Below are 56,366 nucleotides of genomic sequence, written 5' to 3'. Positions count from 1 at the left end.
ACCAGCATGTGGGGGTCGCCGCTGTGGACGCGGTGGCTGCGCCGCCGGCGCGACCCGCGCCAGGCCCGCTTCCTCACCCCCGCCTCGCTGCGCTGGGTGCTGCGCAACCGCGCGTACACGCCCTGGTACCTGGTCCGGTACTGGCGGCTGCTGCGGTTCCGGCTGGCCAACCCGCACGTCGTGCTGCGCGGGATGGTGTTCCTGGGCAAGCGGGTCGAGCTGCACGCCCGGCCCGGGTACGGCCGGCTGGAGATCGGCCGGTGGGTGCACCTGGGCGACGGGAACTGCATCCGCTGCCACGAGGGCTCGCTGCGCATCGGCGACAAGGTCGTGATGGGCCGCGAGAACACGATCAACTGCTACCTCGACGTCGAGATCGGGGCGGCGACGATCGTGGCCGACTGGGTGTACGTCACCGACTTCGACCACCGCACCGCCGACGTGCACGTCCCGATCAAGGACCAGGGCATCGTGAAGACGCCGGTGCGGATCGGGCCCGACTGCTGGGTCGGCGCGAAGGTCTCGGTGCTGCGCGGCTCGCGGGTCGGGCGCGGGTCGGTGCTGGGCGCGCACGCCGTGGTCCGCGGCGACATCCCGGAATACTCGGTCGCCGTCGGGGCACCCGCACGTGTGGTGCGCAACCGGCAGGAGGACTACGAGGCCGCGGCGGCCGAGCGGGCCGCGCTGGCCGACATCGCCCGCAAGACGCAGGCCCACGTGAACCGCACCTTAAAACGATCGGAATCGATGTGAGCTGCGACAAGATCGGTAACAGGGGCGAGATCGACAACGTTCTACTGGACGCCAGGCATCCCGTAGTACCGACCGAGGAAGGTCCACCGTGAAGGACACGACAGTGCGCCGCCTGCTCGCACTCGACCAGGAGTACACCGCAGCGGTCAACTCCGCAATCGCCGAGGACCGCGAGGACCTCGTGGCCGAGCTCGCGGACGAGTACCCCGACGCCGCCGCCAAGATCATGATCGCGGACAGCGCGGCCTGAGCTGAGCCAGTGACCGGGGCCCGTCAGCCCCGCCCGACGGCGAACGCGTTGCCGGTCGGGATCTTGGGCCGGGGCAGCTCCCCGCGAGCTCCCCGGCTGGTCGCCGCGTAGACGTCGGCGGTCGCGCGGGCGATCCGCGCCCAGTCGAAGTCCGTGCCCAGGCTCGCCCTCGCCCGCCGGGCCCGCCGCGCCGCCGCCGCCGGATCGACCAGCACCCGACCCACCGCCCGGGCCAGCTCCCCGACGTCCCCCGGTGGGAACGACACCCCGGTCTCCCCGTCCCGCACCACCTCGCCCAACCCGCCCGCGCTGGAGGCCACCAGCGGCGCGCCCGCGGCGGCCGCCTCCAGCGCGACGATCCCGAACGGCTCGTAGCGGCTGGGCAGCACCACCGCGTCGGCCGCGGCGATGGCGGCGGCCAGTTCGTCGTCGGGCAGGTGCCCCAGGAAGCGCACGCTGCGCAGCACGCGGCTGCGGCGGGCCACCTCGACCAGTTGCTCGGCCATCGTGCCCGTGCCGGCGACGAGCAGCCGCGTGCCCGGGTGCGCGTGGCGGATGCGGGGCAGCGCGGCCACCAGGTCGTGCACGCCCTTCTCGTACTCCAGCCGGCCGAAGTAGAGCAGGAACGGGCGCCCGTCCGGGGCGTACCGGGCCCGCGCCGCGGCCACCCGCGCGGCCGGCACCCGCCAGCGCCGCGGGGCGATGCCGTTGCGCAGCACCGCGATCGGGCCGGGGTCGACGTCGAAGAGCTGGGCGACCTCGGCCCGCATCGCCCGCGAGCAGGTGATGAGCGCGTCGGCGCGGCGGACCAGCCACCACTCCACGGAGTGCACCTGCCGGCTCAACGCCGCCGACAGCCAGCCGTTGTAGCGGCCGGCCTCGGTGGCGTGGACGGTGGCCACCAGCGGCACGTCCAGGACGTCGGCCAGGGTGATCGCCGGGTGGGCGACGAGCCAGTCGTGGGCGTGCACGACCTCGGGGCGCCAGTCGCCGAGCCGGGTGAGCGCGGCGCGCACCATCGCGTGGCCCATGGCCAGGGTCCAGGCCACCATGTCGGTCTCGAACTCCAGGTGGGCCGGGTCCTCGGCGACCCGCAGCACCCGGACGCCGTCGATCGTGGTGTCGGTGGTGGGGTGGGTCTCGGCGTCGGTGCCCGACGGCTGCCGCGACAGCACGACGACCTCGTGCCCGGCCGCGGCGAGCTCGGTGGCCAGCGCGTGCACGTGGCGCCCCAGCCCGCCCACGACGACCGGCGGGTACTCCCAGGACACCATCAGCACGCGCACCCTACCCACCGGTGACCCCCGTCGAGAACGAACTTGTCGTGATCGACAAGCCCTGTTGATCACGACAAGTTCGTTCTCGACGGAACAGGGCCCGGGCGTCCAGGGCGCCGAAGGGGTGCGGGAGGAGGGGAGCGGGGAGGGCGGCGGCCAGGTGCTCGACGGCGGCGGCGTGGGTCTCGGCGCGGCGGCGGGCGTAGTCGGCCGCGGAGTCCTTGCTGATCATGAACGCCCAGTCGCTGGACAGCGCCAGCAACGCCTCCTGGGCCATGGCGTCCTGCGCGCGGTCGCGCACCCGGGTGGGGCGCACGGCGTCGAGCAGGGTCTTCTGCACCCGGTCGTTGAGCGCGACGACGTCGGCGACCTGCTCGCCCGCCCACACCCGCCAGTCCTTCCCCGACCCCCACGACGACGCCGGCAGCTCCACCGGGTCGCCGGCGAGCCCGGCATCGGCGGCCCCGCGCAGCGTCGTCACCCGCACGCCGGCCGCGGGCAGCGCGGTCAGCACCCGCTCCAGCCAGGCCGGGCCCTCGTGCCACCAGTGCCCGAACAGCTCGGTGTCGAACGCGGCCACGGTCAGCGCGGGGCGGCCGAGCCGCTCCCGCAGCCCGACCAGGCGCTCCCGCACGACCCGGACGAAGTCGGCGGCGTCGCGGTCGACGGCGGCCGCCGCCCGCGCCGGCTCGTAGGGCCGCTTCTCGTGCGGCGGCACCGAGCGCCCGCTCACCCGGGCCGGTTTGAGGCCCGAGGCGTGGTCCCAGGTGTGGAAGTCGCGGTAGTCGCGCCCTCCCGGGTAGCCCGAGCGCGGCGACCACACCCGGTAGGTGACGTCCAGGTCGCGGCCGAAGGCCAGCACGCCCGAGTCGCCGACGGGGCGGGCCAGCGCGGTGTCGCCGTGCAGCGCGGGCCCGTCGACCAGGAAGCGGGCGACCCCGGCCGCCGCGTACTCCGCGGCCATCCCGGGCGCGTAGCCGCACTCCGGGGCCCAGATCCCGGCCGGCCGCGACCCGGTCCGCAGCGCGGCGTCGGCCAGCCCGGCCTCCAGCGCGAACGCCCGCACCGGGGCCCGCAGCAGCGGCGCGAACGCGTGCATGGCCGGCCCGCCGAGCAGCTCGACGGCGCCCGCGTCGGCCAGTGCGCGCAGCACCGGCGAACCGCCGTGCCGCCAGCGCCCCTCGAACAGCTCCAGCGCCCGCGTGGCCGCGCGGTGCTCGTGCGCGGCGAGGTCGGGCAGCCGGGGCGCGGCGCCGTGCGCGCGCAGCAGCCAGTCGCCCAGCCAGTCGTGCAGCCCGCGCAGGCAGTGCGGGTCGTCCAGCTGGGCGGCCAGCACCGGGGTGACGCCGAGGGTGAGCAGGTCGCGGTGGCCGCGCTCGGCCAGCCGGTGCAGCACGTCGACGACGGGCAGGTAGGAGTGCGCCCACGACTGGTAGAGCCATTCCTCGCCGACCGGCCAGCGGCCGTGGTGGGCGAGCCAGGGCAGGTGGCTGTGCAGGACGAGGCAGAACGTGCCCACCGCACCGTCGCCCACGCCGTGCCGGCCCACCGATCACCCCCGAGCGGCGACCGTACTGCGCCGGCGCTCGCCGTGGATCACCCGGACCCGCCGGCCAGCCGCAGCGCGCCGCGGTCGAGGTCGAGCGTCGCGAGCTGGCCCAGCGGGACCGTGACGGCCCCCGGCCCGTGCCCGACCGGGAACCCGCCGGCGAACGGCACCCCGAAGTGCCGCAGCCGCTCGTCGAGGACGGCGAGCACCTTGCGGGTGGTCGCGCCGTTGTAGGCGCTGCCGTTGAACCTCCCGACGGCCACCCCGGCCACCTGCCCGAGCACGCCGGAGCGCCCGAGGAACGTCAGCCAGCGGTCGACCCGGTACGGCGGCTCGTCGACGTCCTCCAGCAGCAGCACGACGCCCTCCCACGAGTGCCGCGAGACCAGGCTCGTGGCCAGCACGGCGAGGTTGCCGCCCAGCAGCACGCCGTGCGCGGCGCCGCGACCGCTGCGCAGGGCGTAGGTCGGCTCCCTCGGCACGGCGCGCAGGGTGGCGCTGGTGCCGAACGACACCATCGCCCGGCGCAGCGACTCGGCGGCCTCCGGGGTGGGGCCGGTGCGCCCGCCGACGGCCGGCGCGTGCAGGCTCGGCAGCCCGGTCGCCGTCCACAGCGCCAGGTGCAGCGCGGTGATGTCGCTGAACCCGACCAGCAGCTTGCGGCCGCGGTCCCAGTCGATGGCGTCGACGATGCGCTGGGTCCCGTACCCGCCGCGCAGGCACACGACGGCCCGGACGTCCGGGTCGTCCCACGCGGCCTGGAACTCGGCCAGGCGCACCGCGTCCGGCGCCGCGAGGTAGCCCATGCGCGGGTCGCCGCGGTGCCCGTCGCCGCCCCCGTCCACGACCCGCAGGCCCCAGCCGCGCAGCAGGCGGTGGGCGCGGTCGACCGCCTCCGGGGGCGACGGGCTGGCCGGCGACACGAGCGCGACGGCGTCGCCCGGGCCGACGCTCAGCGACCCGGTCACCGGCGCACCGCCACGGTGAGCAGGTCGAGGCCGGCGTCGAGGTCGTCGGCGCGGAGCACGAAGTCCTCCGCGCGCACCGCGGCGACGTCGGCCAGCAGCGCCGCCGGCCAGTCGCCGTCGTCGAGCGCCACGGCCACCTGGGCGTCGACGACCGAGCCGCCGTGGCGGGCGTCGACCTCGCGCAGCCGCGGCCCGTGGTGCAGGCCGAGCAGTTCGACGTCGGCGAACCCGGCCGCGGCGACGAGATCGCCGAGCTCGGCGGGGGCCAGCTCGCGGGTGTGGAACGGGTTGAGCGGGGTGTCGCGCCCGGGGGAGAACGTGATCCGGTTGGGCGTGGAGACCAGCAGCGCGCCGCCGGGGCGCAGCACCCGCCGGCACTCCCGCAGGAACCGCTCCTGGTCCCACAGGTGCTCGACCACCTGCAGCGACACGACGACGTCGCAGGCCCCGTCGCGGACCGGCAGCGCCACCAGGTTCGCCCTGGCCACGCCGACGGCCGGGTAGCGGTTAGCGACGTGGGCCGCGGTCGGGGCGTCGTAGTCGAGGCCGAGCACCGCGCGGGCGCCGTGGGCGAGCAGGTCGGCGCCGTAGCCCTCGCCGCACCCGGCTTCGAGCACGACGGCTCCCGCGCACCGCCGCGCCAGGGCGAGGTAGACGGCCTCGTGGCGGCGGAACCAGTAGTTCTCCCGCGGGATGCCGGGGACGGTGCGCTCGCCGGTGAGCGGGAGCACCTCGGGCAGGGCGTCGACGGGCGTGGGGGAGCGGGGAGCCACGCTGCGACCGTTCCAGACCGGGTGCCGGTTCGTCATCGCCCGGCCCGCGCCGAACCGGCCCCGGCCCGGGTCAGCCCTGCGCCTTCTCCGCCACGTCCTGCCACTCCCGCCACGTCCTCAGCCGCGACTCGTAGTCGGCGGTGGCGATGCCCAGCGGCGCCGACCCCAGGAAGATCCGCAGCGGCGGCTCGTCGGCGTCCACGACCGCCAGCACGGCGCTCGCCGATGCCGTCGGGTCGCCCGGGGTGCCGATCCGCTCGCGGCGCGCCTTCTGGACCTGCTCGTGCAGCTCGGCGTAGTCGGGCAGCGGGTCGGAGTGCCGCGCGGAGGCGCCGGCCCAGTCGGTGGCGAAGCCGCCCGGCTCGATCAGCGTGACGCGGACGCCGAATCCGGCGACCTCCTGGGCCAGCGACTGGCTCAGGCCCTCCAGCGCCCACTTGGACGCGTGGTACATCCCGACCACCGGGAACGCGCTGATCCCGCCGATCGAGGAGACCTGCAGGATGTGCCCGGAGCCCTGGGCGCGCAGGATCGGCAGCGCGGCCTGGGTGACCCAGAGCGCGCCGAACAGGTTGGTCTCCACCTGGTCGCGGGCGTCGGACTCGCTGAGTTCCTCGACGAACCCGAAGTGCCCGTAGCCGGCGTTGTTGACCACGACGTCGAGCCGGCCGAAGCGCTCGTGCGCGGCGGCGACCGCGGCGAAGTCGGCGGCGCGGTCGGTGACGTCGAGCCGCAGCGGCAGGAGCCGCTCGCCGTAGCGCTCGACGAGGTCGTCGAGGGTGGACGTGTCGCGCGCCGTCGCGGCCACGCGGTCGCCGCGCTCCAGCGCCGCGATGGCCCATTCGCGGCCGAAGCCGCGTGACGCGCCGGTGATGAACCAGATCTTCTCCGTCATGCCCGGTGGAACTACCGGAGGCGCCTCCGGTATTCCGGGTCACCGCCGGGAAATGTCCACGCCGTGCTCACCTTCCGGACGGGGGCCGCTCGTCCTCGGTGATCCGCCCGTCGATGACCGCAGGGGTCGGCGCGGCGTCACCAGCCGGACGACCGCCCCCACCGGCACGACGACGGCCAGCGCCACCGCCACCTGGACGGCCCCGACGACCTGCGCGGCCAGCAGCACGGCCGGACCGGCGAACAGGAACCCGAGGCCGGCGAAGGGGTGGTCGTGGCGCAGGCAGTGCGCCGCGGCGCCCGTACACAGGAGCAGGGCGACCAGGCCGACCGCGGACCCGGCGACGGTGAGCGGCACGACGCCTCCTCCCAGGTGACGGCAGGAGTCTCGTCCGCCCCGCCCGTTCTCGCAATCAGTCATCGGGTGACTGCGTACGGTGACTTGCGGTGATCGGCGGGAAGAGGTCTTCGTCCTGCCCGCCGGGCGCTATTGAGTCTCCGCTTTTCCGGGCGGGAGCACGTAGCATCCGGGGATCGGTGACGGTGGAGGGAGTGCGATGGGGCACGAGGAGCGGGTCCGGGTCACGATCGAGGACGGGGTCGCCGACGTGCGGCTGAACCGCCCGGACAAGCGCAACGCGCTCGACCCGGCGATGTTCGAGGCGCTCGTGCTGGCCGGCACCGAGCTGGCCTCGAACCCGTCGCTGCGGGTGGTGGTGCTGTCCGGGGAGGGCCCCGACTTCTGCGCTGGCCTGGACTTCGGGTCGTTCCAGGCCATGGCCGGCGGCGGCGCGCGGCTCTCGGCGACGGCGCAGCTGCCCGAGCCCACCGGCCCGGCCAGGGCGACGGGCCAGCGCGCGGTGCACGTGTGGGCCGAGCTCCCGGTGCCGGTGATCGCCGCCATCCGGGGCAACGCGCTCGGCGGCGGGCTGCAGGTCGCGCTCGGCGCCGACATCCGCATCGTCGCGCCCGACGCGTCGCTCGGGCTGCTGGAGGTGCCCTGGGGCCTGGTGCCCGACATGACCGGCACCCAGGTGCTGCCCGAGCTGGTGGGCCGCGACGTGGCCAAGGAACTGGTCTTCACCGGGCGGAAGGTGTCCGGCACCGAGGCCGCGCAGCTGGGCCTGGCCACCCGCGTCGCCGACGACCCGATCGCCGCGGCGCGGGAGCTGGCCCGCACGATCGCCGGGATGAACCCGCACTCCGTGCGCGGCGCCAAGCGCCTGCTCGACATGGCCGGGCGCGTCGACCTCGCCGAGGGCTTCGCCGCCGAGCAGCAGGAGATCGGTGCACTGATCGGCAGCCCGAACCAGGTCGAGGCCGTCACGGCCCGGTTCGAGCGGCGCGCCCCGAAGTTCGCGGACTGAGCCCTCAGGGCTTCAGGACCAGCCGGATGGGGTTGCCCGTCTTGCGCTCCAGCTGCTCGACCGCCTTCGCGGCGTCGGCCAGCGGGACCAGCCCGCTGACCGAGCGGGACAGGTCGAGCCGGTGGCGGCGGGTCAACGCCACCAGCTCCTCGATGTGGCCGGGCCCGTAGCCGTAGTGGCCGAGTACCTGCTGCTGCAGGAACCCGAACCGGCTGCTGTCGGCGATCGTCACCGGCTGCCCGGACAGCCCCACCAGCACGAGCTTGCCCTGCGGCCCCAGGCACAGCAGGGCCTGCTCGCGCACCGCGGTCACCCCGGCGAAGTCGAAGGCGACAGCAAGGCCGGTGCCCGTCTCGGCCATGACCCGCTCGACGAACCGCTCGTCGGCCGGGTCGAGGACGACGTCGGCGCCGAGGTCGAGGGCGCGGTCGCGAGCGGCCGGCAGCGGGTCGACGACGATGATCGGCGCCGCGCCGACCAGCCGCAGCAGCTGCACGGCGTGCGCGCCCAGCCCGCCCGCGCCCCACACGCCCACGGCCTGCGCAGGGCGCACGGCCGCGGTGGCGGTGATCGCGCCCCACGGCGTGGACACCGCGTCCGGGATGATCGCGGCCTGCTCGAACGGCAGGTCGTCGGGGATGGGGACCAGGGTCGAGACGGTGGCCAGCGCGTACTCGGCCCAGCCGCCGTCGTAGTCGACGCCGCGGGTCAGGGTCTCGCCCCCGGGGCCCTGCTCGCCGGCGGACAGCAGCACCCGCCGCCCCGGCTCCCAGCCGGACACGTCCGGGCCGAGCGCGTCGACGACGCCGGCGACCTCGTGGCCGAGGGTGACCGTGTCGCCGGGCAGGAACACCGGCGTCAGCGTGCCGTCGATCAGGTGCACGTCCGACAGGCACACGCCGGCCGCCTCGACCTTGATCCGGACCTGGCCGGGGCCCGGCTCGGGGACCGGCACGTCCTCGACCTCGAACCGCCTCGTCCGCAGGTGCAACCGGCCGGCCAGCATGCGATCACCCGTTCCGCTCGTCGTTCCCGCCCTCGATGATCGCCATCATGCCCGCGTCGACGCGGTCGCGGTCGCGCACTTCCCGAGCGCCCCGCGATGCGGCACCCTGGCCGGCGGGGGTGAGGCGATGTCCGTCCTCGGATCCGTCCGGTCGCGCCGCTGGGCCGACCTCCCGCCCGACGCCCGGCTCGGGGTCGCGTTCGGCGGGGCCGTCCAGCTGGCGCTGCTCGCGGCGGCGCTGCTCGACCTGCGCCGCCGGGACCCCGCGCTCGTCCGCGGGCCGCGCTGGGTGTGGGCGCTGGTCTCGCTGCTCAACTTCATCGGCCCGATCAGCTACTTCGCGTTCGGTCGCCGCCGCCCGCGCTGAGCGCCAGCGGGCCCGCCGCCGGAGTTCAGGAAAGCCACGTTCCTGTCCTCTGGGTTCAGGAAAGCCACGTTCCTGACCCGCGGGTTCAGGAAAGCCACGTTCCTGTCCCGTGGGTTCAGGAACGTGGCTTTCCTGAACCACCGCCGGGCCTTCCCCAGCATGAGATCGGCCTGGACCGGACATCCGCGTCCACCACGGGGACGGGCCGCCGCGTCAGCGCCGACCGCCGGCTCCGAGCCCGCCCACCAGGACGTGGCCGGGCGGCGGCTCCTCGGACGGCGTGCCGTTGACGACCACGGCCGCCCGCTCCCACGCCCGCTCCGCGGTCAGCAGCGGCAGCTCGGCGGCGTTCCACCCGTCCATGACGGCCATCGCCGCGGGGTCGTCGCGGTCGCGCTCGCGCATCCGGCGGTCGGCGACGGCGTGGTCGGATTGCACCCAGACGACGGCGTCCAGGTACGGGGCCAGCCGCCGCCGCGCCGCGGCGCACCCCTCGACGAGCAGCAGCTCGCACCCGGCCGGCACCTCGATCGCGCCCTCCCGGCCGCGCTCCCGCCAGGCCGGCGGGGCGAACCGGACGGCGTGACCCTCCCGGGCGGGCGCCAGCACGTGCTCGGCGAGCAGCGGGTCCCAGTCGAAGAAGCTGTGGTGCCAGGCCGCGTCGTCGGTGTGGACGACGGTGGTGCGCGGCCCGGCCGCTGCGGCCAGCGCCCCGGCCAGCGTGGACTTGCCGCTCCCGCCGCGCCCGTCGACGGCGACCACCCAGGGCCGCGTCGGCGGGTCGGGCCGGGCGGTGGTCAGCCGGGCCAGCACCTCGGCGACGGGCACGGCGCGCCACGGCCCGTGGTCGGGCTCGCCGTCCGGCAGCTGCATGCCGGCATCCTCGCCCAACCCGACGCGGCGGGCACGTCGGTCGGTGCCCCGTCCGTCACGGACTCGGCCACGGCGCCCCCCGGCGACGCATGATCGTCGGGTGACCGCGTACTCGTTGCTGTCCCACCTGGAGTGCTCCCGCGACGGCTCGCGCCACGACGCCGATGTGCTGCAGGGCACGTCGGCGATCGGGGCCCCGCTGCTGGCCCGCTACGACCTGGGGGCGGTCGCCGCGGCCGTCACCCGGGCCGACATCGCCTCGCGCCCGCCGACGCTGTGGCGCTACCACGAGGTGCTGCCCGTCCGCGATCCCGCGCGGGTGGTGAGCCTGGGCGAGGGCATGACACCGCTGGTCGAGCTGCCCCGCCACGGCGCCCGGCTGGGCGTGCCGGCGCTGCGGATGAAGGACGAGGGGCTCGTGCCGACCGGCTCGTTCAAGGCGCGCGGCGCGGCCGTCGGGGTGTCGCGGGCCGCGGAGCTGGGGGTGGCCGGGATCGCGATGCCGACGAACGGCAACGCCGGGGCCGCGTGGGCGTCCTACGCGGCGCGGGCCGGGATCGGGGCGCTCGTCGCGATGCCGGTGGACGCGCCGGAGATCACCCGGCGCGGGGTCGCGGTGACCGGCGCCGAGCTGTACCTGGTCGACGGCCTGATCGGCGACGCCGGAGCGCTGGTGAAGGCGGCCGTCGCCGAGCGGCCCGGCTGGCAGGACACCTCGACGCTGCGCGAGCCGTACCGCATCGAGGGCAAGAAGACGATGGGCTACGAGATCGTCGAGCAGCTCGGCTGGCGGGCCCCCGACGTCATCCTCTACCCGACCGGCGGCGGCGTCGGGATCATCGGCATCCACAAGGCGCTGCGGGAGCTGCGGGAGCTGGGCTGGCTGCGCGGTGAGCTGCCGCGGCTGGTGGCGGTGCAGGCAGCGGGCTGCGTGCCGATCGTCGACGCGTTCGCCGCCGGCCTGGCCGAGAGCACGCCCCCGCCCGACCCGCGCACGGTCGCGTTCGGGATCACGGTGCCCAAGGCGCTGGGCGACTTCCTGGTGCTCGACGCCGTGCGCGACACGGGCGGCACCGCGATCGCGGTGACCGACGAGGAGCTGCTCGCCGCGCAGTCCGCGCTGGCCCGCGACGAGGGCGCGTGGATCTGCCCGGAGGGCGCGGCCTGCTTCGCGGCGGTGGGGCGGCTGCGCGAGTCGGGGTGGCTGCGCGGCGACGAGGAGGTCGTCGTCCTGAACACCGGCGCCGGCCTGATCTACCCCGGCACCGTCCCCGTCGACGCGCCCGTGCTGCCCCGCACCGGCACCCCCATCCCGTCGAGAACGAACTTGTCGTGATCAACAGGGCCTGTCGATCACGACAAGTTCGTTCTCGACGGGGTCGGTCAGCCGAAGAGGCCGCGGCGGCGGGCCAGCTCGTGCAGCTGGTCGTCCAGGACGCGCTCCAGGTCGGGGGAGTCGATGAGGTCGTAGGGCAGCGGGACCCGGCGGACGCGGTCGTCGCCCTCGGTGAACAGCCCGGCCTTCTTGTCGCCCTCCAGGATCACCTCGATCTCGTGCGGGCGGGTCAGGAACGTCACCTCGACCTCGTTGAGCGAGCGCGACAGCGAGGCCGGCGGGTAGAACTCCAGCTCCTGGTAGAACGGCAGCGCCGCACCGCGGATGTGGCCGCGCTCGACGTCGGTGCTCTTGAACCGGCAGCCGACCCGCTCCAGCGCGCCCAGCACGCGCTGCTGGGCCGGCGTGGGCTCGACCCGGACCGGGTCGTAGTCGCCCTTGTCGAACGACTTGGCGATCTCCAGCTCGGTGCGCACCCCGATCCGGACGCCGGGCAGGTCCTGGCCGTTCACCACGTTGAACGGCGTCTCCAGCGGCACCTCGATCGAGAACGGCGCGTTGCGGTGCTCGCCGGGGTGCAGCGTGAACTCGCCCTCCACGAGCTGGCGGGCGAACTCCGCGTCGGACTTGTGCTCGCTGTCCTGGGTCTCCACCTCGACCCGGCACACCAGGGTCAGCGCGACGTACTTGATCTCCTGCTCGAACTCCCCGCCGACGATCTCGACGATGCCGTCGAGCCGGCCGCCCGGCCGCGTCGCCGGCGTGTGCACGATCGTGTCGACGGTCGTGCCGCCGCCGAACCTGGCCTTGATCCGCTTGAAGATCATTCTTACCCCCCAGCTGGTCGAGTCCCCCGAACCGGGCGGACCCTATCGTGGCGACTCGCTCGAACCGCGTACCGCGCGCGCGGTCCGGCGTCAGGCGTCGGGCGCGTTCTGCACGGTCAGCACGCCGCCGACGTCGTGGCGCAGCCAGGCCAGCAGGACGCGGTCCTCCAGGGTCAGCGGGACCCGCGGGCCCGACCAGCTCAGCATCGCCGTGGGGCGGTGGGCGAGCGCGTCGCGCAGGCTCGTGGCCAGCTCCGGGGTGGCGAGCACGATCACGCCGTCGTGGCTGACCGCCTGCGAGCCGGGCGCGGCGTCGGCGGCGTCCGGGCCGGTGCTGAGCACGTAACCGCAGCCCTGCCGATCGTCGTATCCGGTCACCACCATGCGCGCGTTCCCTCGTGCTCGTCCGGCCCTGCCCGTCCCAGCCTGCCGCCTACGGGTCACCTCCGGCGCTGATCCGGGCGATCCTGTCGGCTTCCGCCGCCAGGGCGACGACATCGGCGGAGTCGGCGGGGATGCCGTGGCGCAGCGCGATGCGCCGGATGTCGGGGTAGCCGATGGCGGTCCGGTTGCGGTCGTCGATGTACACGACGAAGCGCAGCGGCAGGTCGAGGCCGATGCTGGGGGCCGTGGCCAGCAGCGGGGCCTCCGCGGCCGGTCGGGAGATCAGCACCGCGGTGCTCGCCCGCGGCGGGGCCGGCGTGCCGGGTGGGTCGGTGGCGCGCGGCCGACCGGTGTCGGGCACGAACTCCAGGGTGGCCAGCACGTTGTTGCCACCCCGGTCGCCCTCCCGCTGCAGCGCGGTGACCGCGGCGGCGATCGTCCCGTCGCTGATCGCGGTCAGCAGGTAGTCGACCGGCGTGACCCCGATCAGCGGGGCCGCGGTGGCCTCCGCGGCGGCGGGGGCGACCCCGTCCAGGATCGCCGCGTTGGCGTCGGCCAGCGGCTGGCGCACCGCCACGTCGGAGACGTTGGACAGGGCGGCGAGGTAGTCGATGCTGTCGTAGCTCAGCACCGTCTTCCCGGCGGCGTCCTGGCGCACCTGGAACGGCGCTGGCAGCACGCCACCGGCCCGTGGGTCGAACCGGGCCATGCCCGTGTTGGCCGCGTCGGGGCCGCCGATGACCACCGTGTTCGGCGGGATCTGCACGCCGGCCGCACGGGCCGCCGCGGCGTGGTCGACGACGGCCGCCACCCGCCCGCCACCCGCGGTGATCGCGTCCTGCAGGCCCTGGACCAGCGCGGCCGGGTCGCCGTCCGCTCCGACCGTGACCGAGCCGGCCACCTCACCCGGGGTCAGGGCGGCCGGCAGCGTCGCTCCGGCACCGCCGTCCAGGGTTCCGCACGCCGTGGCGCTCAGCGAGAGCGCCAACGCGGCGCCCGCCGTCCGCATGCGGGCTCGGAACAGGGTGGACATCGGCGGCTCCGGGGCAGGGCTGCGGGGACTCGAAGGGGCGGCGGCGACCCTATCGGCGGACATCGCGCTCCGACCGGGTCGTCGCTCGTGCAGCCGATCAGCGGCGCCGCACGCGCGCCAACAGGCCGACGAGGCGTCGATGGGCGTCGTGTGACACCGGAGTGACCGGTTTCACCCGTACGTCGATTGCCGGCGGTATACCCCCTGGTAACAATGGCCAGGTCTGGTCGCCCGACGTACGGGACCGCGGTCGCGGGCGGCGGAGTCGCATGTGAGGGTCCCCAGCACAGGTCCAGGAAGTCCCGTTCGAGCCCGGCGTCGGCGCCATCGACGGCTGCCGCCGCGGCGCGCGGGGCGCATCGCGGGTCACCGCGCCGGCAGGAGGTCGAAGAGGTCCGATGAACATCGTCGTGCTCGTCAAGCAGGTGCCCGACACCTATTCGGAACGCAAGCTCGACGCGTCGGACGGCCGGCTGGACCGGGACGCCACCGACGCCGTCCTCGACGAGATCAACGAGCGCGCCGTCGAGGCCGCGCTGCAGATCAAGGAGGCCAACGGCGGCTCCGAGGTGACCGTCGTGACCATGGGTCCCGACCGCGCCACCGAGGCCATCCGCAAGGCGCTGTCCATGGGCGCCGACAAGGCCGTGCACCTGACCGACGGCGCGCTGGCCGGGTCGGACGCGGTGTCCACCGCCAAGGCGCTGGCCAAGGTCATCGGCACGGTCGACGGGTTCGACCTGGTGCTGGCCGGCAACGAGGCCTCCGACGGGCGCGGCGGCGCCACCCCGGCGATGGTGGCCGACCTGCTCGGCGTGCCCGCGCTCACCCACGCCCGCGAGATCACCGTCGACGGCTCCTCGGTGACCGTGCGCCGGGAGACCGACGACGGCGTCACCGTGCTGACCGCCGAGCTGCCGGCCGTGGTGTCGGTCGGCGAGAAGATCAACGAGCCGCGCTACCCGTCGTTCAAGGGGATCATGGCGGCCAAGAAGAAGCCGGTGACCACGCTGTCGCTGGCCGACGCCGGGATCGACGCCGGCGAGGTCGGCTCGGCGGGGGCGCTGTCCAGCGTCACCTCCGCGCAGCCCAAGCCCCCGAAGAGCGCGGGCGAGAAGGTCATCGACGAGGGCGACGGCGGGCAGAAGATCGCCGCGTTCCTGGTGTCCCAGAAGCTGATCTGACCCGGTTCGACGAGCGAAGGAGAAAACCCATGGCCGAAGTACTGGTCCTCGTCGACCACGTCGAGGGTGAGGTCAAGAAGAGCACGTTCGAGCTGCTGACGGCGGCGCGCTCGCTGGGCGAGCCGTCCGCGGTGGTCGTCGGCGCGCCCGGCACCGCCCAGAAGCTGTCCGCGGCGCTGGCCGCCAACGGCGCCGAGAAGATCTACGTCGCCGAGACCGACCGCACCGACTTCCTGACCCCGCAGGTCGACGTGCTGGCCGCGCTGGTCGGGTCGGCGTCGCCGACGGCCGTGCTGGTCAGCGCGTCCGCCGACGGCAAGGAGATCGCCGGCCGGCTGGCCGTGCGCACCGGCTCCGCCTGGCTGAACGACGTCATCGGCGTCGCCGGTGGCGACGGCGTGTCCGCCACCCACTCGGTCTTCGGTGGCGCGTTCATCGCCGAGGCGAAGTCCAACACCGAGCACCCGGTGATCACCCTGCGGCCCGGCGCGGTCGACGTCGAGGCCACCGCGGGCGCGGGCACCGAGCAGCAGGTGGAGGTCCCCGCGGCCAGCGGTCGCGGCGCCACCGTGCAGAGCACCGAGCCGATCGTCGGCGGCGACCGCCCCGAGCTCACCGAGGCCAGCGTCGTGGTCTCCGGCGGGCGCGGCGTCGGCTCGGCCGACGACTTCGCCGTCGTCGAGGGCCTGGCCGACGCCCTCGGCGCGGCCGTCGGCGCGTCCCGGGCGGCGGTCGACTCCGGCTACTACCCGCACCAGTTCCAGGTCGGGCAGACCGGCAAGACCGTCTCGCCGCAGCTCTACATCGCGCTGGGCATCTCCGGCGCGATCCAGCACCGGGCCGGCATGCAGACCTCGAAGACGATCATCGCCGTCAACAAGGACGCCGAGGCCCCGATCTTCGAGATCGCCGACTTCGGCGTGGTGGGCGACCTGTTCCAGGTCGCGCCGCAGCTGAAGGAGGAAGTCGCCAAGCGCAAGGGCTGAGCGGCCCCACCGCTGGTTCTCCGGAAGCCACGATGCTGCCCCTCGCGGGTGGCCTCGTGGCTTCCGGCGTTGAGGGGCATTCGGCGGCTCCTAGTCTTCGCAGGGGCTGTGTGGTCTTCGCAGGTGCTGTGGGCCCTGCGAAGACCATGGCGGCTCTGCGAAGACTGTGAGGCCATCGAAGACTGTGAGGCCATCGAAGACGGTGAGGCCATCGGGCGGTCGTCGGTGGCGGGCACCCGCTCGGCGGGAGGCATCGCTGGCCGCCCGAGAAGTCGCGCGTCTACCCTTGGGCACGGCGACCGGACCGGGCCCACCGGACGGGTGGTTCGACAGATGGTGGCTGATGGCGCGGCAGATGACACAGGCGGACGTGACGTCCCCGGCGAAGACGACCTACCTCGACCACGCCGCCACCACCCCGGTGCTGGACGAGGTGGTGGCGGCGATGGCCGACGCCATGCGGCGCACCGGCAACGCGTCCTCCCTGCACACCTCGGGGCGGCGGGCCCGCCGCGACGTCGAGGAGGCCCGCGAGCGCATCGCGGCGGCCGTCGGGGCGCGTCCGTCGGAGGTGGTGCTCACCACCGGCGGCACGGAGAGCGACAACCTCGCCGTCAAGGGCCTCTACTGGGCGCGCCGCGCGGCCGACCGCCGCCGCCGCCGGGTGCTGGTCTCCTCGATCGAGCACCACGCCGTGCTGGACGCGGCCACCTGGCTCAGCGAGCACGAGGACGCCGAGGTCGAGCTGCTGGGCGTCGACGAGGTGGGCCGGGTGACCCCGGCGTCGCTGCGCGCCGCGCTGGCCCGCGACCCCGCCTCGGCGGCGCTCGTGTCGGTGATGTGGGCCAACAACGAGGTCGGCACGGTCAACCCGATCCGCGAGCTGGCGGCCGTCGCCCACGAGTTCGGCGTCCCGCTGCACACCGACGCCGTGCAGGCCGTCGGGGTGCTCCCGGTCGACTTCACCGCCTCCGGCGCCGACGCGCTCACCCTCACCGGGCACAAGCTGGGCGGGCCGTACGGGGCCGGGGTGCTGCTGCTGGGCCGAGACATCGCGCTCACACCGCTGCTGCACGGCGGCGGCCAGGAGCGCGACGTGCGCTCCGGCACCCTGGACACCCCGTCGGTCGTCGCGCTGGCCAAGGCCGTCGAGGTGGCCGTGGCCGACATGCCCCGGCGGGCCGCGGTGCTGTCCGGCCTGCGCGACGACCTGGTGGGCAAGGTGCTGGCCTCGGTGCCCGACGCCACCCTCAACGGCGACCCGGGCACCGGCGTCATCGACGGCGGCCCGTCGCGGCTGCCCGGCAACGCCCACCTGTCGTTCCCCGGGTGCGAGGGCGACAGCCTGCTCATGCTGCTCGACGCGCAGGGCATCGAGTGCTCCACCGGCTCGGCCTGCACCGCGGGTGTCGCCCAGCCCAGCCACGTGCTGCTGGCCATGGGCGCCGACGAGGCCACCGCGCGCGGCTCGCTGCGGTTCTCCTTCGGCCACACCTCGACCCCGGCCGACGTCGACGCCGTCGCCGCGGTCATCGGGCAGGTGGTCGACCGGGCCCGGCGCGCCGGCCAGCACGTCCCGGCGGGGGGCCGCTAGTGCGGGTGCTGGCCGCGATGAGCGGCGGCGTCGACTCGGCGGTGGCCGCGGGGCGCGCGGTCGACGCGGGCCACGACGTCGTCGGGGTGCACCTGGCCCTGTCCGAGACGCCCGACGCGCTGCGGTCCGGCTCGCGCGGCTGCTGCTCCCGCGAGGACGCCGCCGACGCCCGCCGGGCCGCCGACGTGCTCGACATCCCGTTCTACGTGTGGGACTTCGCGGCCCGGTTCACCGAGGACGTCGTCGACGACTTCGTGGCCGCCTACGCCGAGGGCCGCACCCCGAACCCGTGCCTGCGGTGCAACGAGAAGATCAAGTTCTCGGCGCTGCTCGACCGGGCGCTCGCGCTCGGCTTCGACGCCGTCTGCACCGGCCACTACGCCCGCAACGTCAGCGGCGTGCTGCGCCGGGCCGTCGACGCCGACAAGGACCAGTCCTACGTGCTGGCCGTGCTCACCCGCCACCAGCTGGCGCACGCGATGTTCCCGATCGGCGACACCACCAAGCCGCGGGTGCGCGCCGAGGCCGCCGAGCGCGGGCTGCGGGTGGCCGACAAGCCCGACAGCCACGACATCTGCTTCATCCCCTCCGGCGACACCCGCGCCTTCCTCGGGGCCCGGCTGGGCACCCGGCCCGGAGCCGTCGTCGACGCCGAGACCGGGGCCGAGCTGGCCCGCCACGACGGCGTCCACGGGTTCACCGTGGGGCAGCGCAAGGGGCTGGGCATCGACGCCCCCGCAGGCGACGGCCGCCCCCGCTACGTGCTGGGCATCGAGCCGGTGTCCGGCACGGTCCGGGTGGGCCCGGCCGCCGCGCTGGATGTGCGCACCGTCGAGGCCGAGCGCCCCGTGTGGGCGGCCGGCGCCGCCCCGGGCGAGCGGTTCGACTGTGTGGCCCAGGTGCGCGCGCACGGCGGCCTGGCGGCGGCCACCGCCGTCGTCACCGACGCCGGCGTGGTGGTCGAGCTGGACGAGCCGCTGCGCGCGGTCGCCCCCGGCCAGGCCGTCGCGCTGTACCGCCCGGACGCGGACGGCGACGTCGTGCTGGGCAGCGCCACCATCACCGCCACCCGGTAGCGCGCACCCGCCGACGGCCGGTCGCGGTGAGTAGTGCCCGGGAGATTCGGGCACTCCGCGGCGTCCGCCCAGGAGGTGCGCCTTGTCCGCTCTGTCCCAGCCGGTCGACGCCGTCCACGACGTCGCCGAGAGCAAGCCCGTCAAGCTGCTCGGCCGCATCGGCCTGGTCGCCTACGGCGTCGTGCACCTGCTGATCGCCTGGCTGGTGGTGCAGGTGCCGTTCGGCGAGCCGGAGCAGGCCGACAAGAAGGGCGCGCTGCAGCAGGTCGCGTCCACTCCGGCCGGGGCGTTCCTGCTCTGGGTGATCACCGCGGGGCTGGCCGCCCTGGTGCTCTGGCAGCTGACCGAGGCGATCTGGGGCCACCGCGGGCTCCCGGCCCGCCGGCAGGCGCTGCGCAGGGCGATCAACGTCGGCGAGGCGGCCATCTTCGCCGTGCTGGCCTACTCCGCCGGCTCGATCGCCGCCACCGGCGGCGCGCCGTCGCTGTCGAAGTCGTTCGCCGCGGCCGTGTTCGACCTGCCCGGCGGGCGCTACCTGGTCGCGCTCGGCGGGCTCGGGCTGGTCGCCGGTGGCGCGTACGCCGTCTACCGCGGGGTGCGGAAGGAGTTCCTGCGCGACCTGCGGTTCAGCGGCGAGGCCGCCCGCCGCAAGCGCCTGATCACCCGGCTCGGGCAGGTCGGTTGGTGCGCCCTGGGCGTGGTCTACGGGCTGCCCGGCGTGCTGCTGGTCGTCGCCGGCCTGCAGTACGACCCGAAGGAGCCGGTCGGGCTCGACGCCGGCCTGCAGGCGCTGGGCCGCCAGCCGTTCGGCGCCCCGGTACTGGTGGCGCTGGCCCTCGGCCTGGTCGCGTTCGGCGTCTACTGCTTCGTGGACGCGCGCTACCGCAAGGACTGACCCGCGCGCCGGAACCACGGGGCCTGCGTCTGCCGCGTCCGGCGAGGCCGACCCCGGCGGCTCCGCGCGCCGGCCGCGCCGCCGGACGAGCGGGTGTCGTGGGCGGGCCGCCCACCCGGCTGGTAGACACCGCACGTGAGCACCGACGACCCCATCGAGGCGGCACTGGCCGCGGCCGGACTGACCGGCGCCCGGCCCGGGGAGACGGTCGGCGGTGGGCCCCTGACCGTCTCCGAGGCCGCCGAGCCCGACGCGGGGGAGGCCGAGCCCGCCCCCCGCTGGCCGGACGGCGCGGCCACCGGGGTCGGCTCGATGCCCGGCACCGACCCCCTGGAGGCGGCGACGGTGGTGGCGGGGGAGCTGCCGCTGCTGGTGCCCCTGCCCGAGCTGCCCGCCCGCGGCGTGGGCGCGGACATGATCGGCCGCACCGCCGGGCTGCTGGTCGACCTGGCGGTGGAGCTGCGGCCGTCGGGGTACCGGGTGACCGCCCGACCGGGCCGCGAGCACCGGCGCGCCGTCGACCTCCTGCGCACCGACCTGGACGCCTTCGACGAGGCCTGCGACCCCGTCCGCCCGGGCTGGGTCAAGGTGCAGGCGGCCGGCCCCTGGACGCTCGCGGCCGCGGTGGAGCTGCGCACCGGCCACCGCGTGCTGACCGACCACGGCGCGGTGCGGGAGTTCGCCACGAGCCTGACCGAGGGGCTGCGGGAGCACGTGGCCGAGGTGGCCTCCCGCACCGGGGCGCAGGTGCTGCTGCAGCTCGACGAGCCCTCGCTGCCCGCCGTGCTGGCCGGCTCGGTGCCCACTCCCTCGGGCTACGGCACGGTGCGCTCGGTGGCCGAACCGGCGGCGAAGGACCTGCTGCGCGACGTCGTCGCCGCCGTCGGCGTGCCGGTGGTGCTGCACTGCTGCGCCGACCGGCCACCCCTGCGGCTGCTGGCCGACGTCGGTGCCGCCGCGGTCGGCATCGACGCCACGCTGCCCGGAGTGGCCGGCCGCACCGCCGAGACCGCCCAGCTCGACGCCATCGGCGAGACCTGGGACGCCGGCACGCCCCTCATGCTGGGTCTGGTGCCCGGCACCGCCCCGCGCGGTCGGGTGAGCGACAAGGCGCTGGCCCGCCCGGCCCTCGACCTGGCCGACCGCCTCGGCTTCGACCGGCACCGCCTGGCCACGCTCGCCGTGCCCACCCCGACCTGCGGGCTGGCCGGGGCATCCCCGGAGTGGGCTCGCCGCGCGCTCGCCCTGACCCGCGAGATCGCCACGCTGTTCGGCGACCCGCCCGACGACGAGGCCTGACTCTCACCCGGCCGTCATCGCGCCCCACCTCCTCCGCGCGCCGGCCCCCGCTCGGCCAGCTCCCGCAGGCGGCGCAGGTCGGCGCCCAGCCGGCGGCGCAGCACCCGCCCGAGGACCGGCGCCAGCAACCGGTCGACCCCGTCGGGGTGGATGTCGGTCTCCAGCGCCACCCGGCTGCGCCCGCCGGGCAGCTCCTCGACCGTGCGCCGGCCGTTGGCGCGGACGCCGGACGTCGTGCGCCAGGTGAGGGTCCGGCCGGGGCCCACGGCCTCGACCAGGCCACCGTTGCGGTAGGAGCGACCGGCGAACCGCAGGTGCTCGTCGGTGGTCTGCCCCGGCTCGATCGGCCCGGGCGGCGACGGCGCCATGGTCGCCACGCCCGCCCGCCACGCCGGGTCGGCCCGGTAGTCGCCGAGCAGCTCCCACACCCGCCCGGCGGGTGCGTCCACCTCTGTCCGCGCGCGCAGCTTGATCATTTCGACCCCTCCCTCAGGTGACCCGGTACCGCCACAGGTCGAAATATACGGCCTCGAAATGTTCGTCGTCAAGGCCTGCGGCGTCGACGGGTTCGATCGCGAACTAAGATGGGGCGATGGACGAGGTGGACCGGCACATCGAGCAGTGGCGGGTGGAACGTCCCGACCTCCCCGAGGCCGGGTTGCGGGCGATGGGCCTGTTCGGACGGCTCGGACGGCTGGCCGCCAAGGTGGGGCCCTACATCGAGGGGCACCTGATCGCCCGGCACGAGCTGACGGTCGCCGAGTTCGACGTGCTGGCCGCCCTCCGCCGCGCTGGCGAGCCCTTCACACTCACCCCGGGCGCCCTGGCCAGGGCGATGATGCTGTCGCCGTCGGCCACCACCAACCGGCTCGACAACCTGGAGCGGCGGGGCCTGGTCACCCGCTCGCTCGACCCGGGCAACCGGCGGAGCATGCCGGTCACCCTCACCGCGGAGGGGCGCCGGCTCGTCGACGCCGCCGTGGTCGACCACGTCGCCACCGAGCAGGAGCTGCTGGGCCCGCTGTCGGCCGAGCAGATCGATCGGGTGAACGAGCTGCTCGGTCGGATGCTGCACTACGTCTCGGAGCTCGACGAGGACTGAGGTTCGCGGCGATGTCGGTCCGGCTCGGTAACCTCCCCCCGTGAGCTCGACATCGTCGCAGGCCGCGTCGCCGGAGCAGACCGCCCAGCGGCACGCCCAACTGTCCGAGGAGATCAACGGGCACCGGTTCCGGTACTACGTGCTGGACTCCCCGGTCATCTCCGACGGCCAGTTCGACGAGCTCTGGCAGGAGCTGCTGGCGCTGGAGGAGCAGCACCCGGAGCTGGTGACGCCGGAGTCGCCCTCGCAGAACGTGGGCAGCCGGTTCAGCACCGAGTTCGCCGCGCACGACCACCTCGAGCGCATGCTCAGCCTGGACAACGCCTTCGCCACCGACGACCTGCGCGCCTGGGCGGAGCGGGTGGCCAAGGAGGTCGGCGAGGGCGCGCTGCACTACCTGTGCGAGCTCAAGATCGACGGGCTGGCCGTCAACCTGCTCTACGAGAACGGCGTGCTCACCAGGGCCCTCACCCGCGGCGACGGGCGCACCGGCGAGGACATCACCCTCAACATGCGCACCCTGGAGGAGGTGCCCGAGCGGCTCACCGGCACCGCCGAGTTCCCGGTTCCCGAGCTGGTCGAGGTGCGCGGCGAGGTGTACTTCCGGCTGGCGGACTTCGAGGCCCTCAACGCCTCGCTGGTCGAGGCGGGCAAGCCGCCGTTCGCCAACCCGCGCAACACCGCGGCCGGCTCGCTGCGCCAGAAGGACCCGCGGGTCACCGCGTCGCGCCACCTGCGGCTCATCTGCCACGGCTTCGGCAAGCGCCGGGGGTTCACCCTGGAGCGCCAGTCCCAGGGCTACGACGCGCTGCGCGCCTGGGGGCTGCCGGTCTCCGGGCGCACGAAGGTCCTCACCGGGGTCGACGACGTGGTCGCGCACGTCGAGTACTGGGGCGAGCACCGCCACGACATCGAGCACGAGATCGACGGCGTGGTCATCAAGGTCGACGAGGTCGCGCTGCAGCGGCGGCTGGGGGCCACCTCGCGCGCCCCGCGCTGGGCGATCGCGTTCAAGTACCCGCCGGAGGAGGTCGTCACCAAGCTCCTCGACATCCAGGTCAACGTGGGCCGCACCGGCCGCGTCACCCCGTTCGCGCAGATGGAGCCGGTGGTGGTGGCCGGTTCCACCGTCGAGCTGGCCACCCTGCACAACGCCGACGAGGTCCGCCGCAAGGGCGTGCTCATCGGCGACCGGGTCGTCATCCGCAAGGCGGGCGACGTCATCCCGGAGGTGCTCGGCCCGGTCGTCGACGCCCGCGACGGCAGCGAGCGCGAGTTCGTCATGCCGACGCACTGCCCGGAGTGCGGCACGGCGCTCGTCCGGCAGAAGGCCGGCGACGTCGACCAGCGCTGCCCGAACGCCCGCTCCTGCCCCGCCCAGTTGCGCGAGCGGCTGTTCCACGTGGCCGGGCGGGGCGCGTTCGACATCGAGGTCCTCGGCTACGAGGCCGCGGTCGCGATGCTGCACGCCGGCGTCGTGCACGACGAGGGCGACGTCTTCGGCCTCACCGAGGACGACCTGCTGCAGGTCGAGTTGTTCCGCACCAAGGCGGGCGAGCTGTCGGCCAACGCCCGCAAGCTGCTGGCCAACCTGCACGCGGCCAAGGAGCAGCCGCTGTGGCGGGTGCTGGTCGGGTTGTCCATCCGGCACGTCGGGCCGACCGCCGCCCAGGCGCTGGCCAGGGAGTTCCGCTCGATGGACGCCATCGAGGCGGCGGCCGCCGAGGCCGCGCGGGCCACCGAGGCGGCCGGCATGGAGATCCTGTCCGACGGCTCGGCCGCCGGCCCGGGCGCGGAGGCGGCCGACGCGGAGGCCAAGGGCGAGGTCGTCGAGGGGGCGCAGGTCGCCGAGCGGTCCGACGAGGAGCGGGCCGCCGCCGAGGAGGCGAAGGCGGCCGCGGCGGAGAAGGCGGCCAAGGCCGCGGCCCGCGCGAAGGCCAAGGCCCTCGCCGAGGCGCTGGCCCCCATCGCCGGCGTCGAGGGCGTCGGCCCGACGATCGCCGCCGCCGTGCGCGACTGGTTCACCGTCGACTGGCACCGCGAGGTCGTGGCCAAGTGGCGCCGCGCGGGCGTGCGCATGGTCGACGAGCAGGACACGTCCGTCCCCCGCACACTGGAGGGGCTCTCCATCGTGGTCACCGGCTCGATGGACGGCTGGTCCCGGGACGAGGCCAAGGAAGCCATCATGGCGCGCGGCGGTCGGGCGGCCGGGTCGGTCTCCAAGAAGACGGCGTTCGTGGTGGCCGGCGAGGCGCCCGGCTCCAAGTACGACAAGGCCATCGAGATCGGCGTACCGGTGCTCGACGAGGCCGGTTTCGGCGTCCTTCTGGAGCAGGGACCGGACGCGGCGCGGGAGATCGCCTCAACCGGTTCAGGCTGAACGGGTGAGCCGGGTCACCGGGGGGTGACGGTTCACGGGTGGCCCCGCTGTCCACACGTATGATCTTGGCGGAAGGTTCGACGAAAGGGGCGGGTCCGTGCTGCAGGCGGTTCTGAATGGATCCCGCCCGGAGGACGCCCACCCGGCCCTCCCCGTCCTGGCCCGCCACCTCGCCCGCGATGCGCGCGCCGTCGCCCGGCTCGGCATCAGCGCGGTGCACGTGCACCCGCGCGACGCCAACGCCCAGGAGACGCTCGACCCGATGCACGTCGGCGACGCCGTCGCGGCCATCCGGGCCGAGGTGCCGAACATGGAGATCGGGGTGGCCACCGGCCGGTGGATCCAGCCCGACCCGGACAAGCGCATCGCGGCGGTGCTGGCCTGGGGCAGGCTCGGGGTCGGCAAGCCCGACGTGTGCTCGGTCAACGTGCACGAGAAGGGCTGGGACCAGGTCTGCGCCGCGGCCTACCAGGCCGGGATCGGCGTCGAGCTGGGCATCTGGACCAGCGGCGACGCGGTCACCCTCACCAAGCACGGCATCCCGCCGGGCACCACCCGGGTGCTGGCCGAGTCCACCGTCTCCGACCCGGAGACCTCGGTCGCCGAGGCCATCCGGATCCTGCGCGCGCTGGGCACGCTGCCCGTGCCGATCCTGCTGCACGGCGAGGAGGACGGCGCGTGGCCCGTCCTGGAGTACGCGCTGCGGATGGGCATGGACACCCGCATCGGGTTCGAGGACGTGCTCAACCGGCCCGACGGCTGGCTCGCCACCGGCAACGACGACCTCGCCCGCGCGGCGCTGGCGATCCGCGTCTGAGCCCTCTACCGGCGGTTTCGGGCCTACCGGGTACCCGCTGGTGGGGCTTTCCCCACCTGTTCGGCGGGTCGCGTGCGGCGCGTCCCGGGTTTGTGGCTGAGGCCAAAGAAACCCGGTCCCGAACGTGCGTGAGGACGTGGGCTCCGGGCGGACCCGGGCCATAGCGTCAAGTGCATGGGAGTTCTCGGGTCGATCGGACAGCGCGCACGGCACGTGGCCGGGTGGTTCACCCAGCCATTGCTGCCCGACGACCTGTTGGGCACCCTGAACCCGCTGTGGTCGCGGGTCGAGCCGCACGCGCGGGTGGTCGGCGTCCGGCGGGAGACCGCGGACACCACGACCCTGCTGCTGCGGCCGGGTCCCGCGCACCCGGTGCACGTCGCCGGCCAGTTCGTCGGCATCGGCCTGCGGATCGACGGCGTGTGGCAGTGGCGCACCTACTCGGTGACCTCCGCCCCCGGCGACCGCGATCTCGCGGTGACGGTCACCGCGCTGCCCGGTGGCACCGTCTCCGGCGCGCTCGCGCACCGCACCCCGGTCGGCGCGCTGCTGCGGATCGGCCCGCCGGCCGGCGACTTCGTGCTGCCGACGCCGGTGCCCGAGAAGCTGCTGTTCCTCACGGCCGGCAGCGGCATCACCCCGGTGATGGGCATGCTGCGCGACCTGTCCGCGCGGTCCGAGTCGCTGTCCGGCGCGGTGCTGGTGCACTGCGACCGGACCCCCGCCGACCTCGTCTTCGGTCCCGAGCTGCGGGCGCTGGCCGCGGAGACCGGCCTCACCCTGATCGAACGCCACACGGCCGTCGAGGGCAGGCTGACGCCGGAGACGCTCACCGACGTGGTGCCCGACTGGGCCGCCCGTCAGACGTGGGCCTGCGGCCCGACGGCCATGCTGGACGCCCTCACCGAGCACTGGGCGCGTGCCGGCGACCCGGAGGCGCTGCACCTGGAGCGGTTCGTGCCGCCCGCCGCGGTCGCCGAGGGCCTGACCGGTGGCCGCGTCTCGTTCACCACCAGCGGCATCGCCGCCGACGCCGGGCCGGGAACTCCGCTCATGGCGGCGGGGGAGGCGGCCGGCGCGCTGCTGCCCAACGGCTGCCGCATGGGCATCTGCCACACCTGTGTCGGGAAGCTGCGCTCCGGTGCGGTGCGCAACCTGCACACCGGTGATCTGACCGACACGCCCGGCCAAGCCGTGCGCACCTGTGTATCCGGTGCCGCAGGCGACGTCGAGATCGAGCTCTGAGGAGAAACCCCGTGCCCCCCACCCCCATCACCTTCAGCCCGCAGACCCGGCCCAGCGCCGCGGCGCACCTGACCGCCGAGCAGGTCGAGCAGCTCGGCGCCGAGCTCGACGCCATCCGCGCCGAGGTCATGGACAGTCTCGGCGAGGCCGACGCCCGCTACATCCACAAGATCATCGCCATCCAGCGCGGTCTGGAGATGGCCGGGCGCGGCGCCCTGCTGTTCTCGCGGTTCCCCCCGGCGTTCGTGGCCGGCACCCTCGCGCTCAGCGTGGCCAAGATCCTGGACAACATGGAGATCGGGCACAACGTCCTGCACGGCCAGTGGGACTGGATGCGCGACCCGCGGATCCACTCCACGACCTGGGAGTGGGACCACACCACCCCGGCCGAGGCCTGGAAGAAGACGCACAACTACGAGCATCACACGTTCACCAACGTCCGGGGCAAGGACCGCGACCTGGGCTACTCGGTCATGCGGATCACCCCGGAGCAGGACTGGCGGCCCGTCGACCTGATCCAGCCGCTGACCAACGTCGGCCTGTCGCTGATCTTCGAGTGGGGCATCACGCTCTACGACCTGGAGTTCGACCGGGTGCAGGACGGCACCAAGTCCAAGGAGGAGCTCAAGAAGGACCTCAAGGTCCTGTGGCGCAAGCTGCGCCGCCAGCTCGCGAAGGACTACCTGCTGTTCCCGGCGCTGTCCGGGCCGAACTTCCTGCGCACGGCGCTGGCGAACCTGACCGCCAACGTGATCCGCAACGTGTGGTCGCACGCGGTGATCTTCTGCGGGCACTTCCCGGACGGCACCGAGACGTTCGAGGAGGACCGGCTGGAGGGTGAGACCAAGGGCGAGTGGTACGTCCGGCAGATGCTGGGCTCGGCCAACCTCACCGGCAGCCCGGTGTTCCACATCATGACCGGCAACCTCAGCCACCAGATCGAGCACCACCTGTTCCCGGACATGCCGAGCAACCGCTACGCCGAGATCGCCCCGCGGATCCGCGAGATCTGCGACCGCTACGGCCTGACCTACACCGCGGGCTCGCTGCCCAAGCAGTACGGCAAGGTCGTGCGCACCATCTGCCGGCTGGCCTTCCCCGGCGGCGGCACGAAGAAGGGCGCGCAGGTCACCGCGCTCCCGGCGCAGACCGGTCCGGCCCGCAGCACCGACGGGACGCCCGTCCGCCTCGCGGGCTGACCGGGCTCACGCCGCGGCGGCCGCGATCCGCGCGACCGCCGCGACGCAGTCGTCCAGCTCCGCCTCGGTGTTGAAGTAGTGCGGGGAGAACCGGACCAGCGGGTGCACGCCCCGGTTCTCCGTGTCGAACTGGTTGTGCTCGGCCACCGTGGTGCTCACGTTGATGCCGCGCACGGCCAGCGCGCCGGCCACCTCGGCGGCGGGGCGACCGGCCACGGCGGCCGTGACGATGGCGCAGCGGTCGGCGCCGAGGTCGTGCGTGCGCACGCCGTCGACGCCGTCCAGGCCGGTGCGCAGCCGCTCGCCCAGCGCCCGGACCCGCCGGGCGATGGGCTCGAGCCCGAGGTCGAGGGCCTGGCGCACCGCGCTGCCCAGTCCGACCACGTTGACGTAGCTGTTCTCCCAGGTCTCGAACCGGCGGGCGCCGTCGGCCCAGCGGAACGACCGCCGCCCGTCCCAGGTGGCGGAGCGGATCTCGACGACGTGCGGGTCGAGCCGCTCCAGCGCGGCGGGCCGCACCCACAGGAACCCGGTGCCGCGCGGGCCGCGCAGGAACTTGCGCCCGGTCCCGGTCAGCATGTCGCAGCCCAGTGCGGCGACGTCGACCGGCAGCTGGCCGACGACCTGGGTCGCGTCGAGCAGGTAGAGGACGTCCGCGGCGCGCGCGATCCGGCCCACCTCGGCGGCCGGGTTGACCAGCCCGCCCGCGGTGGGCACCCAGGTCAGCCCGATCAGCCGGGTGCGGTCGTCGACGAGGTCGGCCAGCGCGTCCAGGTCGATCCGACCGGCGTCGTCGTCGGGCACGACCACGACCTCGGCGCCGGTGCGCCGCGCGACCTGCAGGTAGGCCAGCACGTTGCTGCCGTACTCGGCGCGGCCGGTCAGGATGCGGTCGCCGGGGCGCAGGGGCACCGAGTAGAACGCCGCGTTCCAGGCGTGCGTGGAGTTGTCGAAGAGCGCGATGTCGCCCGCCCGGCCGCCGACGAGTTCGGCGAGCGCCAGGTAGGTGGCCGCGATGTGCTCCTCGGCGCGCGCGGCGGCCTCGTACCCGCCGATCGTGGCCTCCAGTTGCAGCTGGTCGGTCATCGCGGCCAGCGTGGCGGTGCTCATCAGCGCCGCGCCGGCGTTGTTGAGGTGCGTGCGGTGGGCGCAGCCGGGGGTCTGCGCGCGGAGGGCTTCCACGTCCAGTTCGTCGTCCACGACCAGGGCTTCCCGAACGGGTGACCGGGCACACACCCCGCGCGCGTCAGCCCGGGGGGCGACCGGCGCGCAGCGCGATCGTCAGCTCCAGGCGCTGGCCGGGGTCGTCCAGGGCGTCGCCGAGCGCCTCGCGCAGACCCGCCAGCCGGTAGCGGACCGTCTGCGGGTGCACGTGCAGCGTCGCCGCGGCCGCCGTGACGTCGCCGTGCGCGTCCAACCAGGCCCGCAGCGTCTCCTCGGCGCGGGCGGCGGCGCCCTCGGGCATGGCCCGCAGCGGGGCCAGCGCCCGCCCGCACAGGTCGGCGGCCAGCTCCGGCTCGGCCGCCAGCAGCAGCGTGAGCAGGTGGTCCTCGGCGCGCACCAGGTTCTCGGTCGACCCCGGCCGCAGCAGCCCGGCCTGGTGCAGCGGCCACGCGGCCCGGGCCCTGGCGATCGAGCGGTGCGCCTGCGTCGGGTCGACGACGGGCCCGAGCACCGCGGTGCGCCCGGCCAGCCCGTCGCGCACGCGGTCGAGCCATCCGGTGCGGTCGGGCACCGCGACCAGCGCCACGCCGACCGGGTCGAGGTCGGCGGCGATCGTCGAGGGCAACCGCGTCGCGACGGCGACGGCGTCCTCGACGACCAGGGCCGCCAGCCGAGGGGGCAGCGGCCAGTTGGCCTCCGAGGCCGCCCGCTCCACCTCGGTGGCCGACGCGGGCGGGAACCGGGTCAGCACCTCGACCAGCGCGTGCCGGCGCGCCTGCAGCGAGCCGGCCCGGTTGGCCTCCTCGTCGGCCCAGCCGGCGACCGACGCCGCCGACAGCTTCTCGATGTAGCCGAAGACCGCCTCGGCCAGGTTGAAGATCACCTCGGGGCCGAGCGTGCGCGCCGTGGTCGTGCCCGCCATCCGCCGCCACAGCGTCCGCGCCCCCACCTGGTAGGCCGACTGCAGCGCGGCCAGGGTGCGGCCCTCGCGGTGCTCCAGCAGCCCCAGCGCCCGGTACACCCGGTCGTCGCCGAGGGATTCGTCGCGCCCCAGCAGGTCGAGGAACTGGCCCAGCGCCGCCGACACGCCCTCGGTGATCCGCATCCCGAACCGGCCGGTCAGCGGGCGGGCGTAGTCGGGGACCTCGGCGCGGACCGCGGCGATGATGTCGTCGGTCGTGCCGTCCAGCTCGGGGCGCAGCGCCGCGCCCACCCAGTCGGGCACCCGGGCCCACGGCCGGTCCACCGATCAGCCACCCAGCACGGTCGTCACGATCCCCGTCAGGTGGGTGAGCCTTGCCAGCTCCGATGGCCGGAACGCCGGCCCGCCGGGACGGCCCACCACCAGCGCCCTGGCCCCGGGGCCGAACGGCGCCGCGGCCAGCTCGGTGTCCAGGGCGCTCCACGGCTCGGGCACCCAGTGCACGGCGGGGTCGATCACCACCGCCCGCTCCAGCGGCAGCCACGGCAGGTCGCCCGCCCTGGTCTCCGGGGCGGCGGTGCTCTCGGAGAGGCGGTAGGACCGCGAGCCCTCGCGCACCGCGACCAGCGCCCAGCCGGCCCGGAAGATCCGCGGCACCTGCTCGGCCAGCAGTTGCATGCCGTGCTCGGGGTCGCTGGTGATCTCCTCGATGAGCTCCAGCTCGTGGCTGGTGTCGAGCCGGCCGGAGTGCGGGCGCACCGACTCCACCTCGACCCCGGGCACCGACTCGGCCGCGGTGATGAGCACGTCGGGCGGACGGCCGTGGGGAAGCTCGACGGCGAGGTCGTCCACGGCGAGCCCGTGCGCGCGTTCGACGACGTCGACGCCGAGGATGTCGGCGCCGGCGTTGCCGAGCGCGGTGGCCACCGCCCCGAGACTGCCCGGCTTGTCCGGTAGCACGACCCGGAGCAGGAACGACACGCGCCAAGCCCTCCTCGACCGATCCCAGCACACCCGCGGCCGCGTCCACCCGATCGACGGCCGACGGCGCCGGCCGGGCCGACGCGGCACCCCGACCCGCGATTGTGTCAGTCCGGGGGCCCTGTGGCCCAACACCGCCGCGACCGGGCGCGTCCCCCTGTGGATACCCGCGCGACCCTCCCGCGGCGGTTCCCTAGACTTGACAGGAGCCGGCGACCGTGCCGCCGTCCGCCGCGGGACCCGCCCGGCCGGCTCCCTACCTTCTCGCCTGGAGGACTTCTTGAGTTCCACCGACGGGTCCGCCGACACGTCGGGCCTGACCAGGGACGAGGTCGCGCACCTCGCCCGGTTGGCCCGGCTCGCCGTCACCGACGACGAGCTCGACGTGTTCGCGGGCCAGCTCGAGGTCATCCTCGGTGCCGTGGCCGGCGTCGGGGAGGTCGCCGCCGACGACATCCCGCCGATGTCGCACGCCGTGCCGCTGGAGAACGTGTTCCGCGCCGACGAGCGCCGCCCCGGGCTGAGCCAGCAGCAGGCCCTGGCCGGCGCCCCCGCGGCCGAGGACGGCCGCTTCCGGGTCCCGCAGATCCTGGGCGAGGAGGCGTGATGACCGGGTCGTCCGAGCTCACCAGGCTCACCGCCGCCGAGCTGGCCGAGAAGATCCGCACCCGCGAGGTCTCCGCCGTCGAGGTCGCCCGCGCCCACCTCGACCGGATCGCCGCGGTCGACGGGACGGTGCACGCGTTCCTGCACGTCGCCGGAGAAGCTGCAGTCGCGTCGGCGTCGCTGGTCGACGCCTCGCTCGACGCGGGCACCGCGCCGGCGTCCCCGCTGGCCGGGGTGCCGCTCGCGCTCAAGGACGTGTTCACCACCACGGACATGCCCACCACCGCCGGGTCGAAGATCCTCGAGGGGTGGCGCCCGCCCTACGACGCCACGGTGACCTCGCGGCTGCGCGCCGCCGGCATCACCATCCTGGGCAAGACCAACATGGACGAGTTCGCGATGGGCTCGTCCACCGAGCACTCGGCCTACGGCCCCACCCGCAACCCGTGGGACACCGACCGCGTGCCCGGCGGGTCCGGCGGCGGGTCGGCCGCCGCGCTGGCCGCGTTCGAGGCGCCGCTGGCCATCGGCACCGACACCGGCGGCTCCATCCGCCAGCCGGCCGCCTTCACCGGCACGGTGGGCGTCAAGCCCACCTACGGCGGCGTCTCCCGCTACGGGCTGATCGCCTGCGCGTCCTCGCTCGACCAGGCCGGGCCGTGCGCCCGCACCGTGCTCGACGCGGCCCTGCTGCACGAGGTGATCGGCGGACACGACCCGCTGGACTCCACCTCCATCGACGCCCCGGTGCCCTCGGTCGTCGAGGCCGCCCGCCGCGGCGCCGACGGCGACCTGTCCGGCCTGCGGGTCGGCGTGGTCAAGGAGATGGGCGGCGAGGGCTACCAGCCCGGCGTGCAGGCGGGCTACGAGGCCGCGCTGCGCCAGCTGGAGAAGCTCGGCGCCGAGCTCGTCGAGGTCAGCTGCCCGCACTTCCGGTACGGGATGGCCGCCTACTACCTGATCCTGCCCAGCGAGGTCTCCTCCAACCTGGCCCGCTTCGACGCCATGCGCTACGGCCTGCGCGTCGACAAGGGCGCCGGGGCCGAGGAGGTCATGGCGGCCACCCGCGAGGCCGGGTTCGGCCCGGAGGTCAAGCGCCGCATCATCCTGGGCACGTACGCGCTGTCGGCCGGCTACTACGACGCCTACTACGGCCAGGCGCAGAAGGTCCGCACGCTCATCGCGCGCGACTTCGCCGCCGCCTACGCCAAGGCCGACGTGCTCGTCTCGCCCACCACGCCGACGGCGGCCTTCCCCATCGGGGAGAAGGTCGACGACCCGCTGGCGATGTACCTCAACGACCTGGCCACCATCCCGACCAACCTCGCCGGCACCGCCGGCATCTCGGTGCCCGCCGGCCTGGCCGACGGCCTGCCCGTCGGCCTGCAGATCATGGCGCCCGCCCTCGGCGAGGCCGTGATGTACCGGGTGGCCGCGGCCTACGAGGCCGCGCGCGACGCCGAGGACGGCGGCCCGCTGATCCACCGCGTCCCGGAGGTGACCGCATGACCGCCCCCACCCTGGTGGACTTCGACGAGGTCGTCGAGCGCTTCGACCCGACGCTCGGGCTGGAGGTGCACGTCGAGCTCAACACCAACACCAAGATGTTCTGCGGCTGCCCGACCGAGTTCGGCGCCGAGCCCAACACCCAGGTCTGCCCGGTGTGCCTGGGCCTGCCCGGGGCGCTGCCGGTGGTCAACCGCGCCGCGGTCGAGTCCGCCATGCGCATCGGCCTGGCGTTGAACTGCACGATCGCCCCGTGGGGCCGGTTCGCCCGGAAGAACTACTTCTACCCGGACATGCCGAAGAACTTCCAGACCTCGCAGTACGACGAGCCGATCGCGGTCGACGGCTGGCTCGACGTCGAACTGGAGGACGGCAGCACCGTGCGGGTGGAGATCGAGCGCGCCCACATGGAGGAGGACACCGGCAAGTCCCTGCACGTCGGCGGGGCCACCGGGCGCATCCACGGCGCCGAGTACTCCCTGCTGGACTACAACCGGGCGGGCGTCCCGCTGATCGAGATCGTCACCAAGACGATCCCGGGCACCGGCGCCCGCGCGCCCGAGGTCGCCCGCGCCTACGTCACCGCCCTGCGCGACCTGCTGCGCGCCCTCGACGTCTCCGACGTGCGCATGGAGCAGGGCTCGCTGCGCTGCGACGTCAACCTGTCGCTGGCCCCGAAGGGCTCCGGCGCGCTCGGCACCCGCACCGAGACCAAGAACGTCAACTCACTGCGCTCGGTCGAGCGGGCCGTGCGCCACGAGATGTCCCGGCAGGCCGGCGTGCTGCTGGCCGGCGGCGAGATCGTCCAGGAGACGCGGCACTTCGAGGAGCAGGGCGGCACCACCCGCGCCGGTCGCCGCAAGGAGACCTCCGAGGACTACCGCTACTTCCCCGAGCCCGACCTGGTCCCGATCGCCCCGTCCGCGGAGTGGGTCGAGGAGCTGCGCGCCACGCTGCCCGAGCTGCCGTGGGCCCGCCGCAGGCGGATCGCGGGGGAGTGGGGGCTGTCCCCGGAGGAGCTGCGCGACCTGGTCAACGCGGGCGCCCTCGACCTCGTCGAGGCCACCGTCGCCGCCGGCGCCACGGCCGGCGAGGCCCGCTCCTGGTGGGTCGCCTACCTGGCCCAGCAGGCCAACTCCCGCGGCGTCGAGCTGCGCGACCTGCCCATCACCCCGGAGCAGGTGGCCCGGGTGATCGCGCTGGTCGCCTCCGGCGCGCTGAACAACAAGCTCGCCCGCCAGGTCGTCGACGGCGTCCTGGCCGGTGAGGGCTCGCCCGACGACGTCGTCGCCGCCCGCGGCCTGGCCGTCGTCTCCGACGACGGCGCCCTCGTCGCCGCCGTCGACGAGGCTCTCGCGGCCCAGCCCGACGTCGTCGAGAAGATCCGCGGCGGCAAGGTCCAGGCCGCCGGGGCGATCGTCGGCGCGGTGATGAAGGCGACCGGCGGCAAGGCCGACGCCAAGCGCGTGCGCGAACTGATCCTGGAGCGGGTGCAGTCCGCCTGACCCCACCCGGACCCCGTCGAGAACGACGTTATCGTGATCAACAAGCCCTGTTGATCACGACAACGTCGTTCTCGACGGCTGCGGCGGGGCCGACCTAGGCGCGGCTCTCGCCCCCGCCGGCGGGCGGCTGGATCCGGATGACGCGGTCGTCGGACGGGATCACGTTGCCGCCGGCCTTGTTGACCGTCCCCAGCCAGAGCAGCCCGTCGGGGGCGAGGGCCGCGGCGCCGAGGCGGCCGTAGGTGCCCTTCAGGATCGTCTCGGGAGCCCCGGTGAAGGCGCCGTTGTCCGAGGGGCGCAGCACGAACAGCGCCGCGGCCTGGTCCTGGGCGATGGTCACGATGCCCGGTTGGGCCATGCAGCCGCCGACGCCCGGGCGCTCGGGCCAGGTCCAGGCCGGTGCCGGGAGCTGGCCGGGCACCAGCAGGTGCAGCGCGTCCTGCACGGGGGTGCGGTCGGTGACCCAGGTCATGGTGGTGACCGGGTCGGTGCAGATGCCCGCCGGGGCGCTCAGCCCGGAGCTGAGCACGCGCGAGGCGGGATCGGGGTTGCCGCGGGCCGGGTTGCCGAGGGTGTCGATCCGCAGCACCTTCCCGGCCAGCGAGGCGGGATCGGCCGGCTGGCCGGCGTCGCCGGTGGCCACCAGCAGCGAGCCGTCGACGTCGACGCCGAGCGCCCCGCTGTTGTGGGTGGCGCCGCGCGGGATGCCGGTGAGGACCGGCTTGGGCGGCTCGCCCTTGGCGATCCGCACGACCCGGTTGTCGGTGGGAGTGCTCACGTAGGCGTAGAGGAGCTGGTCCTCGACGTAGGACGGCGACAGGACCAGGCCGGTGAGCCCGCCGCCGCCGCTCGCGTCGGTCGGGACGGTCGCCACCAGGACGGGGTCGACGCCGCGGCGGACCTGCAGCACCCGCCCGGTGGCGCGTTCCCCGACCAGCGCGGTGAGCCCGTCGGGGAGCACGGCGATCGCGCCCACCGGGTTGAGGCAGGTGGCGACGACCTGCGGGTCGGGGTCGACGCAGCCCGACGGCGGCTGCGGGGCCCCGCTCGGACCGGGCCCGCTCTGCGGCGGCTGCTGGGGGCTGGGCGGGCTCGGGGTCGGCACCAGCGGCGGGCCGCCGAGCTCGCCGGTGCCCTCGACCTTGTCGCGCCACTCGCGCGGCCCTGAGTCGGGGAACTCGGCGCACCCGGCGAGCAGCACGCCGAGCGCGGCAGCCGCCAGCGCGCGCCGCATCCGTCCTGCCACGGGCGCCAGGTTAGGCGCGGGCGGGTGAGCGGCCGGTGAGTACGGTCGGCCCGTGCTCGACATCGCGGTCCTGGTCCCGAACGAGGAGGGGGTGGCCCCGCTGGCCGCGGTGCTCGGCCTCGTCCCCCTGGTGTACGACCCGGCCACGGTGGTGCGGACCGGCCGGTTCCCCGATGGCGCGGACACCGCGCAGGTCTTCGTCCCGCCGTTCCAGACCGCCGACGAGCTGGTGGCGCTGGCCGCGCGGCTGCCGGGGCTGCGGCTGGTGCAGCTGCTCAGCGCCGGCGCGGACCGCTGGATCGGCCGGCTGCCCGACGGCGTCGGGATCTCCGACTGCAAGGGCGCGCACAGCGGGGCGACCGCCGAGTGGGTCGTGACCGCGCTGCTGTCGGTCTACCGGCACTTCCCGCGCTTCGCGGCCGCCCAGCGCGAGGGCCGGTGGGACGACAGCCGGACCGAGGAGCTGGCCGGCAAGCGGGTGCTGATCGTCGGGGCGGGTGACGTCGCGGAGCACACCGTGCGCAGGCTCACGCCCTTCGAGGTGCGGACGGCGCTGGTCGCCCGGCGCCCCCGCGACGGCGTGCACGGCATCGACGACGTGCACGGCCTGCTCCCGGACTTCGACGCCTGCGTGCTGCTCGTCCCGCTGACCCAGGCCACCCGCGGCCTCGTCGACGCCCGGTTCCTGGCCGCCATGCCCGACGGCGCCGTGCTCGTCAACGCCGCCCGCGGGCCCGTGGTCGACACCGACGCCCTCCTCGCCGAACTGGTCGGCGGACGGCTGCGGGCCGCGCTCGACGTCACCGATCCGGAGCCGCTGCCGGCCGGGCACCCGCTGTGGGCGGCGCCCGGTCTGCTGCTGACCCCGCACGTCGGTGGCGCCGTGCCGCTCGCGCTGAGTAGGGCGTACCGGATAGCCGCCGGGCAGCTGGCCCACGTCGCCCGCGGGGGTGAGCCCCCCAACCTGGTGCAGAACGGTTACTGATCCGGCTCGATCCGACGCGGCGGGCGTCGGCGGCGCTATCGTCGGCGGGCATGGGGGCAGCCAGCGCGAGCAGGACCAGCGCGGATCCGGGGGCGTCATGAGCGATCAGACCCGACCGTTCGACATCGGCACGCTGGGGGGAAGCGAACCGCCGCTGCCGTCCCCGCGCGACCGCGCCGAGGGCCGCCGTCCGGTGGCCTGGAACGGCGCCGCCGACATCGGGCTCCTGCTGCTGCGGTTCCTGATCGGCGGGCTGTTCTTCGCCCACGGGGCGCAGAAGGTGCTCGGCATGTGGGGCGGCCTCGGCCTGGCCGGCACCGCCGAGAACCTCCGCGGCCACGGGTTCGTCGCGCAGGCCGACGCGCTGGCGTGGGCGCTGGGCATCGCCGAGATGGCGGCCGGGGCGTTCGTGGTGCTCGGGCTGCTCACGCCGCTGGCCGCTGCCGGGCTGCTGTCGATCAAGATCGTGGCGGTGGCGGTCAAGTGGGGCAGCGTCCCGCTCTACGCCGCGGCCGCCCCGGACGCGCTGGAGGTCGACCTGCTACTCGGCGGCGGCGCGGCGGCGCTGGTGTTCACCGGGGCCGGGCGGATCGCGCTCGACCGCGGCCGCACGTGGCAGCGCAGACCGCTGCCGTACGCGTGGCTGTCGCTGGTCGTCGCGCTCGGGGTGGCGGCGGTGGTGTACTTCCTGCTGCGGGGGTGACCGCGCCGGTTGCGCCGGCCGACGAGGAGTGGCTGCCCGCCGTCGAACGGTGGGCGGGCGGGCCCGCGGTCGTCCGCGGTCGCCGCGAGCTGACCGGCGGGTACGTCTCCGACGGCGTGCGGCGCGTCGACCTCGACGCGGGCGGGCGGTCGCTGGCCGTCGTGGTCAAGCGGACCGGGCCCGGCGAGGTCGCCGCCATGCGCGCGCTGACCGAGGTGCCCGGTCTGGCGCGGCCGCTGCTGCTGGCCGCGGGCTCGGGCTGGATCGTGACGCCCTTCCACGCCGGGCGCCCGCCCGCCGCCGGCGAACCGGTGGCCGACGACGTCTTCGCCGACCTCGCCCGCGTGCACGCGCACTGGCTGGGCCGGCGGCCGCCCGGTGTGCCCGTCGTCGACGCGCCGTGGTGGGCGGGCCTCTGCGACCGCGTCCTGGTGGCGGTGTCCGGGGGACTGGCGCGCACGGGCGACGCCCGGTTCGCCGCCACCGCCGACCTCCTGCGGGCCTGGCGGGGCGACCCCCGCGTGACCCGGGCGCTGGCGCTGCTGCCGGCGACCCTCGTGCACGGCGACCCCCACCGCGGCAACCTGCTGGCCGGCCCCGACGGCACCGCGATCATCGACTGGGGCGGCGCCCGGGTCGCCCCGGCCGGGCTCGACCTGGCGGTGCTCGCGGCCCAGGGCGCGCCGCTGCCCGCCGCGTACCGGGCGATCCGCGGCGCGGAGCCGGACGCGCTGGAGACCGCGTGGGCGACCGTGCAGGTGCACGTCCAGTACATGGGCTTCGCCGCCGACCACCTGGGGCCCGCCCGGGTCGCCGAGATGGCCGCCACCGCCGCGACCGCCCTCGACCTGCTGGGGCCGTGAGCCCACCGCACGGTCCCGGTGGGTCGTCCAGCGGGGGCAGGCGACCCACGCCCCGCGCGCGGTCCACGGCGCCGGGGTCGCCCGGCGGTGCGGCACGGCCCGCAGCCGGCGGGCGTCGCAGGGCCCGTGCACAGCACCTCGTGCAGCTCGCCCACGTCCGGGCAGCACTCCAGGGCGCCGCAGCCCACGGCGCGATCGACCCGCCCGACCCGCTCCCGGACCAGCCGAGCCCGACGTGCAGGGCGTAGGGCAGGCCCAGGGAGTGCGGGTGGTCGCGCTGCATCCGGATCGCCACCAGGACGCCCCGCCCGGACAGCCGGTCCGGGTAGGGCAGCGGGGTGAGCAGTGCCGAGCACGGGGACGGGCGCGTCCACGCCTCAGCGGCTCAGGCCGCATCGCCCTGTCGACGTGCCGTCATGGATCCAGGGTGCCGGCTACGGCACCCGGCGGACAGCTCCCTTGTCGGCGCTGGTGGCCAGGGCCGCGTAGGCGCGCAGGGCCTTGGAGACCGGGCGCTCGCGGTCGACCGGCTGCCACGGCCGCTCGCGCGCGTCCATCTTCTGCCGGCGCTCGGCGAGGACGTCGTCGGGCACGTCGACCGACAGCAGGCGCTGGTGCACGTCGATGACGACGCGGTCGCCGTCCTCGATGAGCCCGATGACCCCGCCGGCCGCGGCCTCCGGGGAGATGTGGCCCACCGAGATGCCGCTCGACCCGCCGGAGAACCGGCCGTCGGTGATGAGCGCGCAGACCTTGCCCAGGCCCGCCCCCTTGAGGAACGCCGTGGGGTGCAGCATCTCCTGCATCCCCGGCCCGCCGGACGGGCCCTCGTAGCGCACGACCAGCACGTCGCCGGGCTTGATCCGCTTGGTCAGGATGGCCGAGACGGCCTCCTCCTGGCTCTCCACCACGAGCGCCGGACCCTCGAAGCGCCACAGCTCCTCGGGGATGCCGGCGTTCTTGATCACGGCGCCGTCGGGGGCGATGTTGCCGCGCAGCACGGCCAGCCCGCCGTCCTTGGTGTAGGCGTGCTCGACGTCGCGGATGCAGCCGCCGGCACTGTCGACATCGAGCGACGACCAGCGGTTCTCGGTCGAGAACGCCTGCGTCGTGCGCACCCCGCCGGGCGCGGCGTGGAACAGCTCGACGGCCGTCTCCGACGGGGACTCGGCGCGGATGTCCCACTGCCCGAGCCAGGCCTCCATCGACGGCGAGTGCACCGTGCGGACGTCGGTGTGCAGCAGCCCGGCGCGCCACAGCTCGCCCAGGATGGCCGGGATGCCGCCGGCGCGGTGCACGTCCTCCATGTGGTAGTCGGAGTTCGGCGAGACCTTGGCCAGGCACGGCACGCGTCGCGAGACGGCGTCGATGGCGGCCAGGTCGAAGTCGACCTCGCCCTCCTGGGCGGCGGCCAGGACGTGCAGCACGGTGTTCGTCGAGCCGCCCATGGCGACGTCGAGGGCCATCGCGTTCTCGAACGCGGCGCGGGTGGCGATCGAGCGCGGCAGCGCCGTCTCGTCGTCGTGTTCGTACCAGCGCCGGGCCAGGTCCATCACGGTGCGCCCGGCCTGGGCGAACAGCTCGCGGCGGGCGGCGTGCGTGGCCAGCGTGGAGCCGTTGCCGGGCAGCGCCAGGCCGAGGGCCTCGGTGAGGCAGTTCATCGAGTTGGCGGTGAACATGCCCGAGCAGGAGCCGCACGTCGGGCACGCCGAGCGCTCGACGGCGCTGAGCCCGGCCTCGTCCACGTCCGGCGACGCCGACGCCGAGATCGCGGTGATCAGGTCGGTGGGCGCCTGGGCGACCCCGCCGACGACGACCGCCTTGCCCGCCTCCATCGGCCCGCCGGAGACGAACACCGTGGGGATGTTGAGCCGCATCGCGGCGTTCAGCATTCCCGGGGTGATCTTGTCGCAGTTGGAGATGCAGACCAGGGCGTCCGCGGCGTGCCCGTTGACCATGTACTCGACGGCGTCCGCGATGACCTCGCGCGAGGGCAGCGAGTAGAGCATCCCGCCGTGGCCCATGGCGATGCCGTCGTCCACGGCGATCGTGTGGAACTCCCGGGCCACGCCGCCCGCCTCGCGGATCGCCTCGGCCACGATGTCGCCGAGGTCCTTGAGGTGCACGTGACCGGGCACGAACTGGGTGTAGGAGTTGGCGATGGCGACGATCGGCTTGCCGAAGTCGTCGTCGCCCATGCCGGTGGCGCGCCAGAGCGAACGGGCTCCGGCGGCGTTGCGGCCGTGGGTGGTCACGCGGGAACGGAGGGCCGGCATCGGGCTCACTCTCCAGCCGGGTCGGGCAGCCGGCCACCGCTGACGGCGGCCAGCTGGGGAAGATCGCGGACGGTCACGGCAGGCAGCGGTAGCTCGGCGCCGTCGGTCAGCACCGCGCTCACCCGGGAGCTGGTGTGCCGGCTCCCGCGGACGAGCCGCAGCGAACTGATCTCCGCCCACGGTACGCGCCGCCCGCCGAGCAGTCGGCGCACGGTCAGCGCCTCCGCGTCGACCACCGTGCGCACCCGCAGCGTCCAGTAGATCAAGCCGAGCGGCAGCAGGTAGAGGAGGAAGAGCAGGGGCGCGCCGAGCGCGACCGGGGTGGCGCAGAAGGCGATCGCCAGCGCGACCAGGACCTGCAGCGACGACGGGCGGAACACCGCGCGCGGCGCGGGCTCGTCGGGAGTGGAGCTCACCGGTCCATCGTCGCACCACCGGGCGGTGCCGGGCGCGGCTGCTCCGTCCGATCGGGGCCCGACGATGTGCTGATCGCCACGGCCGGGCCCGCAGATCGCCGCGTGGCTACTGCTCGTTAGCCGCAGCGGTTACGTTTTCGGTCATGAGCGCACCCACCGGCGGCAAGGTCGCCGTCCTCGCCCGCATCCCCGCCCAGCCCGGCAAGCGCGACGAGCTCGTGGCCGCACTGCAGGCCGCGATCGACAACGCGAACACCGAGGCGGGCACCCTGCTCTACATCCTGCACACCGATCCGAAGGACGCCGACGCAGTCCTGTTCTACGAGCTCTACAGCGACCAGGCCGCGTTCGAGGCGCACGGCAGCAGCGACCGGTTCAAGGAGATCGGGAAGACGCTGCGCGACCTCGCCGGCGGGCGCCCGGAGTTGACGTTCCTCACCCCCGTGATCGGCAAGGGCCTCTGACCGTCGCTCCCCGGTCGCGGTTCAGGAAAGCCACGATGCTGCCCGCAGAGGGCAGCATCGTGGCTTTCCTGAACTCCGGGGCGTGCGGGGGATCACCCGATCGGGTGTTCAGATCCTGGGACGCGCGTCCCACAGGTTTGACGCTGCGCCGGACGCCCTCTACCGTCAGCGCCATGTCCGCCGTCCTCGTCCTCGTACTTCCCAGGCGCGTCCACGCCTGAGCCCGTCTCGGACGTCGACGCGCCACCCTCGTTCCGCCCGTCGGGCGGTCGGGGGTTTTTTCATGTTCGGACCTGTCTTCAATCGGACGCAGTCGCAGGTGAGTTGAGGAGCCCATGACCACCGCCACGCCCCGTCCCGGCCCGGTCCCCGGACCGCCGGGACCGAAACCGGCACCGCCGCCGGGACGGCCTGGCCACCAGACCGGTGGCAGCCGCACCGAGGGCAGCGCCAACCAGGGCAGCGCCAACCCGGGAAGTGCCAACCACGGCACTGCCGGCCAGGCGCAGCCCGGGCGGCGCTTCGACGCCGTGCCCATGACCGGCGCCCAGTCGCTCGTGCGCTCGCTCGAGGAGGTGGGCTGCGAGGTGGTGTTCGGCATCCCCGGCGGCACCATCCTCCCCGCGTACGACCCGCTCCTCGACTCGACTCGCGTGCGCCACGTGCTCGTCCGCCACGAGCAGGGCGCCGGCCACGCGGCCACCGGCTACGCGCAGGCCACCGGCAAGGTCGGCGTGTGCATGGCGACCTCCGGCCCGGGCGCGACCAACCTGGTCACCCCGATCGCCGACGCCTACATGGATTCGGTCCCCGTCGTGGCGATCACCGGGCAGCAGTCCCGGCCGCTGATCGGGACCGACGCGTTCCAGGAGGCCGACATCACCGGCATCACCATGCCGGTGACGAAGCACAACACGCTGGTCACCGACGCCACGGAGATCCCGAGGGCGATCGTGGAGGCGTTCCACCTGGCCAGCACGGGCCGACCCGGCCCCGTCCTGGTGGACATCCCCAAGGACGTCCTGCAGGAGCAGACGACGTTCAGCTGGCCCCCGGAGATGAAGCTGCCCGGCTACCGGCCGACGACCCGGCCGCACGGCAAGCAGATCCGCGAGGCCGCCCGGCTCATCTCCGCCGCGCGCCAGCCGGTGCTCTACGTCGGCGGCGGCGTGCTCAAGGCGGAGGCGTCCGACCAGCTGCGCGAGCTGGCCGAGCTGACCGGCATCCCGGTCGTCACCACGCTGATGGCGCGCGGCGCGTTCCCGGACAGCCATCCCCAGCACCTGGGCATGCCCGGGATGCACGGCACGGTCTCCGCGGTGGCCGCGATGCAGAAGGCCGACCTGCTGGTCGCGCTGGGCGCGCGGTTCGACGACCGGGTCACCGGGGTGCTGTCCAGCTTCGCCCCCCAGGCGAAGATCGTGCACGCCGACATCGACCCGGCCGAGATCTCCAAGAACCGCCGCGCAGACGTGCCGATCGTCGGCGACTGCAAGGAGGTCATCGTCGAACTGCTCGACGCGGTGCGCACCGAGCGGGCCGAGCGCGGGCACACCGACCTGGCCGCGTGGTGGAAGCAGCTCGACGAGCTGCGCGAGACGTTCCCGCTGGGCTACGACTGGCCGCCGGACGGCTCGCTGTCGCCGCAGTACGTGATCGAGCGGATCGGGCAGATCGCCGGGCCGGACGCCCTCTACACGGCGGGCGTCGGCCAGCACCAGATGTGGGCGGCCCAGTTCATCGGCTACGAGAAGCCGCGCACCTGGCTCAACTCCGGCGGGCTCGGCACCATGGGCTACGCGGTGCCCGCCGCGATGGGGGCCAAGATGGGCCGACCGGACGCCGTCGTGTGGGCGATCGACGGCGACGGCTGCTTCCAGATGACCAACCAGGAGCTGGCCACCTGCGCCATCGAGGGCATCCCGATCAAGGTCGCCATCATCAACAACGGCAACCTGGGCATGGTCCGGCAGTGGCAGAACCTCTTCTACAAGGAGCGGTACTCCAACACCGACCTCGGCACGCACAAGCACCGCATCCCGGACTTCAAGCTCCTCGCCGAGGCGATGGGCTGCGTCGGGCTGCGCGCCGAGTCGCGCGACGACGTCGACCGGGTCATCAAGCAGGCGATGGAGATCGACGACCAGCCGGTCGTGATCGACTTCGTGGTCGGCCCGGACGCGCAGGTGTGGCCGATGGTGGCCGCCGGCACCGGCAACGACGAGATCATGGCGGCGCGCAACATCCGCCCGCTGTTCGACGGCGACGAGTTGGTCGCCGGCGTGGACGAGGTCTCTGCGGCGACGGCCGAGGTCCACGAGGAGTCGGCGCGCGAGGAGTCGGAACGGTGATCGAGCGGCACACACTCTCGGTCCTCGTCGAGGACAAGCCCGGCGTCCTGGCCCGGGTGTCCGGGTTGTTCTCCCGGCGCGGCTTCAACATCGAGTCGCTGGCCGTGGGCCCCACCGAGCACACCGACATCTCCCGGATGACGATCGTCGTCACGGTCGACGACCTGCCCCTGGAGCAGGTCACCAAGCAGCTCAACAAGCTGGTCCACGTGATCAAGATCGTCGAGCTGGACGCGAACGCGTCCGTGCAGCGCCAGCTCCTGCTGGTCAAGGTGCGCGCCGACGCCACGGTGCGCAGCCAGGTGCTGGAGGTCGTCGAGCTGTTCCGGGCCCGCACCGTCGACGTCACCCCGGAGGCCGTCACCATCGAGGCCACCGGCACCGTCGACAAGATCGCCGCGCTGCTGCGCAACCTCGAGCCGTTCGGGATCCGGGAGATGGTGCAGTCCGGCACCATCGCCGTCGGTCGGGGACCGCGCTCCATCACCGCAACCACCGGCCGTGCGTGAGCACGACCCCGTCTGACCTCGGAAGGAACCACCCACCCGCCATGAGCGTGAACATCTACTACGACGACGACGCGGACCTGTCGATCATCCAGGGCCGCAAGGTCGCGGTGATCGGCTACGGCAGCCAGGGCCACGCGCACTCCCTCTCGCTGCGCGACTCCGGCGTCGAGGTGCGCATCGGCCTGCCGGAGGGCTCCAAGAGCCGCAAGAAGGCCGCCGACGAGGGCCTGCAGGTCGGCACGCCGGCCGAGGTCTCGGCCTGGGCCGACGTGATCATGATCCTGGCGCCGGACACCAAGCAGCGCCACATCTACTCCGAGGACATCGCGCCCAACCTGAAGTCCGGCGACGCGCTGTTCTTCGGCCACGGCTTCAACATCCGCTACGAGCTGATCAAGCCCCCGGCCGACGTCGACGTCGCCATGGTCGCGCCCAAGGGCCCCGGCCACCTCGTGCGCCGCCAGTTCGTCGACGGCAAGGGCGTGCCCTGCCTGATCGCGGTTGAGCAGAACCCCTCCGGCGGGGCCAAGGAGCTCGCGCTCTCCTACGCGGCGGCGATCGGCGGCGCCCGCGCGGGCGTCATCGAGACCACCTTCAAGGAGGAGACCGAGACCGACCTGTTCGGCGAGCAGGCCGTGCTCTGCGGCGGCGCGGCCGCGCTCGTCCAGACCGGTTTCGAGGTGCTCACCGAGGCCGGCTACGCGCCCGAGGTGGCCTACTTCGAGTGCCTGCACGAGCTCAAGCTGATCGTCGACCTCATGTACGAGGGCGGCATCGCCAACGAGCGGTTCTCCATCTCCGACACCGCCGAGTACGGCGACCTCACCCGCGGCCCGCGCGTCATCAACGCGCAGACCAAGCAGGAGATGCGCAAGATCCTCGGCGAGATCCAGGACGGCACTTTCGCCCGCGAGTGGGTCGCCGAGGACGACGCCGGCCGGCCGAACTTCACCCGGCTGCAGAAGGAGGGCGCGGAGCACCCGATCGAGCAGGTCGGGGAGAAGCTGCGCGGCCTGATGAGCTGGGTGGGCTCCAAGGCCACCTGAGCCGGCCCTCGTCACACCCGCCGTTGTGTCAGGAAAGCCACGATCAGGACGTCCGGCGTCCTGATCGTGGCTTTCCTGACATCCGGCCGCGCCGACGCGGGCCGGGACGGGCGACCCCGGCGATCATGAGATGCGGTCGCATGGCGTCGGGTGATCAGCGGGACGGCTGTTTCGGGGAGGCGGCGGTGGCCGCCGCGGAACGGATGACCTTCTTCTCCGACGCCGTCGTCGCCATCGCCATCACGCTGGCGATCGAGCTGCCGGTGCCGGAGGGGGAGAACTCCGCGCAGCCGTGCAGATGCTGGCGCTCGCGCTGGTGATCGCGGTACTGGGCCGGCGGGGCTGGTTCGCCGCGGATGCCCCGCGGTCGTCCACCCACCGCGGCTGGGTGCGTTCGGTCGTCGGGGCGTCGGCGTTCCTGGTGTCGGTGCCGCTCCACCCGCTGCTGGGGCGCTAAAGCTTCGCCGTGTGGGTGCTGGTGTGGTCGCCACCGGGCGCTTGCTGCGTCGAACGGGTGCCGTCGACGAGCGGTGAGCGCGTTTTCACGGAATGCGTGTTTCGTCCCCGTGAGCTGCCCGCGTCGACGCCGCCCGCCATAACGCGGTCGTGCCGCGGAACTAGAATTCCCGGGGTAACACCCACCTACCCGGGAGCCCTGCAGCCGTCGTGAGCATCGCCGCCACCCGCCCTGTCGTCCTGCTCGCCGAGAAGCTCGCGCCGTCCGCGGTGAGGCTCCTCGGCGACGACGTCGAGATCCGACACGTCGACGGCACCGACCGGCCGGCGCTGCTCGCCGCCGTCGCCGACGCCGACGCGCTGCTCGTCCGCTCGGCCACCAAGGTCGACTCCGAGGTGATCGCGGCGAGCACCCGGCTCAAGGTCGTCGCCCGCGCCGGCGTCGGCCTGGACAACGTCGACGTGCCGGCCGCCACCGCCCGCGGCGTCATGGTGGTCAACGCGCCCACCTCCAACATCGTGTCGGCCGCCGAGCACGCCGTCGCCCTGCTGCTGGCCACCGCCCGGCAGATCCCCGCAGCCGACGCCAGCCTGCGCGCCGGCCAGTGGAAGCGCAGCTCGTTCACCGGCATCGAGCTCAACGGCAAGACCGTCGGCGTCGTGGGCCTGGGCAAGATCGGCCAGCTGGTCGCGCGCCGGCTGGAGGCGTTCGGGGTCGAGCTCATCGCCTACGACCCGTACGTGGCACCGGCGCTGGCCGCCCAGCTGGGCATCGAGCTGGTGTCCCTCGACGAGCTGCTCGGCCGGGCCGACATCATCACCGTGCACCTGCCCAAGACCGCCGAGACCCTCGGGCTCATCGGCAAGGACCAGCTGGCCCTCACCAAGCCCGGCGTCCTGATCGTCAATGCGGCGCGCGGCGGCCTGATCGACGAGGACGCGCTGGCCGAGGCCGTGCGCAGCGGGCACGTCGGCGGCGCCGGCGTCGACGTCTACGTCACCGAGCCGACGACCTCCAGCCCGCTGTTCGAGCTGCCGCAGATCGTCGTCACGCCGCACCTGGGCGCCTCAACCGCCGAGGCGCAGGACCGCGCCGGCACCGACGTCGCCCGCTCCGTGCAGCTGGCGCTGGCCGGCGAGTTCGTGCCGGACGCGGTGAACGTGCAGATCAGCGGCAAGGTCGGCGAGGAGGTCCGGCCGTGGCTGGCGCTCGTGCGCAAGCTCGGCCTGATGCTGCACGCCATCGCGGGCGGCGTCCCGACGTCGGTGACCGTCGACGTGGCCGGCGAGCTGGCCGCCGAGGACGTGTCGGTGCTGCAGCTGGCCGCGCTGCGCGGGCTGTTCACCCACGTCGTGGAGGACCCGGTCACCTTCGTCAACGTGCCGGGGCTGGCCTCCGAGCGCGGCGTCTCCGTCGAGCTGACCACCGCCCCGGAGAGCCCCAACCACCGCAGCGTCGTGCAGCTGCGCGCCGCCATGCCCGACGGCGAGGCCGTCACGGTGTCCGGCACGCTCACCGGCCGCGCCGAGGTGGAGAAGCTCGTCGAGGTCAACGGCCGCCACTTCGACCTGCGCGCCGAGGGCGACCTCCTGCTGCTGGAGTACGCCGACCGGCCCGGCGTCATGGGCCGCGTCGGCTCGCTGCTGGGCGAGGCCGCGGTCAACATCGAGGCCGCCCAGATCAGCCAGACGACCGACCGCGCCGACTCCCTCATGCTGCTGCGCGTCGACCGTCCGGTCGACCCCGGCGTGCTCGAACCCATCGGCGCCTCGGTCGGCGCGACCACCGTCCGGTTGATCTCCTTCGACGACTGAGTGAAGCCGTTCCGTCGCACAACGGCGGGGCGGCGTCGAGCACCGGCGCTCGAAGCGGCAGAATGGCCCCCGCTCGGGGCACCCGCGGGCCTGTCCGCCGTCCGGCGGAGCTGGCGCTGCGGCAGAACCACCCGCCCGGGTGCGCCCGAACGGGTGGCTGACGAGGTATTCGGTGCAGTGGCAGGCGGTAACGTGCGGCGCGGCTGCCACAGCCAAATGGAGAGAGGACACCGGCAATGCGCCTTGCGGTCATTCCCGGCGACGGCATCGGGCCGGAGGTCATCGACGAGGCGCTGAAGGTCCTCGCTGAGGTCTCTCCCGGAGCGGAGACCACCACCTACGACCTCGGTGCCGCCCGCTGGCACTCGACCGGCGAACTGCTGCCGGAGTCCGTGCTGACCGAGCTGCGCCAGCACGACGCGATCCTGCTCGGTGCCGTCGGCGACCCGTCGGTGCCCAGCGGCATCCTCGAGCGCGGGCTGCTGCTGCGGCTGCGGTTCGAGCTCGACCACCACGTCAACCTGCGCCCCGCGCGTCTCTACCCGGGCGTGCGCGGCCCCCTCGCCGCCCACCCCGAGATCGACATGGTGGTCGTGCGCGAGGGCACCGAGGGCCCCTACGTCGGCACCGGCGGCCTGCTGCGCCAGGACACCCCGCAGGAGATCGCCACCGAGGTCAGCGTCAACACCGCCTTCGGCGTCGAACGGGTCGTGCGCGACGCGTTCGACCGGGCCGAGCGGCGCCCCCGCAAGCACCTGACGCTGGTCCACAAGACCAACGTGCTCACCTACTCCGGGCGGCTGTGGTCGCGGCTCGTGGAGGAGGTGTCGTTGGAGCACCCCGAGGTGTCGGTCGCCTACCAGCACATCGACGCCACGACCATCCACATGGTCACCGACCCCGGCCGCTTCGACGTCATCGTCACCGACAACCTGTTCGGCGACATCCTCACCGACCTCGCCGCCGCCGTCACCGGGGGCATCGGCCTGGCCGCCAGCGGCAACCTCGACGTCAGCCGCAAGAACCCGTCGATGTTCGAGCCGGTCCACGGCAGCGCCCCCGACATCGCCGGCCAGGGCATCGCCGACCCCACCGCCGCGGTGCTGTCGGTCGCCCTCCTCCTGGACCACCTCGGCGACCGCGCCTCCGCGGGGCGGATCGAGGCGGCGGTGGCGTTCGACCTGGCCACGCGGGACCACGCGGCGACGGGGCACACCCAGTCCATCGGGGATCGCCTGGCCGCCCTCGTCTCCGCCCACGCCAACTCCCCCACCCCCTCCACCGCCTGACCGGGCCCCGCACCCGGTCGCCGGCTGTCTCTTCCGCCGCGCTCCGAGTTCAGGAAAGCCACGATGCTGCCCCCAGAGGGCAGCATCGTGGCTTTCCTGAACTCGGAGGCGGGGTCACGAGCGCGACGGGTCGACGGCGACGAGGAGCGGGCGAGGACGCAACCGGGCATGGCTGTAGGTCGAACGCAGCATCGCGGCGACCGCGGCTGGCTCGCGGTAGATCCGGCTCGGCTTGGTCGCCACGTAGACGGCACCGGCCGCGGTGAAGCCCGCCGCTCGTTCGACGGTCCGGTCGTGGTCGGCGGGACTGAGGTGCCACTCCGTGGATTCGATCTCCCACACCATGGCGACATCGTCGAGCCAGCAGTCGGCGACGCCGAGCAGACGGCCATCGGCGGTGCGGACCTCGGTGTTCCAGGACGGCTCGGGTAGGCCGGTCGCTCGCCACAGCTCCATCGCGGCGAGCTCGGCGGCGGAACGCGCACCATCGCGCAGGCCGGCGAGTGCACGGCGAGGCTGCGCGGTGCCGCGCCGCGAGCCGGCAGCGAGTTCCTCGGCGAGTGAGGCCACAGAGCACAGGCCGCGCTGCACCGGCTCGGAGAGCAGTTCGACCACGTCTCCGGCGGACCGGATCCGCCGGGCAGCGTCGGTGCAGGCACGGGGCAGCGGCGCGAGCGGTACCCCGTTCCTGCGGATCGCTTCCGGGAGGCGCATGGTCCGCTCGACCTGGACGTAGTTCACCGTCCGTCGCTGGCGTTCACCCGGGACGAGGAGCTGCACCGACCGATCCGGAAACCGCAGCGGCCCGCGCCGCAGGCCGTAACGGCGGCAGGCCTCCAGGCCGGTGACCATCGCGTCGCCGCCGCAGAGGAGCAGAGCCGCGGTGACCTCGTGGTCGCGGCTGGGTGGACCGGTGAACAGGAGCACCACGCCCGGCAGGATCCGCTGCCAGGGGCCGCCGTCGAGGCAGCGCTTGTAGATCGTCCGCTCGGAGAATCCGAAGGCCATCAGCTGGCGGGCTGTGGCCACACCGGTCGGGAAGGCCATCCGCAGCTCGGCCGATGGCCGCAGTACCGCCCGTGTCATGCGGGCATGCTGCTCCACCGGCCGCTGCCCGCGTGGTGCTTTCGCCACATCCGGTTCAGGAAAGCCACGATGCTGCCCTCAGAGGGCAGCATCGTGGCTTTCCTGAACTTTGGGTGGGGTGGGTGGGCGCAGAGTGCGTCGCCGCGGGCCGGGCGGAGGTGAGGGTCAGGTGGCGACGGTGGCGGGGCCGACGAGCAGGGTGGCGCCGGCGCCGGCGAAGTTCGGGAGGTCGGCGGAGGCGGCCTGGCCCTCCTCGCTGCCCATCGCCGCGCCCAGGCCCGCCTCGTCGTCGAAGTCGAGGACGGCGACGAGGTAGTAGGCGGGCTGGGAGCCGTCGGGGCCGGGGCCGGGCTTGGCGTAGGTGTAGCGCCGCAGGCCGGGCATCTTGGCCGCGAGCGGGGCGTGCACCTCGGTGTAGTGCTTGTCGAAGGCGACCGGGTCTTCGGGGTGGTTGTAGAGCACAGTCAGCTGGAACACACGGCACCTCTCCGGTAGCGGGCCCGTGGGCGCCGATGCCCACGGACTCCGGGTCAATGACTAGTCGATCGAACGCTCAGTTGAACAGAGCGTCCCACTTTCTGGGAGTCCCGCGTGACAGCGTGGGACGGCGCGTGCCACACTCGGCGGCGTGCAGCACCTCTGCGTGATCATTATCGACGAGCGCGTCGGCTAACCAGCACCACGGCCGACGCGCAGACCTCTCGCACCCGCGGGGGGTCTTTTTTGTTGCCCGATCACGCCCCACCACCCCAGGAGCACCCCCGATGTCCCGTACCGAACCGGCCGGAACCCCGCTCGGCGACGCCTTCCACGTCTACGACACGACGCTGCGGGACGGCGCCCAGAGCGAGGGGATCAGCTACTCGGTCGGCGACAAGCTGGCCGTGGCCCGGCACCTGGACGCGCTCGGGGTGGGGTTCATCGAGGGCGGGTGGCCGGGGGCGCTGCCCAAGGACACCGAGTTCTTCGCGCGGGCCGCGGCGGGCGAGCTGGAGCTGCGGCACGCGGCGCTGGTGGCGTTCGGCTCGACCCGCAAGGCCGGGGTGGCCGTCCAGGACGACGCGCAGGTCCGGGCGCTGCTGCACAGCGGGGCCCCGGTCGTGACGCTGGTCGCGAAGTCCGACCGCCGCCACATCGAGCGGGCCCTGCGCACGGACGTCGCCGAGAACTGCGCCATGGTCGCCGACACGGTGGCGTTCCTGCGTGGGGAGGGCCGGCGGGTGTTCCTGGACGCCGAGCACTTCTTCGACGGCTACAGGTTCGACCCGGACACGGCCGTGCGCGTCCTCGACGCGGCCGTGACGGCGGGTGCCGACGTCGCCGTCCTCTGCGACACCAACGGTGGGATGCTGCCGCTGGGGATCGCCGAGGTCGTCGCCGAGGTGGCCGCCCGCACCGGCTTCCGCCTGGGCATCCACTGCCAGGACGACACCTCATCGGCGGTCGCCAACTCGGTGACCGCCGTCCAGGCCGGCGCCACGCACGTGCAGTGCACCGCCAACGGCTACGGCGAGCGGACCGGCAACGCCGATCTCTTCGCCGTCGTCGGGAACCTGGTGACCAAGCTGGGCATGCCCGTCCTACCGGACGGCGCGCTCGGCGAGCTGACCCGTACCTCGCACGCGTTGGCCGAGCTGGCCAACCTCGCCCCGAACACCCACCAGGCATACGTCGGGACGTCAGCGTTCGCCCACAAGGCGGGCCTGCACGCGAGTGCGATCAAGGTAGACCCGGAGCTGTACAACCACATGGACCCTGTGGACGTCGGCAACGGGCAGCGGGTGCTGGTCACCGAGATGGCCGGCCGGGCCAGCGTCGAGCTCAAGGGAGCCGAGCTCGGCCTGGACCTGGCCGGCCATCCGGACGCGGTGTCGTCCGTGGTCGCGACGGTCAAGGAGCGCGAGGCGCGCGGCTGGTCGTTCGAGGCCGCGGACGCGTCGCTGGAACTGCTCATGCGCGGCGCGCTCGGCGAGGGCGGGGACGCGCCGTTCGGGCTGGAGTCCTACCGCGTGATCATCGAGCACACGCCCGACGGCGGTGTGGTCGCCGAGGCGACCGTGCGGATCGTGCACGGCGGCGAGCGGCTCATCGCGACCGCCGAGGGCAACGGCCCCGTCAACGCGCTGGACGCGGCGCTGCGGGCCGCGCTGACGCCGGCCTGCCCGTGGCTGGAGCACGTCGAGCTGGCCGACTACAAGGTCCGGATCCTCAACCGCGGCGACGACGCCGGCCACGGCACCGACGCGGTGACGCGGGTGCTGCTGGAGGCCACCGACGGCGCCGGCTCGTGGACGACGATCGGCGTGCACGGCAACATCGTCGAGGCGTCGTGGCTGGCGCTGGTCGACATGCTCGCCTACGCCGCCACCCGGCAGCGGCAGCCCACACCTGCCTAGCCGACTCGCCGCGCCCCAACCCCCGTTCCGACAGCGGGGCGGGCGGCCGGGTCCCCGCGCGGGCCGAGGAGTACGTCCTGCGAGGCTGAACCCCGTGGAAGGGTCCCTGACGGCGGTGGTGCGGCGGATCGACGGCTTCTGCGACGAGGTGCCCCGGCAGTGGGCCACCGCAGAGGACGACGGGCCGCTGCGGCTGTTCGTGCGCGACGGGCGCGGCTGGCCGTTCTACGCCCGCCCCGTGCCAGGCGGCCGCACGGTGACCGGTCCCGACGTGACCCGCGTCCGGGCCCGGCAGCGGGCGCTGCGGCTGCCCGAGGCCTTCGAATGGGTGCCGGCCGCCGCACCGTCGATGCTCGACGCCGTGCGCGACGCGGGCTTGACCCCGCGGCTGTGCCCGCTGCTGGTGCTGGACGGCGAGCCGCCGCCGGCGCCGTTCCCGCCCGGCTACGAGGGCCGGCTGCTGGGTCCGGCCGACGGCGACCTCGCGACGGCCATCGGAGTCCTGAACTGGGTCGCGGCCGAGGCCTTCGGGCTCGCGTCCCAGCGCGGCCTGTCCACCGCGGAGCTGGCGGTGCTGCGCGACGACCTGGCCGAGGGCCGGGCGGCGCGGCTGCTGGTGACCGGCCCCGACGGCCCGGTGGCGGCGGGCTCGGCGCAGCGCTCCGGCGACGTCGTGGAGATCGTCGGGGTGGGAACCCTGCCGGCGGCGCGGCGGCAAGGGCTGGCGGGCGCGGTCACCGCGGCGCTGGCCGAGGCGGCCAGGGCGGCCGGCGCCGACGTCGTCTTCCTCGCGGCGGCCGACGAGGACGCCGCGCGCGTCTACCAGCGCGTCGGTTTCCGGGTGGTCGGCCACACCGGCATCGCCGAAGCCTCCTGACCCTCGTCCTCGCGCTCGTCCTCTTCGCCCTCGCCCCACCCGAAGTTCAGGAAAGCCACGATGCTGCCCTCAGAGGGCAGCATCGTGGCTTTCCTGAACTTTCGCGGGGAGGGGTCGCGGGGCGGGTCACGAGCCCTGGGGGGTGCTCTCCCGGGTGGCGGGCGCGGAGGGACGCCGGGCCCAGGCGGGGGCGTGCTCGGGCAGCGGGCCGATGCCGACCAGCCGGGCCGGGATCCCCTGCAGCACCGGGAACCGGGTGGCCAGGCGCAGCGGGAGCGGCAGCGCGCCGGCCGTCGTGTGGTCGACCTCGTCGAGCATGCCGACCTTGCCCTGCTCGGCGGCGGGGTGGGCGTCGGTCGCGGGGGTGGCCGATCGCACCCGGAAGATCACCCCGTGGGCCAGTTTCTGGAAGCCCTGGATCAGCGCGGTCGGCCACCACCGGCGCAGCTGCACCTTGCGCAGCCGGTCGATGCCCACGATGCCGCCCGAGCGCAGTGCCGGGGCCAGGATGCGGGCGGTGGCGACGGCGTCGGCCACGGCGAGGTTGATGCCCACCCCGCCGACCGGCGACATGGCGTGCGCGGCGTCGCCGATCAGCAGCAGGCCGTCGGCGTACCACTTGCGCAGCCGGTTGAGCTCGACGTTGAGCAGCTTGACGTCGTCGAACGACTCCAGGTCGGTCACCCGGTCGGCCACCCACGGGACGAGCCGGGCGATCCGGTCGCGGAAGCCGGGCAGGCCCTCGGCCCGCATCTGCTGGTCGGTGCCCTTGCCGATCAGGTAGGCGCACTGCCAGTAGTCCCCGCGGTCGATCATGACCATGAAGTGGCCGGCGGAGACCCGCCCGACGCCGCCTTCCGGGTCGTCGGCGTGGCGGGGCAGCCGGAACCACCAGACGTCCATCGGGACGCCGAACGCGCGCGGCACCAGCCCGGCCGCCTCGCGGACGCGCGAGCCGCGCCCGTCGCAGGCGACGGTGAGCGAGGCGCGGACCCGGTGCTCGGTGCCGTCGGTGCGGTCGCGGTAGCGGACGCCGGCGACGCGCCCACCGTCGTGCAGGAGGTCGACGACCTCGGCGTTGCGCAGGAGCGTGAACGTCGGCTCGGACGCGGCGGCGTCGGCGATCAGGTCGAGGAAGTCCCACTGCGGGACGAGCGCGATGTGCTGGTGGGCCCCGGGGAGCCGGCGCATGTCGCCGAGCTTGGCGAACCCCTGGTCGAGCTGGACCTGGACGGACTCCATCCGGCGCTGCGGGAGCGCGGCGAAGCGCTCGCCGAGGCCGAGCTCGTCGAGCAGGGTGAGGGTGGACGCGTGGACGGTGTCGCCGCGGAAGTCGCGCAGGAAGTCGCCGTGCTTCTCCAGCACGGTCGTCTCGACCCCGGCCCGGGCCATCAGCAGGCCGAGCACGAGGCCCGCGGGGCCGCCCCCGACGACGAGGCAGGTCGTGCGCTCGTTATTCGCCATACGTTGAAATATAGCCCCGTTCACGGCCGGCCACCAGGGGCTCACCGGTAATCCGTAAGGTGGCGCGCATCATGACTGCCTCGCCCTCGACCGCCGTCCGGGTCCGGTTCAGCCCGTCGCCCACCGGGACCCCGCACGTCGGCCTGATCCGCACCGCCCTGTTCAACTGGGCGCACGCCCGCCACCACGGCGGCGCCTTCGTCTTCCGCATCGAGGACACCGACGCCGCCCGCGACAGCGCCGAGTCCTACGCGGCCCTGCTCGACGCCCTGCGCTGGCTCGGCCTCGACTGGGACGAGGGGCCCGAGGTCGGCGGTCCGCACGGGCCCTACCGGCAGAGCCAGCGCGGTGAGATCTACGCCGACGCGCTGCGCCGGCTGGTCGAGGCGGGCGAGGTCTACGAGTCGTTCTCGTCGGCGGCCGAGATCGAGGCCCGGCACAAGGCGGCCGGTCGCGACCCGAAGCTGGGCTACGACAACTTCGACCGCGACCTGACCGACGAGCAGCGCGCTGCGTTCCGCGCCGAGGGCAGGCTGCCCGTCTACCGCCTGCGCATGCCCGACCGCGACATCACCTTCGACGACCTCGTCCGCGGCCCGGTCACCTTCCGTGCCGGCACCGTCTCGGACTTCGTCCTCGCCCGCGGCGACGGCTCCCCGCTCTACCCCCTGACCAACCCGGTCGACGACGCCCTGATGGGCATCACCGACGTCCTGCGCGGCGAGGACCTGCTCTCGTCCACCCCGCGCCAGATCGCCCTGCTGGAGGCGCTGCAGCGCGTCGGCATCGGCGACGGGCCGTTCCGCTACGGGCACCTGCCGCTGGTGACCGGCGAGGGCAACCGGAAGCTGTCCAAGCGCGACCCCGAGTCCAACCTGTTCCACTACCGCGACCGCGGATTCGCCCCGGAGGGCCTGCTCAATTACCTGGCGCTGCTGGGTTGGGCCATCGCCGAGGACCGCGACGTGTTCACCCTCGACGAGATGGTGGCCGCGTTCGACATTTCCCGGGTCTCCTCGAATGCGGCCCGCTTCGACCTGAAGAAGGCCGAGGCCATCAACGCCGCGCACCTGCGGGCACTGCCGGTCGAGGAGTTCGCCCGCCGCGTCGAGCCCTACCTGGTGGCCGAAGGTGTGATCGACGGCACGGCCGCAGAGCCGGCCCCCACGGCCGAGCAGCGCACCCTGCTGGCCGCCGCCGCGCCGCTGGTCCAGGAGCGCAGCGTCGTGCTCTCCGACGCGGCCCGGATGCTGCGCTTCCTGTTCGTCGACGGCGACGGCTTCACCCTCGACGACGACGCCGCGGCCAAGAACCTCGGCGCCGACGCCGCCCCCGTCCTGCAGGCCGCCCTGACCGGCCTCGATGAGCTCCCGACCTGGTCGAGCGACGACATCGAGGGCGCGCTGAAGGCGTCGCTGATCGACGGCATGGGCCTCAAGCCGCGCAAGGCGTTCGCCCCCGTCCGGGTGGCCGTGAGCGGTCGCACCGTGTCGCCGCCGCTGTACGAGTCCATGGAACTGCTCGGCCGGGAGCGGTCGCTGCGGAGGCTGAGGGCCGGTTTGGAGCGCGCGGAGGCCCTCGGCTAGAGTGGTCCACGCAGGGCACGGACACCGGACCCCCGCCGAGGGGCCCGATGATCCAGAACCCTTGGGGTATGGTGTAATTGGCAGCACGACTGATTCTGGTTCAGTTAGTCTAGGTTCGAGTCCTGGTACCCCAGCGGAAACACCGCAAAGACGGTCTGATAGTCTGAGCGAGTTCCACCGCAGTACAATACGAGAAGTTCCCAGGGCCCCGTCGTCTAGCGGCCTAGGACGCCGCCCTCTCAAGGCGGTAGCGCGGGTTCAAATCCCGTCGGGGCTACACGAGAATCCCCGTTCCGGTCCAACCGGGACGGGGATTTCTCATGTCCGGGGTTGGTACCGCTCGTCTTCGCAGGGTGAGTGTGGTGGGGGGCGGGGGGGGGGCCCCCGCGGGGGCGCCCCCGCCGCGGGGGCCGAGGGCGG

At 74.2% G+C, this 56,366-nt stretch carries 54 protein-coding genes and 2 tRNA genes (1 of these 56 running past the window's edge); 35 read left to right on the top strand and 21 right to left on the bottom strand.

Going from position 1 to position 56,366, the window contains the following annotated elements:
• Positions 1-753, top strand: partial view of an acyltransferase gene (locus KIK08_RS06705; RefSeq protein ID WP_214402122.1) — the 3' portion only. The gene continues 3 nt to the left of window position 1, outside the view; only the last 753 of its 756 coding nucleotides appear in the window; its start codon lies off the left edge, out of view; its stop codon occupies positions 751-753.
• Between the two features lie 88 nt (positions 754-841).
• The gene (locus KIK08_RS06700; protein WP_214402121.1) at positions 842-1,003 is read left to right on the top strand and encodes a hypothetical protein; all 162 of its coding nucleotides are present in this window, start codon (positions 842-844) and stop codon (positions 1,001-1,003) included.
• A 23-nt stretch (positions 1,004-1,026) separates the two neighbouring features.
• Here the strand turns inward: KIK08_RS06700 and KIK08_RS06695 are convergent, their stop codons facing one another.
• The 6 genes from KIK08_RS06695 to KIK08_RS06670 form a co-directional block, all read right to left on the bottom strand.
• Entirely contained in the window at positions 1,027-2,289 is a 1,263-nt protein-coding gene (locus KIK08_RS06695; protein WP_214402133.1) for a glycosyltransferase family 4 protein, read from the bottom strand.
• Between the two features lies 1 nt (position 2,290).
• Complete coding sequence (locus tag KIK08_RS06690; protein WP_308257455.1) at positions 2,291-3,829, bottom strand: 1,4-alpha-glucan branching protein domain-containing protein; 1,539 nt, start codon at positions 3,827-3,829, stop codon at positions 2,291-2,293.
• 47 nt (positions 3,830-3,876) lie between these two features.
• A complete protein-coding gene (locus KIK08_RS06685; RefSeq protein ID WP_214402120.1) occupies positions 3,877-4,797 on the bottom strand; it encodes a S66 peptidase family protein in 921 nt (306 codons plus the stop codon).
• Positions 4,794-5,570 (bottom strand): class I SAM-dependent methyltransferase, encoded by a 777-nt coding sequence (locus tag KIK08_RS06680; RefSeq protein ID WP_308257454.1) that lies wholly within the window; start codon positions 5,568-5,570, stop codon positions 4,794-4,796. The genes KIK08_RS06685 and KIK08_RS06680 overlap by 4 nt, the downstream gene beginning before the upstream one ends.
• A 70-nt stretch (positions 5,571-5,640) precedes the next feature.
• The gene (locus KIK08_RS06675) at positions 5,641-6,465 is read right to left on the bottom strand and encodes an SDR family oxidoreductase (RefSeq protein ID WP_214402118.1); all 825 of its coding nucleotides are present in this window, start codon (positions 6,463-6,465) and stop codon (positions 5,641-5,643) included.
• Between the two features lie 39 nt (positions 6,466-6,504).
• The gene (locus KIK08_RS06670) at positions 6,505-6,822 is read right to left on the bottom strand and encodes a hypothetical protein (RefSeq protein ID WP_214402117.1); all 318 of its coding nucleotides are present in this window, start codon (positions 6,820-6,822) and stop codon (positions 6,505-6,507) included.
• A gap of 199 nt (positions 6,823-7,021) precedes the next feature.
• On the opposite strand from KIK08_RS06670, the gene KIK08_RS06665 reads away from it, so the two are divergent.
• Positions 7,022-7,831 (top strand): crotonase/enoyl-CoA hydratase family protein, encoded by an 810-nt coding sequence (locus KIK08_RS06665; RefSeq protein ID WP_214402116.1) that lies wholly within the window; start codon positions 7,022-7,024, stop codon positions 7,829-7,831.
• A 4-nt stretch (positions 7,832-7,835) separates the two neighbouring features.
• Here the strand turns inward: KIK08_RS06665 and KIK08_RS06660 are convergent, their stop codons facing one another.
• Positions 7,836-8,837, bottom strand: coding sequence for a zinc-binding dehydrogenase (locus tag KIK08_RS06660; protein WP_214402115.1), 1,002 nt, complete (start codon positions 8,835-8,837; stop codon positions 7,836-7,838).
• Between the two features lie 127 nt (positions 8,838-8,964).
• Between KIK08_RS06660 and KIK08_RS06655 the strand changes: the two genes are divergently transcribed.
• A complete protein-coding gene (locus tag KIK08_RS06655) occupies positions 8,965-9,204 on the top strand; it encodes a PLDc N-terminal domain-containing protein (protein WP_214402114.1) in 240 nt (79 codons plus the stop codon).
• Between the two features lie 213 nt (positions 9,205-9,417).
• Here KIK08_RS06655 and KIK08_RS06650 read toward each other — a convergent pair whose 3' ends face one another.
• Positions 9,418-10,077 (bottom strand): hypothetical protein, encoded by a 660-nt coding sequence (locus tag KIK08_RS06650; protein ID WP_214402113.1) that lies wholly within the window; start codon positions 10,075-10,077, stop codon positions 9,418-9,420.
• A 100-nt stretch (positions 10,078-10,177) separates the two neighbouring features.
• Here KIK08_RS06650 and KIK08_RS06645 point away from each other — a divergent pair, with 100 nt between their 5' ends.
• On the top strand, positions 10,178-11,413 hold the full coding sequence (locus KIK08_RS06645) for a threonine synthase (RefSeq protein ID WP_308257453.1): 1,236 nt from the start codon (positions 10,178-10,180) through the stop codon (positions 11,411-11,413).
• A 47-nt stretch (positions 11,414-11,460) separates the two neighbouring features.
• Here the strand turns inward: KIK08_RS06645 and KIK08_RS06640 are convergent, their stop codons facing one another.
• The 3 genes from KIK08_RS06640 to KIK08_RS06630 form a co-directional block, all read right to left on the bottom strand.
• Positions 11,461-12,240 (bottom strand): sporulation protein, encoded by a 780-nt coding sequence (locus KIK08_RS06640; protein ID WP_214402111.1) that lies wholly within the window; start codon positions 12,238-12,240, stop codon positions 11,461-11,463.
• 90 nt (positions 12,241-12,330) lie between these two features.
• Complete coding sequence (locus tag KIK08_RS06635; RefSeq protein WP_214402110.1) at positions 12,331-12,624, bottom strand: hypothetical protein; 294 nt, start codon at positions 12,622-12,624, stop codon at positions 12,331-12,333.
• Between the two features lie 49 nt (positions 12,625-12,673).
• Complete coding sequence (locus KIK08_RS06630) at positions 12,674-13,657, bottom strand: DUF302 domain-containing protein (RefSeq protein WP_214402109.1); 984 nt, start codon at positions 13,655-13,657, stop codon at positions 12,674-12,676.
• A gap of 398 nt (positions 13,658-14,055) precedes the next feature.
• Between KIK08_RS06630 and KIK08_RS06625 the strand changes: the two genes are divergently transcribed.
• The 6 genes from KIK08_RS06625 (at position 14,056) to KIK08_RS06600 (ending at position 20,691) form a co-directional block, all read left to right on the top strand.
• The gene (locus KIK08_RS06625) at positions 14,056-14,841 is read left to right on the top strand and encodes an electron transfer flavoprotein subunit beta/FixA family protein (RefSeq protein WP_214402108.1); all 786 of its coding nucleotides are present in this window, start codon (positions 14,056-14,058) and stop codon (positions 14,839-14,841) included.
• A 29-nt stretch (positions 14,842-14,870) separates the two neighbouring features.
• Positions 14,871-15,827 carry an electron transfer flavoprotein subunit alpha/FixB family protein gene (locus KIK08_RS06620; protein WP_214402107.1) on the top strand — a complete coding sequence of 319 codons (957 nt, stop codon included), beginning with the start codon at positions 14,871-14,873 and terminating at the stop codon, positions 15,825-15,827.
• A 343-nt stretch (positions 15,828-16,170) separates the two neighbouring features.
• On the top strand, positions 16,171-17,421 hold the full coding sequence (locus KIK08_RS06615) for a cysteine desulfurase family protein (RefSeq protein ID WP_408004646.1): 1,251 nt from the start codon (positions 16,171-16,173) through the stop codon (positions 17,419-17,421).
• The gene (gene mnmA, locus KIK08_RS06610) at positions 17,421-18,497 is read left to right on the top strand and encodes a tRNA 2-thiouridine(34) synthase MnmA (protein ID WP_214402105.1); all 1,077 of its coding nucleotides are present in this window, start codon (positions 17,421-17,423) and stop codon (positions 18,495-18,497) included. The genes KIK08_RS06615 and mnmA overlap by 1 nt, the downstream gene beginning before the upstream one ends.
• An 82-nt stretch (positions 18,498-18,579) precedes the next feature.
• On the top strand, positions 18,580-19,392 hold the full coding sequence (locus KIK08_RS06605) for a DUF1206 domain-containing protein (protein WP_214402104.1): 813 nt from the start codon (positions 18,580-18,582) through the stop codon (positions 19,390-19,392).
• Positions 19,393-19,527: 135 nt separating this feature from the next.
• Complete coding sequence (locus KIK08_RS06600) at positions 19,528-20,691, top strand: uroporphyrinogen decarboxylase/cobalamine-independent methonine synthase family protein (RefSeq protein ID WP_214402103.1); 1,164 nt, start codon at positions 19,528-19,530, stop codon at positions 20,689-20,691.
• 14 nt (positions 20,692-20,705) lie between these two features.
• Here KIK08_RS06600 and KIK08_RS06595 read toward each other — a convergent pair whose 3' ends face one another.
• A complete protein-coding gene (locus KIK08_RS06595) occupies positions 20,706-21,167 on the bottom strand; it encodes an SRPBCC family protein (RefSeq protein WP_214402102.1) in 462 nt (153 codons plus the stop codon).
• 116 nt (positions 21,168-21,283) lie between these two features.
• On the opposite strand from KIK08_RS06595, the gene KIK08_RS06590 reads away from it, so the two are divergent.
• From KIK08_RS06590 to KIK08_RS06570, 5 genes are all read left to right on the top strand, one after another.
• On the top strand, positions 21,284-21,793 hold the full coding sequence (locus KIK08_RS06590) for a MarR family winged helix-turn-helix transcriptional regulator (RefSeq protein WP_214402101.1): 510 nt from the start codon (positions 21,284-21,286) through the stop codon (positions 21,791-21,793).
• Positions 21,794-21,833: 40 nt separating this feature from the next.
• Entirely contained in the window at positions 21,834-24,173 is a 2,340-nt protein-coding gene (gene ligA, locus KIK08_RS06585) for an NAD-dependent DNA ligase LigA (RefSeq protein ID WP_214402100.1), read from the top strand.
• Positions 24,174-24,270: 97 nt separating this feature from the next.
• On the top strand, positions 24,271-24,990 hold the full coding sequence (locus KIK08_RS06580) for a 3-keto-5-aminohexanoate cleavage protein (protein WP_214402099.1): 720 nt from the start codon (positions 24,271-24,273) through the stop codon (positions 24,988-24,990).
• Between the two features lie 174 nt (positions 24,991-25,164).
• On the top strand, positions 25,165-26,235 hold the full coding sequence (locus KIK08_RS06575) for a ferredoxin reductase (RefSeq protein ID WP_214402098.1): 1,071 nt from the start codon (positions 25,165-25,167) through the stop codon (positions 26,233-26,235).
• Between the two features lie 11 nt (positions 26,236-26,246).
• Positions 26,247-27,434 (top strand): fatty acid desaturase family protein, encoded by a 1,188-nt coding sequence (locus KIK08_RS06570; protein WP_308257452.1) that lies wholly within the window; start codon positions 26,247-26,249, stop codon positions 27,432-27,434.
• 6 nt (positions 27,435-27,440) lie between these two features.
• Here the strand turns inward: KIK08_RS06570 and KIK08_RS06565 are convergent, their stop codons facing one another.
• From KIK08_RS06565 to KIK08_RS06555, 3 genes are read right to left on the bottom strand one after another with little or no spacing between them, the layout of a single operon-like run.
• Positions 27,441-28,634, bottom strand: a complete 1,194-nt coding sequence (locus KIK08_RS06565; protein WP_308257450.1) for an aminotransferase class V-fold PLP-dependent enzyme — start codon at positions 28,632-28,634, stop codon at positions 27,441-27,443.
• A 46-nt stretch (positions 28,635-28,680) separates the two neighbouring features.
• Positions 28,681-29,844 carry a PucR family transcriptional regulator gene (locus tag KIK08_RS41580; RefSeq protein WP_214402097.1) on the bottom strand — a complete coding sequence of 388 codons (1,164 nt, stop codon included), beginning with the start codon at positions 29,842-29,844 and terminating at the stop codon, positions 28,681-28,683.
• Positions 29,845-29,847: 3 nt separating this feature from the next.
• Positions 29,848-30,501, bottom strand: a complete 654-nt coding sequence (locus KIK08_RS06555; RefSeq protein ID WP_214402096.1) for an ACT domain-containing protein — start codon at positions 30,499-30,501, stop codon at positions 29,848-29,850.
• A 280-nt stretch (positions 30,502-30,781) separates the two neighbouring features.
• On the opposite strand from KIK08_RS06555, the gene gatC reads away from it, so the two are divergent.
• From gatC to gatB, 3 genes are read left to right on the top strand one after another with little or no spacing between them, the layout of a single operon-like run.
• A complete protein-coding gene (gene gatC / locus KIK08_RS06550) occupies positions 30,782-31,108 on the top strand; it encodes an Asp-tRNA(Asn)/Glu-tRNA(Gln) amidotransferase subunit GatC (RefSeq protein WP_250556445.1) in 327 nt (108 codons plus the stop codon).
• The gene (gatA, locus tag KIK08_RS06545; RefSeq protein ID WP_214402095.1) at positions 31,108-32,616 is read left to right on the top strand and encodes an Asp-tRNA(Asn)/Glu-tRNA(Gln) amidotransferase subunit GatA; all 1,509 of its coding nucleotides are present in this window, start codon (positions 31,108-31,110) and stop codon (positions 32,614-32,616) included. The genes gatC and gatA overlap by 1 nt, the downstream gene beginning before the upstream one ends.
• On the top strand, positions 32,613-34,118 hold the full coding sequence (gatB, locus tag KIK08_RS06540; RefSeq protein ID WP_214402094.1) for an Asp-tRNA(Asn)/Glu-tRNA(Gln) amidotransferase subunit GatB: 1,506 nt from the start codon (positions 32,613-32,615) through the stop codon (positions 34,116-34,118). The genes gatA and gatB overlap by 4 nt, the downstream gene beginning before the upstream one ends.
• A gap of 94 nt (positions 34,119-34,212) precedes the next feature.
• Here the strand turns inward: gatB and KIK08_RS06535 are convergent, their stop codons facing one another.
• On the bottom strand, positions 34,213-35,364 hold the full coding sequence (locus KIK08_RS06535; RefSeq protein WP_308257449.1) for a PQQ-dependent sugar dehydrogenase: 1,152 nt from the start codon (positions 35,362-35,364) through the stop codon (positions 34,213-34,215).
• 52 nt (positions 35,365-35,416) lie between these two features.
• Between KIK08_RS06535 and KIK08_RS06530 the strand changes: the two genes are divergently transcribed.
• The 3 genes from KIK08_RS06530 (at position 35,417) to KIK08_RS06520 (ending at position 37,915) form a co-directional block, all read left to right on the top strand.
• Positions 35,417-36,349, top strand: coding sequence for a 2-hydroxyacid dehydrogenase (locus KIK08_RS06530; RefSeq protein ID WP_308257448.1), 933 nt, complete (start codon positions 35,417-35,419; stop codon positions 36,347-36,349).
• A gap of 97 nt (positions 36,350-36,446) precedes the next feature.
• Positions 36,447-37,052, top strand: a complete 606-nt coding sequence (locus KIK08_RS06525; protein WP_214402093.1) for a DoxX family protein — start codon at positions 36,447-36,449, stop codon at positions 37,050-37,052.
• Positions 37,049-37,915, top strand: a complete 867-nt coding sequence (locus tag KIK08_RS06520) for a phosphotransferase (RefSeq protein ID WP_214402092.1) — start codon at positions 37,049-37,051, stop codon at positions 37,913-37,915. The genes KIK08_RS06525 and KIK08_RS06520 overlap by 4 nt, the downstream gene beginning before the upstream one ends.
• A gap of 434 nt (positions 37,916-38,349) precedes the next feature.
• On the opposite strand, the gene ilvD is transcribed toward KIK08_RS06520, so the two are convergent.
• Positions 38,350-40,191 carry a dihydroxy-acid dehydratase gene (gene ilvD, locus KIK08_RS06515; protein ID WP_214402091.1) on the bottom strand — a complete coding sequence of 614 codons (1,842 nt, stop codon included), beginning with the start codon at positions 40,189-40,191 and terminating at the stop codon, positions 38,350-38,352.
• A 5-nt stretch (positions 40,192-40,196) separates the two neighbouring features.
• Positions 40,197-40,607: a PH domain-containing protein gene (locus KIK08_RS41575; RefSeq protein WP_214402090.1), complete on the bottom strand. Its 411-nt coding sequence runs from the start codon at positions 40,605-40,607 to the stop codon at positions 40,197-40,199.
• A gap of 143 nt (positions 40,608-40,750) precedes the next feature.
• On the opposite strand from KIK08_RS41575, the gene KIK08_RS06505 reads away from it, so the two are divergent.
• The 8 genes from KIK08_RS06505 (at position 40,751) to KIK08_RS06470 (ending at position 48,537) form a co-directional block, all read left to right on the top strand.
• Positions 40,751-41,071, top strand: coding sequence for a putative quinol monooxygenase (locus KIK08_RS06505; RefSeq protein ID WP_214402089.1), 321 nt, complete (start codon positions 40,751-40,753; stop codon positions 41,069-41,071).
• A 335-nt stretch (positions 41,072-41,406) separates the two neighbouring features.
• A complete protein-coding gene (locus KIK08_RS06500; protein WP_214402088.1) occupies positions 41,407-43,422 on the top strand; it encodes an acetolactate synthase large subunit in 2,016 nt (671 codons plus the stop codon).
• On the top strand, positions 43,422-43,931 hold the full coding sequence (gene ilvN, locus KIK08_RS06495) for an acetolactate synthase small subunit (protein ID WP_214402126.1): 510 nt from the start codon (positions 43,422-43,424) through the stop codon (positions 43,929-43,931). Before KIK08_RS06500 ends, ilvN begins: the two co-directional genes overlap by 1 nt.
• 41 nt (positions 43,932-43,972) lie before the next feature.
• A complete protein-coding gene (gene ilvC / locus KIK08_RS06490) occupies positions 43,973-44,977 on the top strand; it encodes a ketol-acid reductoisomerase (protein ID WP_214402087.1) in 1,005 nt (334 codons plus the stop codon).
• 185 nt (positions 44,978-45,162) lie between these two features.
• Entirely contained in the window at positions 45,163-45,297 is a 135-nt protein-coding gene (locus tag KIK08_RS06485; protein ID WP_250556443.1) for a TMEM175 family protein, read from the top strand.
• Entirely contained in the window at positions 45,276-45,434 is a 159-nt protein-coding gene (locus KIK08_RS06480) for a hypothetical protein (RefSeq protein ID WP_250556442.1), read from the top strand. The genes KIK08_RS06485 and KIK08_RS06480 overlap by 22 nt, the downstream gene beginning before the upstream one ends.
• A gap of 209 nt (positions 45,435-45,643) precedes the next feature.
• Positions 45,644-47,248, top strand: coding sequence for a phosphoglycerate dehydrogenase (gene serA / locus KIK08_RS06475; protein WP_214402085.1), 1,605 nt, complete (start codon positions 45,644-45,646; stop codon positions 47,246-47,248).
• Between the two features lie 236 nt (positions 47,249-47,484).
• Positions 47,485-48,537, top strand: a complete 1,053-nt coding sequence (locus KIK08_RS06470) for a 3-isopropylmalate dehydrogenase (RefSeq protein WP_214402084.1) — start codon at positions 47,485-47,487, stop codon at positions 48,535-48,537.
• A gap of 114 nt (positions 48,538-48,651) precedes the next feature.
• On the opposite strand, the gene KIK08_RS06465 is transcribed toward KIK08_RS06470, so the two are convergent.
• Both KIK08_RS06465 and KIK08_RS06460 read right to left on the bottom strand, forming a co-directional pair.
• The gene (locus tag KIK08_RS06465) at positions 48,652-49,623 is read right to left on the bottom strand and encodes a hypothetical protein (RefSeq protein ID WP_250556441.1); all 972 of its coding nucleotides are present in this window, start codon (positions 49,621-49,623) and stop codon (positions 48,652-48,654) included.
• A gap of 165 nt (positions 49,624-49,788) precedes the next feature.
• Positions 49,789-50,100: an EthD family reductase gene (locus KIK08_RS06460; protein ID WP_214402083.1), complete on the bottom strand. Its 312-nt coding sequence runs from the start codon at positions 50,098-50,100 to the stop codon at positions 49,789-49,791.
• A 287-nt stretch (positions 50,101-50,387) separates the two neighbouring features.
• Here KIK08_RS06460 and cimA point away from each other — a divergent pair, with 287 nt between their 5' ends.
• Together cimA and KIK08_RS06450 are read left to right on the top strand one after the other, a co-directional pair.
• On the top strand, positions 50,388-52,019 hold the full coding sequence (gene cimA / locus KIK08_RS06455) for a citramalate synthase (protein ID WP_214402082.1): 1,632 nt from the start codon (positions 50,388-50,390) through the stop codon (positions 52,017-52,019).
• 94 nt (positions 52,020-52,113) lie between these two features.
• Complete coding sequence (locus KIK08_RS06450; protein ID WP_214402081.1) at positions 52,114-52,896, top strand: GNAT family N-acetyltransferase; 783 nt, start codon at positions 52,114-52,116, stop codon at positions 52,894-52,896.
• Positions 52,897-53,022: 126 nt separating this feature from the next.
• Here the strand turns inward: KIK08_RS06450 and KIK08_RS06445 are convergent, their stop codons facing one another.
• Positions 53,023-54,360 carry an FAD-dependent oxidoreductase gene (locus KIK08_RS06445; protein ID WP_214402080.1) on the bottom strand — a complete coding sequence of 446 codons (1,338 nt, stop codon included), beginning with the start codon at positions 54,358-54,360 and terminating at the stop codon, positions 53,023-53,025.
• 71 nt (positions 54,361-54,431) lie between these two features.
• Here KIK08_RS06445 and gltX point away from each other — a divergent pair, with 71 nt between their 5' ends.
• The 3 genes from gltX (at position 54,432) to KIK08_RS06430 (ending at position 56,223) form a co-directional block, all read left to right on the top strand.
• Positions 54,432-55,946, top strand: coding sequence for a glutamate--tRNA ligase (gltX, locus tag KIK08_RS06440; protein ID WP_214402079.1), 1,515 nt, complete (start codon positions 54,432-54,434; stop codon positions 55,944-55,946).
• A 62-nt stretch (positions 55,947-56,008) separates the two neighbouring features.
• Positions 56,009-56,080, top strand: a tRNA-Gln gene (locus KIK08_RS06435).
• A 70-nt stretch (positions 56,081-56,150) separates the two neighbouring features.
• Positions 56,151-56,223 (top strand) — tRNA-Glu (locus KIK08_RS06430).
• Positions 56,224-56,366: the final 143 nt, after the last annotated feature.

Origin of the sequence: Pseudonocardia lacus (genome assembly GCF_018531445.1) — a bacterium.
GTDB lineage: Bacteria > Actinomycetota > Actinomycetes > Mycobacteriales > Pseudonocardiaceae > Pseudonocardia > Pseudonocardia lacus.
The sequence above is the reverse complement of the archived record's forward strand: the minus strand, read 5'-3'. Positions and strand labels throughout refer to the sequence as shown.

What these genes read in the sequence shown, in the direction of transcription:
- KIK08_RS06620 (WP_214402107.1), top strand. Translation starts at nt 14,871, where the DNA reads ATGGCCGAAGTACTGGTCCTCGTCGACCACGTCGAGGGTGAGGTCAAG.
- KIK08_RS06675 (WP_214402118.1), bottom strand. Translation starts at nt 6,465, where the DNA reads ATGACGGAGAAGATCTGGTTCATCACCGGCGCGTCACGCGGCTTCGGC.
- KIK08_RS06640 (WP_214402111.1), bottom strand. Translation starts at nt 12,240, where the DNA reads ATGATCTTCAAGCGGATCAAGGCCAGGTTCGGCGGCGGCACGACCGTC.
- KIK08_RS06660 (WP_214402115.1), bottom strand. Translation starts at nt 8,837, where the DNA reads ATGCTGGCCGGCCGGTTGCACCTGCGGACGAGGCGGTTCGAGGTCGAG.
- KIK08_RS06595 (WP_214402102.1), bottom strand. Translation starts at nt 21,167, where the DNA reads ATGATCAAGCTGCGCGCGCGGACAGAGGTGGACGCACCCGCCGGGCGG.
- KIK08_RS06445 (WP_214402080.1), bottom strand. Translation starts at nt 54,360, where the DNA reads ATGGCGAATAACGAGCGCACGACCTGCCTCGTCGTCGGGGGCGGCCCC.
- cimA (WP_214402082.1), top strand. Translation starts at nt 50,388, where the DNA reads ATGTCCCGTACCGAACCGGCCGGAACCCCGCTCGGCGACGCCTTCCAC.
- gatA (WP_214402095.1), top strand. Translation starts at nt 31,108, where the DNA reads ATGACCGGGTCGTCCGAGCTCACCAGGCTCACCGCCGCCGAGCTGGCC.
- KIK08_RS06590 (WP_214402101.1), top strand. Translation starts at nt 21,284, where the DNA reads ATGGACGAGGTGGACCGGCACATCGAGCAGTGGCGGGTGGAACGTCCC.
- KIK08_RS06635 (WP_214402110.1), bottom strand. Translation starts at nt 12,624, where the DNA reads ATGGTGGTGACCGGATACGACGATCGGCAGGGCTGCGGTTACGTGCTC.
- KIK08_RS06630 (WP_214402109.1), bottom strand. Translation starts at nt 13,657, where the DNA reads ATGTCCACCCTGTTCCGAGCCCGCATGCGGACGGCGGGCGCCGCGTTG.
- KIK08_RS06480 (WP_250556442.1), top strand. Translation starts at nt 45,276, where the DNA reads ATGCTGGCGCTCGCGCTGGTGATCGCGGTACTGGGCCGGCGGGGCTGG.
- KIK08_RS06665 (WP_214402116.1), top strand. Translation starts at nt 7,022, where the DNA reads ATGGGGCACGAGGAGCGGGTCCGGGTCACGATCGAGGACGGGGTCGCC.
- ilvC (WP_214402087.1), top strand. Translation starts at nt 43,973, where the DNA reads ATGAGCGTGAACATCTACTACGACGACGACGCGGACCTGTCGATCATC.
- KIK08_RS06655 (WP_214402114.1), top strand. Translation starts at nt 8,965, where the DNA reads ATGTCCGTCCTCGGATCCGTCCGGTCGCGCCGCTGGGCCGACCTCCCG.
- KIK08_RS06465 (WP_250556441.1), bottom strand. Translation starts at nt 49,623, where the DNA reads ATGACACGGGCGGTACTGCGGCCATCGGCCGAGCTGCGGATGGCCTTC.
- KIK08_RS06525 (WP_214402093.1), top strand. Translation starts at nt 36,447, where the DNA reads ATGAGCGATCAGACCCGACCGTTCGACATCGGCACGCTGGGGGGAAGC.
- ilvD (WP_214402091.1), bottom strand. Translation starts at nt 40,191, where the DNA reads ATGCCGGCCCTCCGTTCCCGCGTGACCACCCACGGCCGCAACGCCGCC.
- KIK08_RS06575 (WP_214402098.1), top strand. Translation starts at nt 25,165, where the DNA reads ATGGGAGTTCTCGGGTCGATCGGACAGCGCGCACGGCACGTGGCCGGG.
- KIK08_RS06500 (WP_214402088.1), top strand. Translation starts at nt 41,407, where the DNA reads ATGACCACCGCCACGCCCCGTCCCGGCCCGGTCCCCGGACCGCCGGGA.
- KIK08_RS06650 (WP_214402113.1), bottom strand. Translation starts at nt 10,077, where the DNA reads ATGCAGCTGCCGGACGGCGAGCCCGACCACGGGCCGTGGCGCGCCGTG.
- KIK08_RS06625 (WP_214402108.1), top strand. Translation starts at nt 14,056, where the DNA reads ATGAACATCGTCGTGCTCGTCAAGCAGGTGCCCGACACCTATTCGGAA.
- gltX (WP_214402079.1), top strand. Translation starts at nt 54,432, where the DNA reads ATGACTGCCTCGCCCTCGACCGCCGTCCGGGTCCGGTTCAGCCCGTCG.
- KIK08_RS06505 (WP_214402089.1), top strand. Translation starts at nt 40,751, where the DNA reads ATGAGCGCACCCACCGGCGGCAAGGTCGCCGTCCTCGCCCGCATCCCC.
- KIK08_RS06470 (WP_214402084.1), top strand. Translation starts at nt 47,485, where the DNA reads ATGCGCCTTGCGGTCATTCCCGGCGACGGCATCGGGCCGGAGGTCATC.
- gatB (WP_214402094.1), top strand. Translation starts at nt 32,613, where the DNA reads ATGACCGCCCCCACCCTGGTGGACTTCGACGAGGTCGTCGAGCGCTTC.
- KIK08_RS06615 (WP_408004646.1), top strand. Translation starts at nt 16,171, where the DNA reads ATGGCGCGGCAGATGACACAGGCGGACGTGACGTCCCCGGCGAAGACG.